At 49.1% G+C, this 57,671-nt stretch carries 56 protein-coding genes, 1 tRNA gene and 1 pseudogene (1 of these 58 only partly in view); 5 read left to right on the top strand and 53 right to left on the bottom strand.

The window, feature by feature from the left end; all coding sequences use genetic code 11:
* Window positions 1-7: 7 nt before the first annotated feature.
* The 6 genes from SCARR_RS01640 to SCARR_RS01615 all read right to left on the bottom strand — a co-directional run bounded on the left by SCARR_RS01640 (window position 8) and on the right by SCARR_RS01615 (window position 3,029).
* Complete coding sequence (locus SCARR_RS01640) at window positions 8-298, bottom strand: four helix bundle protein (RefSeq protein ID WP_246044426.1); 291 nt, start codon at window positions 296-298, stop codon at window positions 8-10.
* Window positions 232-477, bottom strand: coding sequence for a GIY-YIG nuclease family protein (locus SCARR_RS29455; protein WP_168432885.1), 246 nt, complete (start codon window positions 475-477; stop codon window positions 232-234). Before SCARR_RS29455 ends, SCARR_RS01640 begins: the two co-directional genes overlap by 67 nt.
* Window positions 455-706 carry a four helix bundle protein gene (locus tag SCARR_RS29220; protein WP_136059787.1) on the bottom strand — a complete coding sequence of 84 codons (252 nt, stop codon included), beginning with the start codon at window positions 704-706 and terminating at the stop codon, window positions 455-457. The genes SCARR_RS29455 and SCARR_RS29220 overlap by 23 nt, the downstream gene beginning before the upstream one ends.
* A 200-nt stretch (window positions 707-906) precedes the next feature.
* Entirely contained in the window at window positions 907-2,013 is a 1,107-nt protein-coding gene (locus SCARR_RS01625) for a DegT/DnrJ/EryC1/StrS family aminotransferase (RefSeq protein WP_136059786.1), read from the bottom strand.
* A 423-nt stretch (window positions 2,014-2,436) separates the two neighbouring features.
* Window positions 2,437-2,820, bottom strand: coding sequence for a type II toxin-antitoxin system VapC family toxin (locus tag SCARR_RS01620; protein ID WP_222846130.1), 384 nt, complete (start codon window positions 2,818-2,820; stop codon window positions 2,437-2,439).
* Complete coding sequence (locus tag SCARR_RS01615; protein ID WP_136059785.1) at window positions 2,808-3,029, bottom strand: type II toxin-antitoxin system Phd/YefM family antitoxin; 222 nt, start codon at window positions 3,027-3,029, stop codon at window positions 2,808-2,810. Before SCARR_RS01615 ends, SCARR_RS01620 begins: the two co-directional genes overlap by 13 nt.
* 211 nt (window positions 3,030-3,240) lie before the next feature.
* Between SCARR_RS01615 and SCARR_RS01610 the strand changes: the two genes are divergently transcribed.
* Entirely contained in the window at window positions 3,241-4,671 is a 1,431-nt protein-coding gene (locus SCARR_RS01610; protein WP_168432884.1) for a sugar transferase, read from the top strand.
* Window positions 4,672-4,774: 103 nt separating this feature from the next.
* On the opposite strand, the gene SCARR_RS01605 is transcribed toward SCARR_RS01610, so the two are convergent.
* The 4 genes from SCARR_RS01605 to SCARR_RS01590 form a co-directional block, all read right to left on the bottom strand.
* Window positions 4,775-5,290 carry an acyltransferase gene (locus SCARR_RS01605; protein WP_136059783.1) on the bottom strand — a complete coding sequence of 172 codons (516 nt, stop codon included), beginning with the start codon at window positions 5,288-5,290 and terminating at the stop codon, window positions 4,775-4,777.
* Window positions 5,291-5,337: 47 nt separating this feature from the next.
* Window positions 5,338-5,706 (bottom strand): GxxExxY protein, encoded by a 369-nt coding sequence (locus SCARR_RS01600; protein ID WP_136059782.1) that lies wholly within the window; start codon window positions 5,704-5,706, stop codon window positions 5,338-5,340.
* Between the two features lie 136 nt (window positions 5,707-5,842).
* The gene (locus tag SCARR_RS28535) at window positions 5,843-6,475 is read right to left on the bottom strand and encodes a sugar 3,4-ketoisomerase (protein WP_136059781.1); all 633 of its coding nucleotides are present in this window, start codon (window positions 6,473-6,475) and stop codon (window positions 5,843-5,845) included.
* Window positions 6,476-6,940: 465 nt separating this feature from the next.
* Window positions 6,941-7,873, bottom strand: coding sequence for a dTDP-glucose 4,6-dehydratase (locus SCARR_RS01590; protein WP_136059780.1), 933 nt, complete (start codon window positions 7,871-7,873; stop codon window positions 6,941-6,943).
* Window positions 7,874-8,446: 573 nt separating this feature from the next.
* Between SCARR_RS01590 and SCARR_RS01585 the strand changes: the two genes are divergently transcribed.
* Both SCARR_RS01585 and SCARR_RS01580 read left to right on the top strand, forming a co-directional pair.
* Window positions 8,447-8,734 carry a BrnT family toxin gene (locus tag SCARR_RS01585; RefSeq protein WP_136059779.1) on the top strand — a complete coding sequence of 96 codons (288 nt, stop codon included), beginning with the start codon at window positions 8,447-8,449 and terminating at the stop codon, window positions 8,732-8,734.
* Entirely contained in the window at window positions 8,718-8,999 is a 282-nt protein-coding gene (locus SCARR_RS01580; protein WP_136059778.1) for a hypothetical protein, read from the top strand. Before SCARR_RS01585 ends, SCARR_RS01580 begins: the two co-directional genes overlap by 17 nt.
* 153 nt (window positions 9,000-9,152) lie before the next feature.
* Here the strand turns inward: SCARR_RS01580 and SCARR_RS01575 are convergent, their stop codons facing one another.
* The 42 genes from SCARR_RS01575 to SCARR_RS01370 all read right to left on the bottom strand — a co-directional run bounded on the left by SCARR_RS01575 (window position 9,153) and on the right by SCARR_RS01370 (window position 56,593).
* Window positions 9,153-10,337: a glycosyltransferase gene (locus tag SCARR_RS01575; RefSeq protein WP_136059777.1), complete on the bottom strand. Its 1,185-nt coding sequence runs from the start codon at window positions 10,335-10,337 to the stop codon at window positions 9,153-9,155.
* 4 nt (window positions 10,338-10,341) lie between these two features.
* A complete protein-coding gene (locus SCARR_RS01570) occupies window positions 10,342-11,475 on the bottom strand; it encodes a glycosyltransferase (protein ID WP_136059776.1) in 1,134 nt (377 codons plus the stop codon).
* 12 nt (window positions 11,476-11,487) lie between these two features.
* The gene (locus tag SCARR_RS01565) at window positions 11,488-12,909 is read right to left on the bottom strand and encodes a glycosyltransferase family 39 protein (RefSeq protein WP_168432883.1); all 1,422 of its coding nucleotides are present in this window, start codon (window positions 12,907-12,909) and stop codon (window positions 11,488-11,490) included.
* Between the two features lie 181 nt (window positions 12,910-13,090).
* Complete coding sequence (locus tag SCARR_RS29450; RefSeq protein WP_407984800.1) at window positions 13,091-13,468, bottom strand: GtrA family protein; 378 nt, start codon at window positions 13,466-13,468, stop codon at window positions 13,091-13,093.
* A gap of 35 nt (window positions 13,469-13,503) precedes the next feature.
* Complete coding sequence (locus SCARR_RS01555; RefSeq protein WP_136059774.1) at window positions 13,504-14,463, bottom strand: glycosyltransferase family 2 protein; 960 nt, start codon at window positions 14,461-14,463, stop codon at window positions 13,504-13,506.
* The gene (locus tag SCARR_RS01550) at window positions 14,460-15,041 is read right to left on the bottom strand and encodes an acyltransferase (RefSeq protein WP_136059773.1); all 582 of its coding nucleotides are present in this window, start codon (window positions 15,039-15,041) and stop codon (window positions 14,460-14,462) included. The genes SCARR_RS01555 and SCARR_RS01550 overlap by 4 nt, the downstream gene beginning before the upstream one ends.
* Window positions 15,038-16,120: a DegT/DnrJ/EryC1/StrS family aminotransferase gene (locus SCARR_RS01545; protein ID WP_136059772.1), complete on the bottom strand. Its 1,083-nt coding sequence runs from the start codon at window positions 16,118-16,120 to the stop codon at window positions 15,038-15,040. The genes SCARR_RS01550 and SCARR_RS01545 overlap by 4 nt, the downstream gene beginning before the upstream one ends.
* 11 nt (window positions 16,121-16,131) lie before the next feature.
* Window positions 16,132-17,097 carry a Gfo/Idh/MocA family protein gene (locus SCARR_RS01540; RefSeq protein WP_136059771.1) on the bottom strand — a complete coding sequence of 322 codons (966 nt, stop codon included), beginning with the start codon at window positions 17,095-17,097 and terminating at the stop codon, window positions 16,132-16,134.
* A 9-nt stretch (window positions 17,098-17,106) separates the two neighbouring features.
* Window positions 17,107-18,501: an NDP-hexose 2,3-dehydratase family protein gene (locus SCARR_RS01535; RefSeq protein WP_136059770.1), complete on the bottom strand. Its 1,395-nt coding sequence runs from the start codon at window positions 18,499-18,501 to the stop codon at window positions 17,107-17,109.
* A gap of 11 nt (window positions 18,502-18,512) precedes the next feature.
* Window positions 18,513-18,602, bottom strand: coding sequence for a sugar phosphate nucleotidyltransferase (locus tag SCARR_RS29215; RefSeq protein WP_222846129.1), 90 nt, complete (start codon window positions 18,600-18,602; stop codon window positions 18,513-18,515).
* 97 nt (window positions 18,603-18,699) lie between these two features.
* Complete coding sequence (locus SCARR_RS01525) at window positions 18,700-19,743, bottom strand: glycosyltransferase (protein ID WP_168432881.1); 1,044 nt, start codon at window positions 19,741-19,743, stop codon at window positions 18,700-18,702.
* Between the two features lie 47 nt (window positions 19,744-19,790).
* Window positions 19,791-21,512, bottom strand: a complete 1,722-nt coding sequence (locus SCARR_RS01520) for an alginate lyase family protein (protein WP_168432880.1) — start codon at window positions 21,510-21,512, stop codon at window positions 19,791-19,793.
* Window positions 21,513-21,878: 366 nt separating this feature from the next.
* Window positions 21,879-24,041 carry a bi-domain-containing oxidoreductase gene (locus tag SCARR_RS01515; RefSeq protein ID WP_136059766.1) on the bottom strand — a complete coding sequence of 721 codons (2,163 nt, stop codon included), beginning with the start codon at window positions 24,039-24,041 and terminating at the stop codon, window positions 21,879-21,881.
* A 282-nt stretch (window positions 24,042-24,323) separates the two neighbouring features.
* Entirely contained in the window at window positions 24,324-25,493 is a 1,170-nt protein-coding gene (locus SCARR_RS01510; protein ID WP_136059765.1) for a glycosyltransferase family 4 protein, read from the bottom strand.
* A 51-nt stretch (window positions 25,494-25,544) separates the two neighbouring features.
* Window positions 25,545-26,984 (bottom strand): lipopolysaccharide biosynthesis protein, encoded by a 1,440-nt coding sequence (locus tag SCARR_RS01505; RefSeq protein ID WP_136059764.1) that lies wholly within the window; start codon window positions 26,982-26,984, stop codon window positions 25,545-25,547.
* A gap of 100 nt (window positions 26,985-27,084) precedes the next feature.
* Complete coding sequence (locus SCARR_RS01500; protein WP_168432879.1) at window positions 27,085-28,050, bottom strand: nitroreductase family protein; 966 nt, start codon at window positions 28,048-28,050, stop codon at window positions 27,085-27,087.
* An 83-nt stretch (window positions 28,051-28,133) separates the two neighbouring features.
* Window positions 28,134-29,249, bottom strand: a complete 1,116-nt coding sequence (locus SCARR_RS01495) for a polysaccharide pyruvyl transferase family protein (RefSeq protein WP_136059762.1) — start codon at window positions 29,247-29,249, stop codon at window positions 28,134-28,136.
* A gap of 42 nt (window positions 29,250-29,291) precedes the next feature.
* Window positions 29,292-30,833: a hypothetical protein gene (locus SCARR_RS01490; protein WP_136059761.1), complete on the bottom strand. Its 1,542-nt coding sequence runs from the start codon at window positions 30,831-30,833 to the stop codon at window positions 29,292-29,294.
* Window positions 30,834-30,873: 40 nt separating this feature from the next.
* Complete coding sequence (locus SCARR_RS01485) at window positions 30,874-31,902, bottom strand: glycosyltransferase family 2 protein (protein ID WP_136059760.1); 1,029 nt, start codon at window positions 31,900-31,902, stop codon at window positions 30,874-30,876.
* 3 nt (window positions 31,903-31,905) lie between these two features.
* Entirely contained in the window at window positions 31,906-32,550 is a 645-nt protein-coding gene (locus tag SCARR_RS01480; protein ID WP_136059759.1) for a class I SAM-dependent methyltransferase, read from the bottom strand.
* Between the two features lie 5 nt (window positions 32,551-32,555).
* Window positions 32,556-34,070 (bottom strand): lipopolysaccharide biosynthesis protein, encoded by a 1,515-nt coding sequence (locus SCARR_RS01475; protein ID WP_136059758.1) that lies wholly within the window; start codon window positions 34,068-34,070, stop codon window positions 32,556-32,558.
* Between the two features lie 82 nt (window positions 34,071-34,152).
* On the bottom strand, window positions 34,153-35,286 hold the full coding sequence (locus SCARR_RS01470) for a glycosyltransferase family 4 protein (RefSeq protein ID WP_168432878.1): 1,134 nt from the start codon (window positions 35,284-35,286) through the stop codon (window positions 34,153-34,155).
* Between the two features lie 168 nt (window positions 35,287-35,454).
* The gene (locus SCARR_RS01465) at window positions 35,455-35,781 is read right to left on the bottom strand and encodes a four helix bundle protein (protein WP_222846128.1); all 327 of its coding nucleotides are present in this window, start codon (window positions 35,779-35,781) and stop codon (window positions 35,455-35,457) included.
* A gap of 188 nt (window positions 35,782-35,969) precedes the next feature.
* Window positions 35,970-37,205 (bottom strand): glycosyltransferase family 4 protein, encoded by a 1,236-nt coding sequence (locus tag SCARR_RS01460; RefSeq protein WP_136059756.1) that lies wholly within the window; start codon window positions 37,203-37,205, stop codon window positions 35,970-35,972.
* Window positions 37,206-37,487: 282 nt separating this feature from the next.
* Complete coding sequence (gene wecB, locus SCARR_RS01455) at window positions 37,488-38,675, bottom strand: non-hydrolyzing UDP-N-acetylglucosamine 2-epimerase (RefSeq protein WP_222846127.1); 1,188 nt, start codon at window positions 38,673-38,675, stop codon at window positions 37,488-37,490.
* 45 nt (window positions 38,676-38,720) lie between these two features.
* Entirely contained in the window at window positions 38,721-40,142 is a 1,422-nt protein-coding gene (locus SCARR_RS01450) for a nucleotide sugar dehydrogenase (RefSeq protein WP_136059755.1), read from the bottom strand.
* Window positions 40,143-40,825: 683 nt separating this feature from the next.
* Entirely contained in the window at window positions 40,826-41,473 is a 648-nt protein-coding gene (locus tag SCARR_RS01445) for a hypothetical protein (protein WP_136059754.1), read from the bottom strand.
* 14 nt (window positions 41,474-41,487) lie between these two features.
* Window positions 41,488-42,240, bottom strand: a complete 753-nt coding sequence (locus SCARR_RS01440) for a hypothetical protein (protein WP_136059753.1) — start codon at window positions 42,238-42,240, stop codon at window positions 41,488-41,490.
* 205 nt (window positions 42,241-42,445) lie between these two features.
* Window positions 42,446-43,684 (bottom strand): GDP-L-fucose synthase family protein, encoded by a 1,239-nt coding sequence (locus SCARR_RS01435; RefSeq protein WP_136059752.1) that lies wholly within the window; start codon window positions 43,682-43,684, stop codon window positions 42,446-42,448.
* A gap of 6 nt (window positions 43,685-43,690) precedes the next feature.
* The gene (locus SCARR_RS01430; RefSeq protein WP_136059751.1) at window positions 43,691-44,035 is read right to left on the bottom strand and encodes a four helix bundle protein; all 345 of its coding nucleotides are present in this window, start codon (window positions 44,033-44,035) and stop codon (window positions 43,691-43,693) included.
* A gap of 30 nt (window positions 44,036-44,065) precedes the next feature.
* Window positions 44,066-45,118, bottom strand: a complete 1,053-nt coding sequence (gene gmd, locus SCARR_RS01425) for a GDP-mannose 4,6-dehydratase (protein ID WP_136059750.1) — start codon at window positions 45,116-45,118, stop codon at window positions 44,066-44,068.
* A gap of 20 nt (window positions 45,119-45,138) precedes the next feature.
* Window positions 45,139-45,681, bottom strand: a complete 543-nt coding sequence (gene rfbC, locus SCARR_RS01420; protein WP_136059749.1) for a dTDP-4-dehydrorhamnose 3,5-epimerase — start codon at window positions 45,679-45,681, stop codon at window positions 45,139-45,141.
* Window positions 45,681-46,553, bottom strand: coding sequence for a glucose-1-phosphate thymidylyltransferase RfbA (rfbA, locus tag SCARR_RS01415; RefSeq protein WP_136059748.1), 873 nt, complete (start codon window positions 46,551-46,553; stop codon window positions 45,681-45,683). Before rfbA ends, rfbC begins: the two co-directional genes overlap by 1 nt.
* Window positions 46,550-46,999, bottom strand: coding sequence for a nucleotidyltransferase (locus SCARR_RS01410; protein ID WP_222846126.1), 450 nt, complete (start codon window positions 46,997-46,999; stop codon window positions 46,550-46,552). Before SCARR_RS01410 ends, rfbA begins: the two co-directional genes overlap by 4 nt.
* A gap of 187 nt (window positions 47,000-47,186) precedes the next feature.
* Window positions 47,187-48,266 (bottom strand): dTDP-glucose 4,6-dehydratase, encoded by a 1,080-nt coding sequence (gene rfbB, locus SCARR_RS01405; RefSeq protein WP_136059746.1) that lies wholly within the window; start codon window positions 48,264-48,266, stop codon window positions 47,187-47,189.
* Window positions 48,267-48,739: 473 nt separating this feature from the next.
* Complete coding sequence (gene rfbD, locus SCARR_RS01400; protein WP_136059745.1) at window positions 48,740-49,615, bottom strand: dTDP-4-dehydrorhamnose reductase; 876 nt, start codon at window positions 49,613-49,615, stop codon at window positions 48,740-48,742.
* Window positions 49,616-49,658: 43 nt separating this feature from the next.
* A complete protein-coding gene (gene cysN, locus SCARR_RS01395) occupies window positions 49,659-51,698 on the bottom strand; it encodes a sulfate adenylyltransferase subunit CysN (protein ID WP_136059744.1) in 2,040 nt (679 codons plus the stop codon).
* Between the two features lies 1 nt (window position 51,699).
* Entirely contained in the window at window positions 51,700-52,602 is a 903-nt protein-coding gene (gene cysD, locus SCARR_RS01390; protein WP_136059743.1) for a sulfate adenylyltransferase subunit CysD, read from the bottom strand.
* An 86-nt stretch (window positions 52,603-52,688) separates the two neighbouring features.
* Complete coding sequence (gene cysQ / locus SCARR_RS01385; protein WP_136059742.1) at window positions 52,689-53,540, bottom strand: 3'(2'),5'-bisphosphate nucleotidase CysQ; 852 nt, start codon at window positions 53,538-53,540, stop codon at window positions 52,689-52,691.
* A gap of 5 nt (window positions 53,541-53,545) precedes the next feature.
* Complete coding sequence (gene glmS, locus SCARR_RS01380) at window positions 53,546-55,384, bottom strand: glutamine--fructose-6-phosphate transaminase (isomerizing) (RefSeq protein WP_136059741.1); 1,839 nt, start codon at window positions 55,382-55,384, stop codon at window positions 53,546-53,548.
* 157 nt (window positions 55,385-55,541) lie between these two features.
* Window positions 55,542-56,093 (bottom strand): transcription termination/antitermination protein NusG, encoded by a 552-nt coding sequence (gene nusG / locus SCARR_RS01375; protein ID WP_136059740.1) that lies wholly within the window; start codon window positions 56,091-56,093, stop codon window positions 55,542-55,544.
* 2 nt (window positions 56,094-56,095) lie between these two features.
* On the bottom strand, window positions 56,096-56,593 hold the full coding sequence (locus SCARR_RS01370) for a GbsR/MarR family transcriptional regulator (RefSeq protein WP_136059739.1): 498 nt from the start codon (window positions 56,591-56,593) through the stop codon (window positions 56,096-56,098).
* A gap of 114 nt (window positions 56,594-56,707) precedes the next feature.
* Here SCARR_RS01370 and SCARR_RS29210 point away from each other — a divergent pair, with 114 nt between their 5' ends.
* Together SCARR_RS29210 and SCARR_RS01360 are read left to right on the top strand one after the other, a co-directional pair.
* Window positions 56,708-57,139 (top strand): GIY-YIG nuclease family protein, encoded by a 432-nt coding sequence (locus SCARR_RS29210; protein ID WP_342803669.1) that lies wholly within the window; start codon window positions 56,708-56,710, stop codon window positions 57,137-57,139.
* Window positions 57,139-57,226 (top strand) — tRNA-Ser (locus tag SCARR_RS01360). The genes SCARR_RS29210 and SCARR_RS01360 overlap by 1 nt, the downstream gene beginning before the upstream one ends.
* 142 nt (window positions 57,227-57,368) lie before the next feature.
* Here the strand turns inward: SCARR_RS01360 and SCARR_RS29205 are convergent.
* A pseudogene (locus SCARR_RS29205) lies at window positions 57,369-57,671 on the bottom strand (tyrosine-type recombinase/integrase); its annotated part runs 85 nt beyond the window's last position; the annotation flags it as partial.

Genomic DNA, 57,671 nt, shown 5'->3' with positions numbered 1-57,671 from the left:
CCATCTCTCAACGACACCATTTGTCTGCTCCGTCAATCATCGTCACAAGCTGTGCGATAATTCGTTCGTATCGCTGATCAAAACCTTCATACACAATCTGCGTCATAAACTTGGCCTTTAATGAAAAGTCCAGCCAGCACTGCATCTCAGATGCTTCTGTTTCAGAATCACTCAATTTGGCAATAAACGCTGCTTTGTATCTACGTTTACGCTCTCCGAGTTGTACGCGAGTCATTGCTTGTGTTGCTCCAACCATTTCAACCGTCTTCCACGAGACTTCTTCAACAACTTTTCGCACCAACGAGCCTGATCTCGCGTCTCAAAGCATTCCATAGCGACAAGCATCCAAGGCCCGTCTTGCGAGGTCGATATAACATGCCCACTGTTATGAAGCTTCAATCGTTTATCAAAATCTTGAGACTGCCCCACATACACCCTCCCCGTTGTTCGACTCTCAATGGCATATACAACATACATAAACGTCTCTACCCTCCGGCCAGTAAGCCCAACGGGCTGGAAGCGGAGCAGGAAGCCACGCTTCGGAAATATTAGCTGGCACGGAGCGAGAAGCTCGTCGCATTTGATCAGCCAACACATACCTTTCTTCAGTGGGCAAGAATTTGGCAAACTCATGGATTTCCAAGGACAAGTTTAATGCGTCTTGATACACATCCAGATCTCGAAAACTATTAGCAAATTCACCCATGATTTTATCCCGTTTCCTTCAGTAACGGAGTAATGGTGTAAATAGGGTATCGGTGTAACGCCCTTACTCATCCCACTCCCTTACCCAAGGACTCCCAGACTCAACTACCCAGTAACGCCCCTGCACCTTTACTCCACAACTCCCTTACCCAATAACTCCCTTACGCCTCCACGCCCATACCCAGATACTCCCTTACGCATCTACTGCGTAAAAAACCCCCCGACTGCTTCGACTACATAATCAACCTGATCATCGGTCATGGTTGGAAAGATGGGCAGCGACAATATCTCGCCGGCCGCTTTTTCCGCTTCGGGAAAATCCCCTGCCTTCCACCCTTTAAAGGCATAGGCCTCCTGCAGATGGATCGGTATCGGATAGTGAATGTTGCAGCCAATATCCCTCTCCTGCAAAAGGGTCAACAGTTCATCGCGCTTTTCGGCACGGACGACGTAGAGATGATGCACATGTTCAGCATTGGCGTTTGTAACTGGCAGCCGTAGCCCCGCCACGCTCTCCAAACCTTCGGCATAGCGGGAGGCAATGCTGCGCCGTGCGACATTCCATTCGTCCAAACGCGGGAGTTTTATGGAAAGCACGGCCGCCTGTACAGTGTCGAGCCGGCTGTTTTCGCCCAGCAGTTCGTGGTGGTAGCGGCGCGGCGAGCCATAGTTGCGAAACGACATTATTTTTTCAGCTAACTCAGGATCATTGGTCGTTACAGCGCCGCCATCACCAAAAGCGCCTAGGTTTTTCCCGGGATAGAAACTAAAGGCAGCGGCATCGCCGAGCGTCCCGCACTTGTGGCCTTTGTAGAGTGCACCATGCGCCTGCGCGGCGTCTTCAATTACTTTCAGCCCATGCTTGCGAGCCAGTTCAACAATGGGATCCATGTCAGCGGCCTGACCATAGAGGTGGACAGGAATGATCGCTTTAGTATTGGGAGTGATGGCATTTTCTAAATCCTGGACATTAATAAGGAAATCCTTATCGGCCATATCGACCAAAACCGGATCGGCTCCAACCGACGTAATCGCCAGCGCAGTGGCAATGAACGAATTTGCCGCAGTTATCACCTCGTCGCCCGTCCCGATGTCCATTGCCCGGAGAATCAACTTTAAGGCATCCAGCCCAGAAGCCACGCCGATGGCATGCTTGCAATTGCAATAAGCCGCGAATTCCTCCTCGAATCGTGCAACCTCTCCACCAAGAACAAAATCAGATTGTTCAATAATGATTTTCCAGCGCTCAATAACATCGTCCGCCACTTCGGCCGACAAGGCCTGCAAATCTAAAAAAGGTACTTTCATATAATCCTCCGTACTCAGACAAGATGCAGGCAAATGCCTGCATCTTCAAGCCTTAGGTTTTAAGTGTTAAGAAATTTTCAGGTCTCTGGCTTCTGATATCCGACCTCGGCCCCTTCACCCATCACGTTCCATTTAACCTATAAAAGGCAGCAGAAATGAATGAACCATGGTTTTGACCAATGATAACAGCGTGATCGTTGAATTTGATCCATCACCCGGTGGGTGCGTTTTTGGTTCATTCATTTCTACCCTTCGGGCTGCCGATTTCGGGCCGTCTGCAGCGGTTTGAACCCCTCGAAGTAGGCGTCTACGCCTTCAGGCCTCAAATCTTACATCCAACCCAAACTAGGCAACTGCTTTTTTTAGGTTTAAAGCTATTTCCCGTCGCCAAAAGTAACCCGTCGGCAGCATCACACACGGCATTCACCAGCAGGCAGTGGAACAGTTGCGACGGATGATCCGGTCTTTGGTGAGCAGCGACGCATTTCGGATCGATGCCTGAGCGGCAATCAACCGGTCAAACGGGTCGCGGGTCCACGACTGGGACAATGCACCAACGACCACCTTGTAGAACTCCAGTTTGCACAACTGCAGGCCGATGGTTTCTTCCAACGTCTGGAACACCAGCATCGGGTCAGCTGTGATACGCTTGATTTCCTTGAGAAACTGCAGCTCCAGCAACACGGCTGGCGATATGAGCAGGTTGTTCTGTTCGATAAATTCAGACGCACTGGCGGGAAACCGGTCAAACTCTCCCGCATAGAGCCACACCACGACATGCGTATCCAGATATATCACGGCTTCCACTCTCCCGACCAATCAGAATGAACCAGTTCCTCTGGATCGCCTTGAATACACTCGCGCTTTCTCAGCCGCGACATTTTGGTCGATGGTTGTTCAGCCACAATTTTTACCGTTCCGGTCTTCCGCTGCACGGCTAACGGTTGCCCGGTTTCCAACACATGGTCGAGCAAATGATAGATGTCCTTCCTAAGCACGGATGCTGTGACTGTCATATTTCCACCTCAGATCCAAGCGTACATTAACGTACGTAGTTCATCAACCCATTAGTACGCTTTTGTCATCCGCTTTTGTCATCCATACTCCACCACGCCCTTACCCCTTACCCAGCCCCAAGCACCCAGCACCAAATTATATCCACACCCAATATTTACAATTAGCGTTTTATACTACATTGTACTCTGCTTCATTAAGGGGATGCAGCATATGAGGCGTAGCCGGACTTTTGTTTATCTGATGGCGACTGACTGGATGATTCTGGTCGGCACGTTTGCCGTTGCACTATACTTCCGACCGTATGATTCAAGCTTGGACATGATCTCCCGCTACCACATCATCCCCGAACTCGTGTTGCTGTTCGTGCTTGCAGCGATCTTTATTGGCATATTCAGCACCTTGGGGCTGTACAAACGTAAAATCCAGCTTGCCCCGTTGCCACACTTTATAGCGATCGTCAAAGCGTCTCTCATTGCTGTAGCCATCTACGTGCTGGCAAAAGGTTTTTCCAAATCCGATCTGTTCATTCCTTCTCGATGGGTACTCGTATATTGGGGTGTGCTGCTTCTGATCACCCTTTCCATCCATCGGTTGGTCATTGTACGGATTCTAGCATCGCTGCTTTCCAAAACCGACATGCGCAGGCGTGTCGTAGTGATTGGCGACACGGAATTGACCAATCAATTTATTGCGGAATGCAGAAAGCAACCGGATTGCGGCATGAGTGTGGTCGGAATCATGGAAGATGCCGATCAAGTGGCAACGGTAAATTCGGTTCCATTCCTTGGCATGCCCAGCACATTGCCCGACGTCATTGATCTGTATAACCTCGAAGGCGCCGTCATCTGCAACCCTGAGCTTTCGCACCAAAAACTAATGGATTTGATCGAAAGCTGCGTGCGTCTTTTTGGATGGGTCGATATTCACTCCAACAAATCCCTAGCGCTTCAACGCTCCGATTCCGCCGATGCCTATTTTGACATTCCCTTTATTCGCATGTACGGCATACCCAACAACATGCTGTTTAAATCATGGAAGCGGGGGTTCGATTTTTGTGCGTCGCTGCTGGGCGTGCTGGTGCTTTCCCCGATATTCATTGGAACCGCCCTGGCGGTCAAGCTGACGTCCCCCGGCCCGGTTTTCTACACCAAGGAACGGGTCGGCCGGAATGGAAAAACCTTTCCCTTCTACAAATTCCGCTCCATGGCCGTCGGAGCCGACCAAGACGAAACCCGCAACGATCAAATCAAAGATTTCATCCAGAACCAACAAGAAGGCGAAACTCTCTCCAAAGTGGTGAATACCGCCTACGTCACGCCGGTGGGAAAATTTATCCGCAAATGGGCCATCGATGAGCTTCCCCAACTGTTCAACGTACTCAAAGGCGACATGGCCCTGGTTGGCCCCCGCCCGGTCCCGCCCAGCGAATACGAGCTCGAAGACGAATGGCATAGGCTGCGCTTCCACATTAATCCCGGATGCACAGGCCTATGGAAGCTGTATGCCGCCAAGACCGGCGTCACCTTTAACGACACGGTTCTGTACGACATCTATTATTCGCGGAACATGAATCCGGCCATGGACCTAATGGTGCTCTTCGGCACTGTCTGGATCATTCTGAAAGGGAAGGCGGACGGATAAACTGCTCCGCACTTTATCCGATGTGTGGGAGTGAGGGGGTCAGAAGTTGTAAGGGTGTAAAAGCGTTTCAGATTACACAAATACACCCACACCCAATACACCCCTACTCGACCCTATCCCCCAGCTCATTCACCCGCCCGACTACCCGGGCCGGATTGCCGACCACTAATACAAAGGGCTCAACGTTCTTAGTGACTACGCTGCCGGCACCGACCATGCAATATTTCCCCAGCGTCACACCGGCCACAATGGTCGCATTGGCACCGACTGAAGCCCCTTCTTCCACCTGGGTCTCAGCCAGCCAATCGGCTTCCACTAATTCCTTTTCTTTCATTAACGGCATACGCGGACTGCGGGGGCGCAAGTCATTCGTAAAAACCACATTCGGGCCAATGAAAACATAATTGGAAAGATGCACGCCTTTCCAGATCAGCACATTGTTTTTGATGGTTACCCCATTGCCAATGCGCACACCGGACTCAATGAAGGCGTGGTCGCCGATATTGCACTCTTCTCCGATGGATACATCAGCCATTACATGGGCAAAGGCCCAGATGCGAGTGCCTGCACCAATATCATCGGTTTCGACCAGAGCCCACGAATGAATAAAATAGTCCATAATCGCCTTAATTTATCAGCCACGAGAAACACCAAAAGACACGAAACTCAGTCCATTACATACTTTTTGATATAGAGCCTTGGCGCACCAAAATTTATTAACAATCCATCATGGATTCGTGAAGATTTTAAATAACCTAATAATTGAGCAACATGTTCTTCTGCTGTATTCCTGCAAGCCTTGAGTTCAACAATCAAGCAATCCTCAACAAAAAGGTCAGCAAAATATTCTCCGATTACGGTTCCATCCTCATCATAAACGGTTAATGGAAACTGCTGTTCAACTTTCACCCCCAACTTCCGAAGGCGGTGAGCCAAGGCATTCTCATAGATTTTTTCCAAATGGCCATTGCGATGATACTTGTGTATCGCAAAACTTGTCTCTCGCACCACATCGCATAGCTCATTAACCGTCATTGGAACTCCCTTTCTGATTACAGATGCATAGCCATAAAAAAACACGAGGTTTCATGCAAAACACTCAGGAAGACCTTTTAATAATATCATCTCATCCCGAATATTTTTTTGTGATTTCTTGTGTTTTTCGTGGCTATCAAACAGCACTTCCGCCAAGTCCCGACCAGGTTTCAGCAATCCGCTCAAACTCTGCACGGTCTCGGATATAGTCCGCTTCGTCATAGGTAATATTCGCCACAACCAACAACACCGTTCCCGGCTCAAAATCGTAGAATGTGCGCCAGATGTGGGGATAGAGAAGGAGAGCGGGTTTGATGTCTGAAGTTTGAGGTTTGGAGTTTGGAGAATTACCTATATCCAGAGCTCCCGTTTCATCCTGAGAAGGGTAGAGGAAGTTTGACTCGGGTGAAGCAGAGATCGGAGGTCGGAGATCGGAGATCGGATTGCTGTTACCTGATCCGCCATCGCTGACCTCTGTCCTCTGCTCACTGACCTCTGAGGACGAAAGAGACACCGTCTCTTTTCGGCCACATCCGTCATCCAATTCAAACGTGCAGCCACCGCTCAGGGCCACGACAATCTCTTCCGTTTCATAGTGGGCGTGATTGCCGCGCACATCATCCGGATTCATATCGGACGAAACCAGCACCTTGCCAATGCTGAACGGCAAAGCGTTTTCCGGCTCAACGCCCTGCTGGAACTGCACCAGCGATCCGCCGCAGTTTCCGTGTTTTATGTTGAACGGTATAATTTTATAAATCGAATCCATATTCAAATCTCCAGATCTAACCACTGATAGACACCTGAAAGCAAAGTTGCAAATAATGTGCGGATGCACATAGTTTCTGCAAGGAACGCTTCAATAAACAGAACTATTTTTCACCACCCGCTCCCTCTAGGAGCTAGAGAGCACAGAGAGAGTCAGAGGAAAGATTAACAGAACTATTTTCACAACCATTCGTTGCACTCATTAGAGAATGGGAGGCGGACAGAGAGAGGGAATAAACGGCAATGTATTTGATGGAAGGAGCAGAAAAGCAAACGGGTTTGTTTTTTGATCCAGCCATCCAATACCAGCAGCTAACAGCTGGTTGCTGTCGACGACAGCGCCGTTTATTCCGGGCACAGCTAAAACCTCTCTACCCCTCAGCCCGCTGGCCGGGCCTCTCTAGCGCAGCGGGTGGTAAACTTTTTTCTTTGCGATTTCTTTGCGCCTTTTTGTGGCTAGCCCAAATCAAAGACCGAGTTTCTTTTTATATAATTCAATATAGGTCGGAATATATTCCTTCAGCGTGGTTTTCGGAGCCCAACCGAGGGCGCGGGCCTTGGAGCAGTCGACCGAATAGCGCAGATCCTGGCCAGGGCGGTTGGGGATGTGAACCAGGGCTTCTTCTTCCGTCATGCCCATCTCTGCCACAATCATTTTCACCGCATCGATCACCGAGTGCTCTTCGCCGGAAGAAACATTGTAGACCTGCCCCTCTTCGCCTTTCTCCAACACGGTCAGCAGACCTTCGCAATTATCTTCCGCATAGATCCATTCGCGCAGATAGGTGCCGTCGCCGTGCACCGTCATTTTCTTTCCGTTGAGCAAAAATTCAATCGTCTTAGCCAGCAGCTTTTCCGGATATTGACCAAAGCCATAGTTGTTGCAGCTGCGACAAATAATCGCCTTGATGCCATGGGTGTGGCGCCAGCCAAAAATAAGCTGCTCGGCAGCGGCCTTGGTGGCGGAATAAGGATTGGAAGGCAACAGCTTGTCCTCTTCTGTGAAAGACCCGGCATGCGCGGTGCCGTACACCTCGTCGGTGGAAATATGGAACAGGATCGGGCGGTCCGTTTCATCCTTTGCCCGGATCAGCTCAAGAATGTTGTAAACGCCTCCGATGTTACTGTTGTAAAAAGCTTCGTTCGCGTGGATGGAGTTATCCACGTGCGACTCCGCCGCAAAGTTGACGACATAATCCACCCCCGGCGGGATGTGTGACATCGTGGCAATATCTTCCTCGATAAATTCATAATTATCCCGTTCGTGGAAATCCACATCCGTCCGCGCCGCATAGGTCATCTTATCCACGTTGATCACGTAATACCCCCGCTTCAACGCCATATCCACAAAGTAGGATCCAATGAATCCCAATCCGCCTGTTACTAGTAATTTTTTCATATACGAATCCTTTTTGAATTAAAAAAACAACGGGGAGTTTAACCACCTATGAGCGAAGCGAGCGATAATTTTCGCAGAAAATAACGACTGAAAGGAGGGGTTCAAAAAACACGAAAAAACCGACAGAATTATTAGGGACAGAACAAAGCCAACCCCAGCGATGCTTTACCCTAAACAGGAAAATGGAGCCGCGGATGAACACAGATGGACACAGATGGACACTGATAGTCATGAGATATGTTGCCTGAGGCACTCACTTGATGGAGTAATTCAGCAGTGGACTAACTATTTCACCACCCGCTTTGCTAGGGACACAGAGTAAAAGACCTTTAAAAAACTCCGTGCCTCTGGTGGATTGGTCGTTATTCACTCCCTATATACCTCTGCATATTGAATCCCCAAGTTTCAATTTGCAGACACTACTCACACAATAAAAAGAGTCAAGCCGAAGGGGTACGATACGCGCACTTCACAGGATCTCTGCCCGTCCTGAGCAATCTCGAAGGATCATCTGCCAAATTGCTCCTGTTCCGAAATTGACACCGTACACACAAAGGATGTACAAAGATTCCTATGCGCTACGAATGGAATCCGGAAAAGAACGAGCAACTAAAACGGGAACGTGGCGTTTCTTTTGAACAAGTTCTTTTTCATCTGTCCGAGGGTGCTGTTTGGAAGGTGGCCGACCACCCCAACCAAAAGAAATACCCAGGGCAACGCATCTATTTTGTGAACATCGACGAATACATATATATTGTGCCGTATGTAATCGGAAAAGACTGCGTTTTTTTAAAAACCATTATACCCAGCAGAAAAGCAACGCGCGATTACAGGAGTGAACACGATGAAAACGCAGATTGATCAAGAAGAAAACGAGATCATTGAGGACTACGAACAGGGCTCCGTAAATCTACGCTCCCCGTCCCAAAAAGAAATCGATGAAATAAAGCTCATAGCGCGCAACACCTTGCGAAAAGACCGACGGGTAACCATTCGCCTCTACGACCACGATCTAAAAGGCATCCAAAAAAAGGCCTTGGAAAAAGGGCTCCCCTACCAAACCCTGATCTCCTCGATGATTCACCAGTATGTTGAAGGCGAACTCGTCGAGTCCAAAGCAAGCTGACATCCGTCCTCTGACCTCCGTTCTCTGCTATGGATCGCAGCTACACCCACACTCACTTACACTCTTACTCACCAGCGCCCCTGACCTACGAGCCGGTGGCCGACCTCTGTCTTCTGTCCTCACATGCCTTAACCGGTCAAAAGTTACGACAGGTTAAGTCCGCTGGTGTTGCACTGCATATTCATAGGCGCGTTCCAACTCATCGATTATTCCATCCCATGCGAGATCAGTCTCCGCAACCTTTCGAGCATTAGCACCCATCTCTTTAGCATGCGTGGGGGTTTCTAAAGCCTGAAGGATTCCACCTGCGAATGCATCAGGATTAAACTCGGTCAACACTCCCACGTCATGCCTCTCCATGATTTTCCGAACCTCACCAACGGGATTGGAAATGACAGGACGCCCAGCGGCTAAATAATCACCTATCTTACAGGGCCACCGACCCCGGTTGTAGACCTCGTCGGAAAAAGGTAGGAGAAAAACGTCGGCACAGGTCAGCGCCCTCACAAACTGTTCTTGAGGTAACCTTCCCAGATGCACGAAGAAGCCCCCTATACCCATCTTCGTGGCCCGCCTGGTTAATTGTTCTGCACCATTGCCAGTCATCACCAACTTAAAGTCGGGGCATTTGGCCTTGACCTTCTTTGCGGCACTAAAAACCAATTCGACATCCATGACAGCATCCATCGCGGAAAAAAGGGCAATTCGATCATTTTCTGAAAAACCGAACTCCGGCATGTTCGTCTGGACTGAAACAAAAGGAATGGCTTCCGTATCGGCACCGATCGGTACCTTAAAGATTGAGTCTGGATGAATCCCCAAACCCTCCGCCCTGTGCCCAAGTGCTGTACATATGACAGTCGTCGCATCAGCCAATGTACGGAAATGCTCTTCATAAAAGGTTTCAAACGCGCCAAACAGGATCTGATACCACCGTGGTCGGTTGGTCGTAATGATCCCACCTCGCCCCCACCAGTCAATCCAATCAATAACTAGTGGAAGCTTCTTCTTAAGCAACACCAGCTGTAGCGGATGGATTGTGGCCGGACGTGTTTCAAAAATATGGATTAGATCATAATTAAAGCTTTTCCGAAGCCATACCCAGCGATTCATCGCATTCCAAGGACACCAACCAGTCCTAAGCCTACCCGGCAACAGGTCCGGCATTTCAACGTAGCGAATTCCGTCAGCAACACTATCCTTGATGCCGATCCGAGCAACATCCGAAATGCAAAGCACAGTTATTGTATGGCCTCGGTTCGCAAGTCGTTGCGCCAGATTACCGATTCTTGAAAAAGATCTCGTCCGAGTGTGATGTGTAATGTAAAGGAGGTTCATGGGATCAGTTCTTCGCTAGCGTTCTTTGTGGAGTCGGCTCATCCGCCACCGACAGAAGATGCTGCTTCTCCAGCAATGACAGAAATTGCCGAATGCGCTTCTCCCAAGTATTATCCGCAGCATATTGCAAACGTGCCTGAGCATATTCAAGGCAGTCCTCATCATATGCTTTACGAATCATTCCTACGAATTCTTCTTCATCCGCCGCAATATATACGGTTCCAGGAGGGAATTTCCTGTTTTGTACATTTGGAATGTTGGATATAACAATCGGACAGGAACAAGCCAAATATTGAAATAGTTTATTCGGAGTTCCTCCTGCATTTATGCATTCTACTTCATAAGGTGCAATCGCAACGTCAAAGGTTGCCATTTCAGCATATAAGGCCTCTCCGATTAAAATACCCTTGGCTTCAAGGTTATCCTTCTTTTGGATGAGGGAAAGAAAATCAGATTCCATCCTACCGATAAACGTCAAATTGAAGTCATCTTCATCAAGCAACCTATTTATGACTTTTGGAGCCACGTAATCGGCCTTGATCGTTCCCATCAACCCGATCTTTATAAAAGCTTTTTTTCCAAAGTCCCGTGTTGCGTTTATTCTGTCTGGATCAGGACCACCCAGTGGAATCAGATGAACGGAGGGATTGAACTGTTGCAACTTTTCGACAAGATGATTGGAGGTCGCAACACATAACTTGGCTTGCTTGGCAACCCACCGCTCGACCATCCCATGGTACTGGTTAATCAGCCAAACAGGATATTTACTATTTCCAATATATTCGTCATTGCAATAGTACACCATGCTTTTGAAGTACCTCTCCAGCAGGTGAGCTGTGAAGTCAAAATTGAGCACAAGCTGATCCCCAAACCTTTTCCGCATCAAGCGAAACAACCATGTCTGGTAAAACTCATTGATGACCGGAATCCTGAATCTAAATCGATAATCCAGAGGGAAAAACGGTGATACCAAAGTCAGTCCTGGTTTTTCCTTCCTTGTCTCAATCCGCAGTCGACCCACGCGATTTTTTTCAACAAACACAACCTCGTGCCCAGCCTGGACCAAAGCTTCCGTTACCTGATGGCGAGCCCTGGGGATTTCGTCCCAAGACGTGAGCGATGTAATAATAAACTTCATGGGTCAAGGAAACTAAGGTTGCTGGGATGTATCTATACAAGCATTGATTTTCCAAATCTCTATCCGGTCATATCCCTTTGTCTCCACAACGGAAACAATGGAACCATTCTTTTTCGAAAAATCCCTGGTTTGTTCATAGAACGCCCTTAACTTACTGGCTGAAGATGTGAGTTCTTTCCGTCCAGACGTTCCGGTCTTTCCCTCAAGAAGGTATGGAGAAAGTATCACGTAATCTGGTTCACCACATAGAAGGAACGCATTCAAGCTTTCATACCCCTTTTGCGACCATCGGGTGGATTCGCTATAGAAATCCGTATCCATCAGTCCGAACCAAAAAGGCATCAGTGAAATCACCTTCGCCCCCGCAGGAATCTGTTGCTCAAGTTCTGCGGTGATTTTATAAAAAGAAGTATTACGGCAATCGCGAAATACCAAATACGCTGTTCCAGCCAAATTATTCAACCCATACAATGTCACCATCAGACAAACTCCTGCTAGAATCAACTTTGGTAAATCAACTTGTTGCAGAAGAAGGGATACTGTCAGCAAAACAAAAAAAAGCACTTCCCCAAAATGCCGGGTTGCGAAGGGCTGGAAGAACACAAGCGCTATCAGAAAAAAGAGTAACCCGTTCAAAGCAGTAAAAAACAACCGACGATCTCGCTTCCAGAAAGAAAGACCTGCCACCAGCACTCCAATTTCGAAAACAAAAATAAAGACCCGCTTCAGCCCCAGAGAATAGTTGAATGCGAATGTTTCAAACGCATGCCAGACTGCATTAAGCATAGAGTCTTCTCCTGCAATAGTTCTAGCGGAAGCTGTTCCTGTTAAAAAATCCATTAGATTGGATTTGCAAAGAATTGTATAATAGGCCAGCCACGCCAAACCGCACATCACACCGATTCCTGCATACCCTACAGCAAACCCCACCTTTTTATTCCGATACGAATACCCGAAAACAAACAATCCATAGAGAAGGGCATAAAGCACTCCATTCAGATGACACATCACTCCGAACGAAGTCAGCAAAGCCGAGAGCATAAAGTCGGTGCTACGATTTTTCTGTGCTCCTCTGGCAAGAAAGAAAAATCCCCAAATAGCAAAAGCCACGCACCATGCTTCAGGGCGGATCGTTCGAAAAACCACATAATAGACATTCGAAATAATGAACAGAATGCCCGTCACTAAAATGATAAGGGGCTTGATCTTCCATAGCCGCTGAATTTGAAAAAACCCGGCAAGAGCAATGCTACCGGCGAGTACCGAAACAAATCGGCCCATCCAAACCGTTGTCCCGAACACCTTAAAAAACAATCCCATAATAAACGGATAAAAAAAGGTCACCCACGGGGTGGAATCTTGGGCTACCGTATCAACAAGCCCGTTACCTTGCACAAAATTGTATGACACATTGGCATACCACGACTCGTCCATCCAAACCTTCGTAACTGACGTTAAAAAAAGCGCTTGGAACAAAAAATACGACGCTATTAGAATAAAAAAAACAAATCTATTCGTAAGTCTCATCTGAAAATCCTTTACCCCTGCAACACACTGCGCTGCTAGTGAAATAAAGAGAGCACTTCTTAACATCCTCAAGAAATGTAACTACTGCCTAAAGTTGCCTCTTCGGTGATGCAAATGAAATGTGTTTGTGGCCTAAATATGTTCCCGCTGTCGTTATCCCAACAATCAATCCTTGGGCGAGATAGGGCGACATCCCAGATTTCATCAAAAGTGGCAACGAGATATAGTTAATCACAATCTGAACCGAGTAGACGGCGTAAAACCTTAGATATTCCCTCAGGTAGTTCCCTTTTGTTCTGAAAACAAAAAATTTATGGCAGACATAAGCATTGGTAACACCGAGAACCGTGGAAACCGTCAGGATAACCATGTAATGCACCTTTTCCGAGAATGCAAAGTACAATCCAGAAAACAACGCATATGAAAAGATCGTATTCCACCCGCCCGTCAGTAAAAAGCGGAACACCTGTGTACGAATAAGTTTAAGAAGATGGCGCCGCACTATTCAGCCTGCAAAATGGCTTCAACAATATAAGGAGGCTCTGCCGTCACTTGCGCCTTCGTACGCCATAAATATTCGCCAATAATTCCAAGCATAACCATCTGTACACCGCCCATAACCAGAATCACGATCATCAAGGGCGCCCAGCCTTGCAGCGGATTTCCAAAAAATAAACGGTGAAACAATACCACCAAGGCATAAACAAAGCCTGCGAGCGCCATCAATATGCCGAGCAAGGCCATCATTCTCAAGGGGAGGAAGGAATAACCGATTATGCCGTCCAGCAAATACGTCACTTTCCGGGCAAAGGTCCAACGCGACCTGCCATGCTCCCGTGCACGTCGAGTGTACTGGATCATGAGAGGTTCAAAGCCCAGCCTAAGAATCTGCCCCTGCAAAAAACCATGACTCTGATAATTCCTAAGCAACGCTTCTCGCGATTTTGTTCCTAGTGAAAAAAAGTCGAATCCCCCAACGGGCATGTTCGAAAAACACAATTTTTGCATAAACCAATAGAAACAACTGGAGGTAAATTTACGCCAAGCTGATTCTTCACGCTCTTCCCGAGTGCAAATGACAACCTCTTTTCCCTCTCGCAGATTTTCTAATAACATTTTCCTCAGATATTCTGGAGGATCCTGCCCATCTGCCGAGATAACTGCAGTTGCTCTCCCGCGAGCGTGGGTCAACCCACACCAGATGGCATTGATCTGACCGAAGTTCCTAGACAACTTGATTGCACGAATGCGGTCTGGATGGTTGTTCTGTAGCGACTCCATCACGGCATAAGACTGGTCGCCCGAGCCGTCATCAATAAATATAATTTCGCCAGCAAACTCCGATAACGCCTGAAAGACTTCCCTGTCCAGTTCGTCATACAGAGCTTCCAGGCTCCCTTCATTAAAATAAACGGGGACTACAATTGAAAAATCCATCATCGGGGACTCATTCATCATCATTCTTCCGCCTTTAATTGGCTCCTAAAACCCCGTTCCAGTTCGATAAGTTTTCTACTCCGTTCCTTGATTCGCTTAGCTGGAATTCCAGCATAAATCCCCCATGGATCGCAGGCCTTGGTCACTAGAGAATGCGCACCAATGGCGACACCTTCTCCCAACTCAATACCTGGAAGTACTGCAGAACCAACACCAACCTGCACATATTTCCGCAATGTCACCTGGCCTTTAATATAGCCGGGCTTGAACTCCGCTGGGAAAAACGGGTGAATCATCGAATTTCCGCTAAAGTCATCTGACTCGGAAAAAATCGTGCAATGCGGAGAAAGACCGCTGTAATCCTCCAACACCACCCCCGAACTGCCATAGATAATCGAGAATGGGGAAATTTGGATGTAGCTACCAATAGTGATGCCCTTTCCCCCAGATAAAACGCAAAAGTCATCAACACGGACATGATTTCCTATAGAAATGGCTTCCGCATTGTAAATGGATACATTGCGACTGATACACACATTATCCCCGAAGGCTTTTAGCCCCAACCCGCGAAGTTCATTAGTGCTATAAAAAGACTTCTTCATCCATTCTCCAGCAGAACACTGCATATGGTCCTGATACTCGAATCAGACAATTTATTGTATAGCGGTAGACAGGCGATTCGCTTGGCCACCGCGTTCGCCACAGGAAGTTTTGGATGCGAAAATAATTCAATGTTATTCAAAGAAGGGTAGAAATAACGGCGCGGGTAGATTTTTGCATTTGCCAACTGTTCCAGCTTACATAACAACCGCTCTTCACTATCAAATAGAATGGGCATATAGCTGTAATTATATTCTTCCGGATCATATTTCTGAAAGCTGATGAAGCCGCAGGAGTCCAGCAAGGATCGGTAGAACTCGTATTTATCGCGACGCTTCTTCCGCACCTCATCAAGATACCGCAGATTAGCCAGTCCCAATCCAGCTGCGATCTCGGTCATCTTGGCGTTTATACCATCATCGACGATCTCTTTCATCTCATCAAAACCGAAAAAACGCATCTTGCGAATGCGGGAAGCCAATTCTTTATTTTCGGTGAAACAGGCCCCTCCCTCACACGTATTGAACAGTTTCGTAGCGTGGAAACTCGTGCAGGAGACATCGCCATACGACATAATTGATTTTCCGTTCAGCTTCACACACATGGCATGCGCCGCATCATAGATCACCTTCAAGCCGTGCTCACCAGCAATCTGCTGGATGCGGGCCACATCGCACGGGGCACTGAACACATGAACCGGCAGAACGGCGACGGTTTTATCACTAATTGCATCTTCAATTTTATCCGGGTCAATATTCCAAGTGTCCGGATCAATATCCACAAACACCGGTGTGCACCGCTCCCACGCAATGACGTTGGCCGTGGCAATGAACGTGAACGGGGTCGTGATAATTTCTCCTTCCAAATCCAGTGCACGAATGGCCAACTGCATCGCGCAGGTTCCATTCGCTAGGCAGATTGTATCCGGCACACCTTCATATTCAGAAACCTCTTTTTCGAGACGTTGCATGAGCGGTCCGTTATGGGTCATTATGCCTGACTCCCATATCTGCCGGAGATACTCATTAACCTCCTCCAGAGGAGCAAGGGAAGGTTGCGTTACATAGATTGGTTTGTTCATATTTGTCATCCTTAGAATCCAGACATCGTTCGTATCTCATTCAGTAGTCGCGCCTGATCCAACAGAATTTCCCAATGGGTGGAAAAATCACCTTTCGAAACCTCTTCCGCGAACCATTCCCACATTCTTACATAATTGTTGTCAGCTGAAAGTCTGATTTCTTCGACCCCGCCTTGCTTTTCAATCAATAGAGTAGGGTTGAATTCTGGAGGAGCAGTAAATACGCGGTTCGTTGAAAGCTTCCCTTTTGTTCCCAAAAGTTCGACGCGGCACTGATAGAAATAGTCGAATCCAAATGCGACCTGCGCAACCTGCCCTGCCACATTACGGAACGTCGCTTCACCATACATTTCCACGCCCGTCTCCGGATCCATCTGAAGCGACGCGCCGAGCACCTCTAGTCCGGTGCCCAAAAGCAACTGCGACGCTTTACACATATACGCGCCAGCATCGAGCAACGCCCCACCGCCCAGTGCTGCATTCCAGCGAAAATTATCTTTCGGCAAAGGAGGGAAGCCGAAGGTGCTGCGTATCAGGTGCACATCGCCCAGCTCGCCAGAAGTCATATGACTTTTAATCACCTGCCATTGACTGTGCGTCTGGAACTGGAAATTTTCGAAGATCAGACAGTTGTTCTTCTGCGCCAGCGCAAGCATCCGTTCAGCGGATGCATAATCCGCCGCGAAGGATTTTTCGATCAGCAGGTGCTTCCCGGCTTTCAGCCCCTTGGTGCACCATTCCTCATGAAGCCCGGTCGGCAACGGCATATAAACCGCATCAATATCATTACGTTCCAGCAATGCATCATAGCCAACAACAGCCTCACACCCGAACGTCTCTGCAAACTTCGTGGCCTTTTCTTCCGTGCGACTGGCAACACAAACAAGTTGCGTTGCTTCACATTCATGTAGCGCGGGAATCATTGCCCGTTGCGCAAAACTTGAACAACCCATCACTCCTACTTTTAAAATTGACATAACCTGCACCTAAATAAAACTCAAACTTGAAAGCAGGCAACGCGCCTGCACATTCACAAAATTATTGTACTTAATGAATTCCTTAAGCTGAGCAGCAGTCATCCAGATATAATTCTCTGGAACTTCCTCTGGAAAATCCTCTCCAGCTAATATGAAAAGATTCCGATTTTCTTCACGATAAAAACGGCCACCTTCTTCTGACTGCAATGTGTCAAAACAAACCTGTTCCAGCTTAGCGTTTAAAACATAATCAATAAACGGCGGTCGATCTTCCGGAGCGGCCTCCTCATAGCTTCCGGTCAGGCACTGCACTGTAGGAGCCATTTCCGCCACATCAAAGTTCCCCGGTTCAACTTTGGCCTGCACCAGAAAATGAAGAATCCCCTTAAATTCTTTCGCTACAAATGCAATCAGACCTTGTTGATGAGCTTTAACCAGTGGCTGCGTCCAGCTGGACACCTCTCTGTTATCCGCCTCAACCGCACATGCGATCACACTGAAAAATTTGCCGGACTCATGCCGCACACACATATCCGTCCGCTCCCATCCGTGAACGATTCTCAAAGGAATACGCTCTATTCCAAGATCATATTTAAATTTCTGTTCTGTAAACCAGCTGATGATCGCCTCGTTGCTATATTCCGACCTGTTCAGAGGATCTAATGAACGAAGGAGGCTTGCCCCGAGCCCACCCTGAGTCACCTGAATCCCGTCCGATCCACCATACGAAATACATGAGATGACGGTGCGCGCATCCATATTTACAATGTTGTCATGCCGCATGGTCTGGAGAACCTGTCCCAACGTCATCCAGCAGTAATCTTCGTAGACCGGAATATCGTGCTCTACCTCGATAATAATATTTCGGTTTCGTTTGCGCAAAAAACGAGCCCCCTGCTCGGATTGCAGGGAATCAAACAGCACCTTCGAGTTAGAGCGATCGATAAAATATTCAAGATACGGCGGGCTTTTACCCTGATGTACCCGGGTAAAATTGCTGCGGGTGGCCTGCAGTGTCGGAGCAAGTTGGATCATGTTAATATTGCCCGGTTCCATTTTGGCTTGCACCAGGAAATGCAACACTCCGTCAATTTTTTTGGTGATGAATCCAAGAAAGCCTATCTCTGGTTGATTTATAATCGGTTGGTCCCATTCTGGAACTGATCCCCAATTTGTTTTCACCCGTATCCCTTCGATGCTGAAAAACCGGCCGCTTTCATGGCAAAGATTCCCCGTATCGGCATCAAAGCCCCACTTTGAAAGTTCAGAAAAAGGTATCTTTTCCAGTCTAAACCGGTGAGCATCCTGCCGTGACCAAAACCATGGCATGACATTCGCAGAGGACATCACCGCCCCCTCCAACGTCAGCGCCGACCGCAAAAAAATCTGTTCTTTATTGTTCATAAATCGTTCCGCTATTTCAGCTGGTGGGTTGATCGTTGTTCATTTGTCAGCGGATAAACCTGCGTTCCACTTCCTCCAGCTAGAATTATTCCTTTTCTCATTTCGACCTCGGTTCTGTTGTTTGTGAATTGTGAAACATACATCTGAATTTCACAGAAGCATCCTCAAACACCAAGCTTTTCCTGCGTTACTCGCCATTTATTGAAACAACTCTAAATATCCTGCAACCTGCCCTTCCCAACTGTACCGGTTGCGTAGCTGATCGGTTATGCGACATCCAAAGTCTCCGCGAACCATGCCCGCAACCGCGTCCTTAATATCGGCTGCGCTCACTTCTTCAAGACATATTCCCGCTTCGTTCATCCTGACAATGTCGACCAACCCTGGGAAATCATTGGTCAGAACAGGCATGCCCATTTGGATATAGTCATACACTTTGTTGGGTGCGCAATAGTAATTGTTCAAGTTGGTATTCCTATAGAATGCGATTCCGGCATCATACCCCTCCAAAACCCCATAGATCTCATCATGCGCAACAGGGGGAAGCATTCTCACATTCTTGCGGGGGTTGGTCTTGCACAATTCATTTATTTTGTCTTCGTATTCCTTCCGCCCAAACCCAATCAAATCTAGAGACACACCCTCGATGTCCAGCGAGGAAAACGCATTGATCATTTCTTCGACATACCGCCCCGATGTGAGAATCCCAAGATACACGAATCGCATGCACTTGCGCCTTTTTTCCGGGATGGAATCCCTGTAATGGGGCAGGTTTTCCAGCAAGAACGACTGTGCTTTGTTCGGATAGGCTTTATTAAAATAATCCAGTCGGTTCTGTTCCGCATGCATTACCACATCGGCATAGCGCAGAACATAGTTCTGAATCTGTTGCCAGACGCTCCTCTTCAACAATGAAGGAGTGGACTCCAAAAAAAGCTCGTTACAGTCATAAATATAACGAATATCACGGCACTTTTTTTTGACCAAAGCTCCGCTCAAAGCCCCCCCGAGAGCCAAACCAACCACTGCATCGGGAATCATTGTACGAATTAAACGGGCAACTTTGGCGTTAAACCAAAGCTGTGAAACAATGGTCAGCAGTTTGTTTTTTTGCTCTATAACTCGCCACGATGTAACCGAAAAAGAATACTGTGAATAGTCTGGAATTTCCGTTTCTGTTCGCCCGTGAATCACAAAGCACTCATGCCCAGCGTCCTGTAGCGTTTTTATCTGCTTAAACATCCGCCCTCGGAATTTAATCGGACCCAGATATACGAAACATACTTTCATTAGCTCCCCCAACTGATCACAAACTGATACGCATGATTAGGCAACGCATCCCCGATCACATATTCCACCGTCAAGGTTTTTGCATCTTCCTGTACGCCATAGGAGGGACTATGCGGGAAACCCTGCACAACCACCTTTGCCCCCGGAAAAACATTCAGCAAACAGAGTGGCTTGTCATTATCCAAAATCTCCACCCGCTCTTCAATGCATCGAACCGTCAAACCAGGAGCCAAATGAAAGAACCAACACAGAACATCCCCTGGCTCCGCTGCGGCTACGGTCTCCGTAATGGTTAAACCATCTGCCCCCAAATCGAGCCGCCTCCGGTATTCCGCCCCAGTTCGCATTAACTCCCGGAACCCACCATGCTTGGCCTCTAGCGAAAACTCAGATTGTTCAATGACTTGCGCTTGTGTTTCGTCCTCCACACCAAACAATCTTGTTCCGAACCGATTTTGTTCTGCTCCATTGATCTGCATCACATTGTGCGCCACCGTTGAGCGGTATAGGTTGCGTGCATCCGGATCGGACGTATAGACAAACGATCCCCGATCCACAAAAACCTCCCGCCCGTCCATATTTAGCTCAAACGAAAGCTGGTCATTGTGCGCATGCCCCCCCGCGTGCGCCAGTCGCCCCGCACGTACAGCAACCTTTGCCCTGTTATTTTTCAGGAAATAGAATCCGCCGTCGGGATAAGCCGCGCTTTGTGTTGCAGAGGAACAGCCAACCGCTGCTGTTCCATCCAGTAAAAACCGTTCCAGAAAAAACGTACCATCCGAGATCTGCGACATTAGGTAGCGATGATCCCCTATGGCAAGCAGTCCAGAGCTTAAAAGCCGCCCATCATCGTTATCTCCGATCATCGGGGCATTCCCGGAAGGGTTCACGTAATCGGCGACAAACTGCTGCATTTTTTTTAATCGGCCATGGTAAGCGGCCGAAAACCGCTGACCTGTTTTCGTCGCGAGCGCCTCGCACCACATGAACATTTCCAGACAAAGCCGATGGTAGGAAAGAGAACATTCGTAATGCACCCCATCGGGAAACACTTGACGAACCATCTCTTCTTCAATTTGCTTATGGGCAAAACGATTCCAACACTTACCATTTACAGTATTGCAAAAAAACAATCCTAACGTATAAAGTCCGGTCAAGTCCGACAGAAAATGGTTCGCTCCCGCATCGTCCTTTGGTCCCAGCCACTCCAAATGGGTATGTATGAACCGCGCGTGCTTCCAAAGGCTCCCGGCAAGCTTTTTTCGAAAACCCTCAAAGGCACCCTTCATCAAGACATCATGGAACAAGGAAAAAGCGACCACCCAATTAACCGCACGAATCGCCACATCCATGGCACATGCCCAGTTTACTCCATAGCCGACAGGATTATTTGCAATCCAATCCTCGACCTGGGACACGAAGCTTTCGGCATATTTGCGATTCCCGGATAGCCGCCAAGCCAATCCCATGGAAACGGCATGGTTGAAGCGACTCAATTCCCAAGGGATCTTTATGTCTACTCCCTGTTGGGTTACTGAAGGCAACCGATGGGAAACCTGGTCTGAAGGCCAACGGAAACCACTCTTAAAATCCAGATGCCAATCCATCCTGTCTTTAAATTGATATGCTCCACTCCCCAACAAATCGAACTCTTGACAGCAAGCGGCGTCTGCCTTGGCAATCAAGCGGGTCTTTTCCGCCGGGGAAAGGCGTTCAACCAAATCCCCTGTCAAAGGAAATGGAACCATTGACGGTAGTCGCTCAAACAAGCGATCCGGGGAAGAGGGTCCCGATCCATATGCGAATAAAAGCTTAGGCCAAAGCCCTTCGGCTTTTCGGCGCAGCCGACGCTTTACTTTATGTACGAACGTAATCGGATGCATAAGAAACAGGCGCCAAGCCTGAGGTTTTAGGTGTTAGGGATTAGGTGAACGCCATTGGCGTTGTTTTAAGTGATAAGGTTTTATGTTTTTGGAGAACGCAGTGCTAGGGGAATGGCGGTATTAGGTGGAAATAAGTTTAGCCACGACTAAGCACGAAACTCATTTCATCTATTTAATTTTGAGAAGGATTTATGAAAGTCATCCTCAGGCGGTGAGTTGATCGGCAACCTGCCGGGAGATCAGCCAGGTTTCCACCATTTCCTCCAACGGAATAGGAAAACGGTTGCCTGCCATCACCTCTGCCGCAAAGAATTCCAATTCGACCAAATGCCCCTTGTCTGCAGGTTTGGCCTCCCAGTTGCAACTCGCTCCATAGCTGTCGAGTTTCATATAGTCATTGAGAACAAATAGCTGTTCGTCGCAAAAAACCTCCATTCGCTCCTTGGGAGCATCTTTGCTGCCCAAGGAAGAATAAAGAAGAGTGCAGATCGATCCGTCTGCATATTTTACCGTGGCGACCATGTTGTCGGAAGCTCGGATAGCACTCGTTTTAGGCTGAATGCCATCCACACTAACCGATATGGCCTTGGATCGGGTCAGGGAACGGAACAGATCAAAGATATGGCACCCCTCCCCGATGATGCGTCCACCGCCCTCATCGGCATGCACCCATGCATCATAGGGAACATATCCCGCATTCATGGTGTAATGTACCACCAAGGGATTGACGCGCTTATCGGTAATCTTGTGAATTTCTTGCACGGCAGGAGCAAAGCGGCGGTTGTATCCAACCATGAACGGCGCCTCTGTTGCCTCAATGACTTCACCTAACTTCTCAAACTCATCACGGGTAATGCACATCGGCTTCTCAACAAACACCGCTTTACCCGCCTTCAATGCTTTCATCGTCAATTCGGCATGGCTGTTATGTCGCGTTCCAATTAGCACCATGTCGATATCGGATTTTAAAAACTGATCATAATCGGTTTCGATCTGCACGTTCGCATCCGGCAGCTGACGAGCTGCCTGCCGCCCCGCCACACCAGTCAGATCGAAAACCGACCGAACGGCGTATTGCCCCCCCAATGCCTTGAGATTTGGGATATGCATTCCTTGGACGAATGCTCCGACACCAGCGAGGCCAACTTTTAGGATGCCATCCGATGGAGGAATCCATGAGGTTGCCGGTTGTTGGTTGTTGGTTGTTGTCTGATCTCTGGTCTCTGACCTCTGACCTCCAGCTGCTTGTTCTTCTGCCGGATAAGACAACAGCACCAAAAGCGGTTTCTCTTCCGATTTTAAGGCTTGGTACGCGTCCTCCGCCTGTGTAATGGGATAGGTGCTATGAACAATGCCGGAAAGCCTCACAGAACCGTCTGCAATCATCTGGAGATAGGCTTGCATGTTCCGTTGCTCCGTCCAGCGAACGTAGCCGTAAGGATAATCGATACCCTTTTGCTCATACTGTTCGTCATACCGACCGGGGCCATAGGATGTGGAAATAACAAAATCGAGTTCTTTCTTATACATCAGGCCACGTTCCAGCTCCATGCCGACCACGCCTACAAGAACAACCCGCCCCTTGCGCCTCGACATTTCGAAGGCCTGCCTGAGTGGCTGGGAAGATGAAGAGGCTACCGTCAGGATCACCCGGTCTGCGCCTTGCCCGTTCGTCACCTGCGTCACCTTCTGAACAACATTCTCCTGAGCCGGATTAAATACAAATTCTGCGCCCAGCTTTTTAGCCAACTCGAGTCGTTTGGCATCCAGATCAATCCCGATCACCCGGCAGCCAGCGGCCCGTAGCATCTGAACCGTCAGCAAACCAATCGCACCACATCCTATCACGACCACAAAATCACCAAGGGAGACATCGGCTCGCCGAATTCCTTGCAGGGCAATCCCTCCTATGGCACAGGTGCTTGCCTCCTCCAACGTGACATTCTCGGGAATCGACATCGCCAGATTAACCGGCACGGTGGCCACCTCCGCATGGTTGGCAAATCCCGCCCCGGCAATCGCCACACGCATACCCTTCGAATAACCGTTTGCTTCTGAGCCAACCTCAACAACAACACCTGCAGCAGAATAGCCGCAAGGCGTCTCACTCTCCTGGTTCGCTTGCGCTTGGTTCAAAACCGAAAGAACCCCCTCGGTTTTCATGCGTTCAAACGCCTTTCTTAGCTTGTCCGGATTTTCTTTCGCCTTTTGCCATAACGATTTCCCTGACCCAGCCAAACCGCTCATTTCCGTTCCCGGGCTGATACAACTGGCATGTGTGTCCACCAATATTTGCCGCGGTTGCAACTGTGGCGCAGGTACTTCCACACACAACACCTCTCCCGATTTGAAAACAATTTGCTTCATTATTGCCCCTTAGTGTTTCCTGATGACCAAATTAAATACTCATTTTATTCCGAAATTACCTGCGTGCTATAGGCCTAGGTCTAACCTTTGAATCTCTCCAGCTAGCCTTCTGCTGTACGCACGTGCTTCCGAACGTTCCAGATGACCCCCATCTAGAGAAAAATATTCCCCGGATAATTCAATGTGATCAACAAAAGCAACGCCTAGCCCTTCACTAGCCACTAATCTTAAAGAAACACTCCCATGGCTGAAACATGGGGGCATCCAACGCTGATTACATACTTATAATCCCAGAATATTTCGATAAAAATCCACGTGCAAATCCGCAATGCGATCCGGCTCATTCAGCCAGCGAACTTTTTCCCGACCGGTTTGCCCCATCTGCCGACAGAGATCTGGATTTCCGGAAAGATGATCCATTTTTCCCGCAGCGGAATGGAAATCATCCACATCGACCAAAAACCCATCTTTCCCGTCGTCAATCATATCTGGAATCCCGCCCGCCCGAGTGCCTATCACCGGCAAACCAGCAGCGTGCGCTTCGGTCAAAATATTTGGCGATGTGTCCATTCGCGATAGTATTGCCAACATCCGGGCTTTCGACATTCTCTCGATAATCTGATCCCGATTAAGATGTCCGCAAAACTTGACCCGTTCCGAAACGCCCAGCTCCTCCGCCAAGCCTTTCATCTCCCCTGCCAATGGGCCGGAACCTATAACTGAAAGCTTCAAACCTCTGTTTTTTGTTGCAGCAAGCGATCGAATTGCCATATCCACAGCTTTAGTTCTGTTAAGAGTACCAATACACAAGCACTCATCTACAGCGTATTGTGCGTTAACTTTAAAAAATTCTGGATTTACCGCATGGGGAATCACCGCAACCTGAACCTCAGGTCTCATCGATTGCGCCCAGTCTTCTGCAAACTTAGTTTCCGCAACGAGTCCTGAAGCACGATTAACGACCTTCCTCTCGAAATGCTGACGCAACCACTTCTGCGCAAATGAAAACTGATCATAGTAAGGAGCGAGTTTCGCCTGAATCCCTTGGATAAACACAATACTTGGCAACCCCTGTTCGGAGGCAATAAGCCCATAGGCCGATTCCGTACCGAAACCGTGAACCAAGTCCGGCGCAAAGGCCTTGATATGTTTCCTAAACTGGAGCCTAGCCGGCAAATGGAAATGATAATTCCCGATCCGAACGGGTTCATATTTTGGAATAAATGTATATTTCGCCCCATTTTCTTCACCATTCTGCACCGACGACATCGCTCTTGAATGAGAAAACACACGAAACTCAACATCATCCCGTTTAACGAGCGCAGAGGTTAATGATCGCACCCATGGTGCTGCATGCTCCGGTCGATTCCTGTATTTCGGCTTTAGCCTATCCGGCAACAAAACCAAGCTAGCCGGATAAGAGGCCACCAATGCAATTTTAATTCTTTTCATTTTTTCTCGTCCTGCACTCACCAGTACTAATCATAATTTCCGAAACAGAATTCACGCTATAATTTTCCGCACCTTTGAAATTACTATCTCAATTAAAGATTTAAATTCCCGATCTCGCAAAATCATGAGCATCGCAAAGTAAGCAAAAACTCCTGCCAAAACCTGCACTAAGAAACGCGAATAGATGTTGAGTGCCGGAATATCAACATAGAATACAACAAGAGCCATAACAACCGCTGATAAAATGCAAGGGGCGATCCATCTCAGCTGGACCCACAAACCAGCTCCAATTTGCTTATGCATGGCATGGATCACCACTGCGGTCGTTACAAACAAACAAATCAACTCGCCATAAAGCAATGCGCTGATTCCATAGCGAAACAACACAATAATCGAAAGAGTCAGGAGTGCCCGATTGAACAGCTCAAACTTTAGTATTTCCCCCGAATATCCACGTGCTTTAATGACGTCTAAATTAAGCATATAGATAACAAACAAGACGCCCGTAAAACACAATATGCGCAGATACGGAACGCTGGGCAGCCACTTTTCGCCAATCAAACAAATAATAAAATTGGGCGCAACAACCATCATGCCCATCAATAAGGGCATGGTAAACATGACTGAATATTTTAAGGACTGTGAAAAAACCTTTTTCATCTGCACAGGATCGTCCTGAATCTTACACATATAGGGGAAATGGACCTGTGTAATCATCGCGATCGGTGTGTAAGAGCAGAGCATCATAAAACGCTTTGCCCGTTGGAAAAACCCCAGGTCTGTGGCGGTATAAAGTTTCCCAATAATGAGTTGATATAGATTCTGATAGGTTGCATTCATCATACCAACACAAAGAAGTCGCGAGCCAAAACGAAACAGGCTTTTAAAAGAGGCGATACTAAATGCAAAAAGGGGGCGCCACGGGTGCAACACCCAAACCACAAGCACCATAGTGCCATGCATGACTAATCCCTGAACAACCAAAGCCCACACACCAAATCCAGCAAAAGCCATCCAGGCACTGACGATCCCGGAAACGACCACGCTGATGATGGTGGCCACCGTTCGAATTTTAAATAAAAACTCCCGCCGCAGCAACGCCAGTTGAACCACAGCAAAACCAATAATAAGAAGATTAAAAGCACTCCACCGCGTAATGCCCACAAGCCGTGGCTGATCATAAAACCTGGCAATGGCCGGAGCAGCCAACCAAAGAACAGCAACCATCAAGATGCTGATCATGAGATTAAACCAAAAAACAGTACTCTCATCGAGGTGGGTCGTATCCTTTTTTTGAATTAATGCGGATGCAAATCCCCCATTAATCAACGCGGTTGAAAAAGCGGTGAATATCGAGATCATGGCCACAAGCCCAAACTCCGAAGGTTCCAGCAAGCGAGCCAGAACAATGGATACAAAGAACTGAATACCTTGTTGGCCAAATCGCTCAACACCGACCCAAAAACCCCCACGCACTGCCTGCTTATTCATCGACAAGGCACATCCTCATTACCAAATTACTGATCGCTGCTTCATCTTCGAAGAACACCTTGTATAAGCCCGCAAGATCCGCGACTCTCTGAACAGGTAATTATCTAACAACCAGAGTCTCTCTAACTGTTTTTCTAACTGATTTCGCTGCACGAACTTCATCGGGAAGTGAACCAACCGCAATCACTACAATGATATTTTCGTTTTGTGGAATATCTAATTCCGTTTTCAGACATTTGTCAGTTTTGGCACGCACACACCAATTTAAAGTGCAGGCACCCAGACCAACATAATGGAGACTATAGAGAATACTCATGGTATATAAGCCACCGTCTATAAACGATTGATTGCGTTCTAAGTCACTATAAAATGTACAAAGATCCGTGGTCACAATGATGAAGCTGTCCACCTGGTAACCAAATCCTCGGTGTCCGTTTTGTAAGTTAAGCAACCGCTTTTTTGCATCCTCCGACTGGATCCAGTATGCCTTCCAGCTTTGACGATTGCAAACAGAAGGTGTCTTCCGTGCAATTTCAAGCGCTTCTTTAATTTTTTCTTTGGGAACCGGATCGGATCCGTATGCCCGCACTGAGTATCGCGACATCGCACAGGACTTAAAATCTCCCTTTGCTGACGCCATCCAGTCAGACAAGGCGATTTTTTCATAACCTGCGGCCGTTTCCTTTCCGCAGACTAACTCGTATATTTTTCCCCCAACGTCCCCTAGATCATGATTTTTTTCTCGGTGGAAATCTGCATATGCTTTTAAAATATCCAATGCGTTTGTATAGGCTAGCGCCTTCAAATCAAATCCACTTGAAACATAATTCTGAACAAGTTTTATTAGCTGTTCAATTTTTTCTTTACCATAACCCAGTCTAGGTTCAGGCAAAGACAACCCCCTCTCAATAATATGCGATGAAGCAAGGATCTCTGCACCTAATAAGCTTTCTCCGCCCCCGCTCGTTGTTTGAGAATAATGCCAAAACCGCTTAAAATCTGACTGATAGTCTTTCCAGCATCTAAATTTATCGCGCATCTTTGCCAATGCTAAGTAAATTTTCACTGGTAGAATCTTCCTTACAACTGCACCCAAAAACATAAAACTCCTCCATCAAAAATCTAATAAACTGTTCTACTTTGACGGCACTAACCCGCAACGTTCGTTTTTCCCAACTGAGCGACCCTAGCCGGCAAAGCATCATAATACTTTTCTTTAAAAAAAGGCTGAAGAACAGGGTAGTCATAACTTGCCAGTATCTTTTGGGCCAACTCGTAAGCATGATCCAACGACTCGGCAACCATGACAGAGTCATCATAGACCCCTTTAAACCAGTCCGCCCCCGTCGTCACCTTGTGATCTTTTGTTTTAATAACAATGACGGGAGTATTCGCAGCCAGAGAAAAAATCGTTCCATGATAACGATCTGTTATCGTCAATTTATATTTAGAAAATAGCTCAATCTGATTCGACACGAATTGTCCGAGATTTTCCCTGATTTTCAGATAATGAGTAGAAATCGTCGTATCGCCCATATCCACTGTATCCAAATCACTTAATTTTGATGCGAACTCATCCATCTCATCAGCTGAATAGAATTTCTCATAATCATTTCGACAGCACATAAAGATTCCGTGCCGCTGATGCTGAAAATTATATTTCCCGATCAAAGAGGTTACGATGTCCGGGTACAGCACATTTTGTACATCCGGAAACATCTTTAGGGCCTGTTCGTAGCTGACTTTATCCCTCGACAGGAAAAGCATATTCCGTGCTTGATTATACGACTTGGAGGTGCGTAAACGGTTCTCTTCCGAATGGAAAAAAATAGTCTGGGGCATCATCAAGATTCTGGCCGTAGGAAACCGGTCTATCACCACGCGGTGCATCAACTCATGACACCCTCCCCGATCCGCCGTTGTGAATCCGCTTTGGAAAAAAATCAGGTCGTTTGGCTTTATAACGCGCGCCAGCTTTCCCAGAAAACCGAACCGGGTATCCACAATGGTCGTGGCTTCGAACTCGTAGACGGGGAGAGATGGATAGTTACGGCCAATCCACTCCCGAATGCAAAAATACTGAGCCAAATCTCCCATATTTGAATGCTCTGTAATGCCAAAATAAAACACATTGGGAGCACTCTCTGCAGATATTCTCAACAACCTAGATGTTTCTTTATAAACATGAATAGATTGTCGAGCCCATTTTAAAGCTCTATACGGAGGCCTCAATATTGCTTTTATTATTTCATTTTTACATTTCATTTCACTCACCTGTTAAATCGTCAATGCGAAATTATCGACAACTTATTTTATGACTTGTGACAATTCGACCTCGGATTCCCCATTACCGGGAATGCTGATCTCTGAATCGCCCGGTTCCACCGAACTCTCCAGAAAATTTTTCTTCAAAATCCGCATCTGTGCCGCAATCAAAAGAAACTCCAGTATTTGCGAGTCCACATCTCCAAAAATCAGATAAAAGGAAAGCAAGTTGTACGTCATAAGTATCGTGAGAAAGACATAGTAGCGTGCAGCCAAGTTGTCCTGATTCATTGCATACCGCCGAACCGTTTGCCATCCGTCACGCACCACAAGCACAAAAAACAGGCTGAAAGAAATGGTACCGAGCAAACCATAATCAAGCAACAGGCTGAACGGTCCGCTATGATAGCGTCCCATGAAGTAATAGAATTCGCCCGTTCCATACCAGCTTTCATCCAACCAGGCAAATCCGGCTATGTCATGCGCAAAGCCACGACCAACCAGTAAATATTTTGGCACATTGGGAATGCAATAGTCCCTCCACATATCAAACCGCCAAGTACTTGTTCCTGTAGCCTTCAATGCAATATCTGCATCCACCGGCAGAAACGGAATAAAGGAAATCGACCGTTGAATCGAAGCTGGCAAAAGCGGTGCCGTCACCATTAAAACCGCCAATCCCGCAAATCCGATCATTCCCCACATCACGAACGTTTTCATACGGCTTTTTGAATAGTACATACTGGTAAAAAACACCAGTACGCCGATCCGCAGGATACGGCTGCGGAATCCAGTCAGCCCGACCAGCACAATGGCCAGCAGAATCAGAACGGTGCGCGTTTTTTGTTTTCTACAGAAAACATAGGCAAACGGTATCAGCGCATAGGCCAGCTTCGAAAATGAACCCCACCGTTCGATGCCCCCTTTAATAAATTTTTGCCCCAACGAATAGTTGGCTCCAACATGTATGAATCGGGTGATCCACCAAGATTGTGCCGGCCGAAAATAAACAAAAACCTCTGCGACCATTGGAATTATTGAAGCAAAGAGCATTGCAAACAGAAGCATTTTTACATGTTTATCCGTCAAGCGGATACGCACGACGGCAAAATAAAACAGAATGGCGGCAATAAATCCGATATAGGCCCCCCCTCCATAAGTTGATCCACCCATCATGCGGAACCCAACCCCGCGCACCATCATGATCAAGAAAATATTCAGAAGGAAAACCCACATCCAAATATCCATATCGCGTTGATATGAAAAAATACTTTTCTGCTGACGAATTGCCACATCCAATGCCGACCAGCCAATCATCATGAACAAGAGCAGCCGAGCAAGCGAAAGTGCCCCCGGCAAACCGGGCACAAGAAACCCGCCAATTTGGATGAACATAAGCAAGATCAACAAATGCGCAGGGTGGCTCAACAGTACGCTGACGATGCCGATCAAGGGAATCAGCAAACCGATGGCCGGCATGTTTTTCGAAAGCCCAAACCCAAAAAGATAGACCGTTAACGCGATTAAAAGAGCGGTCAGCATCCCCTGCTTAATTTTTACTGAATCTGTCAACTGGCTGTGCATGTCTTTAAATCCTTTTTCATCGTAATACGCTGCGGGCAGATCACTTTGCCGGGAACAGGCAAGAATAGCCCCGGATTGCCAAAGCACCGGCACTTTTGGGTAAATACGTCATCGCCCGCCAAAAATGACGCTTAATATTTTCAATCCGGCTACAGCGAAGAGGTGCGCTCCAATGCAACACGTCCGCAGCCAGCGGCCTGTCCCCCAGAAAAATGGCGTTTTTGCAGATGTGAAGGTATCGCCCACTCATTTCCTTTTCGCATGCTGGGCAGAACCTACCCGCTTCCTTCAACATCGTTTCCACATTCCTGGTTACTTCAAACATATTCCTCAAAATCGCCACATCCTTGTATTGGTCGGAGATGCGGCCATCACCATGCAACCGAACAAGAGATAAAACCTGATCCACATACGTTACACCGGGATCCGCCAACAGCACACGCATATTGTATTCCCAATCTTGGCATCGCAAGACCTCTTGATTCCAACCGCCTACCTTTGCGCAAAGCCGACGCCGATATACGGCAGATCCATTAAGCCAAAGCGGTTGCCCGGAAAACGCAGCAATCCGTTCTCCGTCGGCACAGGGTCTTCCGCTCAAAACCGACGGGGAACTCCAATCCGGCACGGTTTCGAACTTTCCGGACTTTGCGTATGCCAAGTCGTTTACAGGCGATGACTGGATCGATGATACCAGCGCTTCCAGATTTTCGGGATGCAGCAGATCGTCCGAGTCAAGAAACTCGATAAACTCGCCGCATGACTTCAGCAATCCAAGATTGCGGGCAGCGCATGCCCCTCGGTTTTCCTGCAATAGATACCTAAAGCGGAAGGATTCATCCTCAGGAATCCCCTGCCCCCATTTAGCAACGGCTTTGCCTGTATCATCATTTGACCCATCGTCCACCACAATGAGTTCAATGGGTCTATAGGTCTGCTCAAATACCGATTGCAGGGTTTCGAGCAATAGAACTTCCCGGTTGTAGGTTGGTACAATGACCGATACCAACTCCGGTTCAAAACTCGGTTCTATCCATGTTTTCCCGGCTGCATCATGTGTTGTATTCATGATTTAATCATCATCGCATTTATTCTTTGGCTTAAGACGGAAAAAATGATGTGCCATATATTCGGGAACCCTGTAGGAATCCTGAACAGCCAGCCCAACCCCCTTAAACACCGCCTTCAGATCCTCTACGCTAACGCCCCTCCCAATCTCCCAATAATGCTCGCCATCAAACTCCATCATGTCTCCACGCCTCTGCCGCTCGACCGCCCAACTCCTTTGCTTTAATTTAGGAAACTTGTAATTCAAGTAGTAGTATTGCGTAGCATTAGGAAGGCTAATAATGACCTGTTCCTTAGCAATAGAGGCCAGCCCCTTCATGGCATCCGGGAACATATCCCATGGCAAATGCTCCAAAACCTGGCAACAGACAACCGCATCATACGAGTTTTGGGCAAAGGGCAAATCAACAACGGATGCGACGAAATCAGGATTCAATGCGGGATCATGATCAACTGTATCTACTCGAATTCCGGCCTGCCGCAACACATAGGTTGCCACACCATTCCCGGGGCCGATTTCCAAGACCGTCTTTGCTCCCGAGTCCAATACCTCTTTGATTTGGTACGTATATGCGGCAAATCTTCCCGGCAGACAATATCCGGAAGTAAAATATAGGCTACGATCCACTTGTATATCCGCCACGGCCATCCCTCTTAGACCCTTCCAAGGTTTCTCGCCAAATTGATTCTTGCGCCCACGGCCATCAAATCTCTTAGTGGCTGGAATCCCTTAAACATCAAAAACAGAAAAACCATATAACTGAACACATACCCAATGGATTTCCCTACGAATAATCCAATGGGTTCCTTCCATGGAATATGACGAAACAGCAAAGCCACTGTTGCTACAGCTAATAGGCATGAAAGAAGCGGACGGAAAACTGCTCCCACAATCCTTATAAACGACAATTCAGCGCTGCGCCCCGCATAGGCCAACGAACCAACCGTATTGATAATGATTGCAAGGGAATAACAAAACGCCACCCCGTTAATCCCCCATTTGATGCCAATTATGAAAGAAGCAATGATTATCGGGGAACCGACCAACCCCCAGCGGAACACCCGATCGGAACGACCAACAGCCAAATGCAACCAAGCCTGGGTATTGTAAAGAGGTTGCAATAGACCGCCAATAGCCAAATATCCAAACACATCACTCACAAGAAGCCAGTTCGGCCCAAGTAAAAACACAACCAACTCCCGGCTCATTAGGTATGCTGCTCCAGCAATCGGACTCGCAACCAAACTAAGCATATAGAGAATATGTAAATAGTATTTATGGAGACGATCCCTATCTTCATTTAGCCGGCATAATGCAGGCAGGGCAACATGACTGAGAGGCCCAGATATCATCGAAATGGGCAGCATGAGAAGTTGATAGGCGCGCGAATAGATGCCCAATGCATCAGAACTGATGAATTTACCAATGATCACATTGTCCGCATTCCTCGAAAAATAGTTAAGAAAGTTGAATCCAGTCAAGTGCCCGCCAAATAACAGCATGCTTCGGGCGTTCGTTCCCCTTCTCATTCGTCCAGGAACCCAACGACAGAAAAAGAGGGTGAAACATAGATCTGTGAATGCGAGAACCAACGATCCCCCGACCAGCGCCCAGTACCTCCATCCGCAAACAGCCAAGGCAATTGTAGCCATAATGCTGATCACCTGACTGACGACTTGAATACGGGCTAATGTTCCAAACTGCATATGGCGCCGAAGAAGCGCTTTATGCTGAATCACCAAACCACTCACCATAAAAGAACATGCCAGCACGGCCGTCACGGCCGTCAACTCTGGTTTGCCGTAAAACTGGGCAATCAATGGTGCTCCAGCCAAAATACAAAGCCCCAAAACAACACTGACCCATACATTGACCCAAAACAGAGTACTGATTTGCTCATGTGTAATGTGGTCCTTTTGAACCGTCGCCATTGATAGCCCGGCGTCCGTGAACATTTGTGCGAAAGTGATAATGACTGTCACCATTCCAATCAACCCATAATCTGCCGGGGTCAACAAACGGGCAAGCACCGCCATGCTTCCTATTCTCAGGAAAAACTGTACCCCATGGGCACTCAACGTGGCTACACCACCACGCACAGACTTCCCGACCATATCCTGATCGAGAGCGTGCCCTTGAAATAAGGTTTCTTTATTGATTATCCTCATTTTTTCTAAAAGCAGTTGGTTATCAGAGACGGGTTTCTATTGGAAACCACTCCCAATTACGCGTGGCCAAAAATGGCTGTTGTTAGGTATTTTTACCACCTATGAGGCATGTGAAAAACAGCAGGTATTCCTGTGCCATGCGTTCCACCCGAAATCGTTCTCCAAAAAGGTTCCGGGCGTTCCTTCCCATTCTTTCCCGCCTCCCGCAATCGAACAGGGCATTGAGCTTTTCCAACCCCACATCGGTCTCATCCAGATCAAAAATACTTCCACTAACTTCTTCCTCTACTATTTCCGAAGCACCACCCTGAGAGGAAGCCACACATGGAATGCCCGCCCGCGCTGCCTCGATCAGAACAGTTGGAAGCGGATCAAACAAAGTGCTGGCGTGCATTAAGACATCGATTTCCTTGAATATGGCCGTTCGATCCTGAAAACCACGGTATTCAATTGAATACTGCTTCTTTAGTTTTTCGATGCGTCTGACCGTACTTTTCGATGCGCCTCCATAGAGCTTCCACACAACATCACCCGTTAATCGGGAAATCCATTGTTCAACAACCGAAAACCCTTTCCGATGCGGATGCTCCATTCCTAAGAAGCCGATGCGCAATTTCCCATCTTGAATCCCATCTCCTACAGGAATATCCACCAGACCGTTTCTGATGACGGTCATCGGACACCTGTATCCGTTTCGAATGCATTCCTGACGAACGGCTTCACTGACACAGACCAATTTTGAAAAACGATTTGCAACCCTATGCGCCCATTGCCAACGCCACCACGTCCGCAAAACATATTCCTGACTATGCCAGAGCATTTCTTTCCAGGAACAAAGACGTTTAAAATCCATTCCCCGCGGATTCCATAGAACCGGGCCATGCATTTTCCGGGGAAAAGGATTGTCGTGCAATACGCCGGCACATGGAACCGTCCATTGCCTGCCCAACCATTCCGATGCTGGGAAGGTACGGATGGTCCAAGACAACACCACATCGCACTTCGGTATGGATTCACATGCGGCTTTTACAGCCCGCAAGTTATCCAGCATGTGCAAACCGTTTTTCTTAATCGAAAGGTCGTGCCACTCAATGTCTGACTCTTTTGCCGCGTCATGAGGGCGGCTTCCTTCGGGAGCCAACAACACGAGTTGCAGATCCTCAGGCGTCCAGGCCTTCAATAATTCTTCCAGAACGATTTCTGCACCGCTGCCCACTCCAGAACATGGCGATATGATTAGGATGCGGTTCACAAGAGAGTTTTAAGTGTTAGGTTTTAAGGATTAGGAGAGAGCCCGTTGGCGAAGGTTTAAGTGATTAGGCATTAAGTTTTAGGAACTAATTGGCAGGAATTAGGATTCCGCTTAACACATAAAACATAACACTTAACTCCGGCCCCCGAGGGACTTAATTAAACCATGGAGCATGCGGGAGATGCTTTCGGCAACATTTAGCAACTCATCCACAACTTGCTTTTCTATGTATCCAATTTTAGAAGCAATATGCAATTGGGTTCGAACTTCTGCACAGGATCCTTTTGCAATATGCAGAAAGTGAATCGTTTCTTTCTTGGAATCACGTTCCATGCCTTCGGCAATGTTAGATGGAATGCTCACTGAAGCACGACAGATCTGATCTTTGAAGCCATAATCCCGGCATTTCTTCAATTCGGCATAAACCCCGTAACACTTAACTCCAACGAAGCTTTCCACACCTCCAAGTTTTCAAATGATTGGTACATAGTCGCCCTCGGCTCCTGATTTAAGAATTAAGTGTTTAGGTTTTAGGAAGAAATCTGTTTTAGGTTTTAAGCATTAGGTTATAGGCAGGGCGGTCTTAATTCCTAATACATAACCACCTAAAACAATCTTCTTCTTAACCCCCACTTAACGCCTAAACCCTAATTTCCTAAAACCCGCTGAAATCCTTTCAGCAAAATATCGACATGCTTACCCCATGAAAAACGTTCCGCATTACTGAATCCCTTTTCCTGAAGCTCACCTCGCAGGCGCCTATCTTTATAAACACGCTCTAGTTGATCGGCCAGCGCATCCGCATCCGCTGGGTCGTGATACAGAGCCCCATCCCCTCCGACTTCCGGCAATGAGGACGCATTCGATACTACGCAAGGCAGTCCGCACAGCTGCGCCTCAACAACCGGCATGCCAAAACCTTCATAGAACGAAGGAAAAGCCAGGACGTCGCATAGGTTGTAGAGCGTATTTAACTCGGTCTGAGAAACGAACCCGAGGTTAATAATCTCCACTCCATGTAACACCGTCTTCAGCCCACGCCTCTCTGTCCTCTGTCCTCCGTCATCTCTCCGAGCCGTAGCGCTCTCCGAGCCGGAAGCTGACTTCTGCCCTATCGGCTCCCCCGCCTTCACAAGCGTCACCGGCACTCCCCTACGCCCTAACTCCTCTACGGCCTTGAAAAGCGTTGGAAGGTTTTTCCGGTAAATGTTACTGCCGGCAGCCAGAACCAAGAACCGAGTTTCTAGCGCCCCATTCACCAGTTCTTTCGCCCTAGTGCCTACTACCTTATGCCTGGTGCCAAGCGGGTTTCGTGACAAATTTAAAATCTCTGATTCATCAAGAACTCTAAACCCGCAGTCAATTCCATTGGGATTGACGATGATCTTTTCTGCCGAAACGTCAGTTTTCTTAATTAGCTCTTGCCTCGTAAAATCCGACACGGTGAAAACAAGTTCTGCATTCTTTAGTTGTTCAATTCGTGTTTCCCATCGCCTTAGCTGTGCAGAGGTATACCCCTCCGGGTAGTCAAATTCTGCAACATCGTGAACCGTGATCGTCGTAGGGATGCTGGATTTAGGTATTAGGTTAGCGTAGCACTGGGAACTGATATGTAAAAGTGATGAGTAATGTGTATTGCGTAATGCGTAATCATCTATCCTGTTTAGAACACACGACTTCGTTGCTTTTGCAACAAGAGCGGGATAAAGCACCTTCCGGTTAATCTTTCTGAAAACTTTCCCGGGCGGAAGTTCTTTATGCAGCTCCCTCACCTTTACTCCCCAACTCCCCAACTCCGACACAATCGTTCTGTCACATTGCTTCAGACAAAAATACGGATCAGCATCCAAACACCCTGCAAAAAATATTTTTGGATCATTCATTAAATGAGATCGAACGCTTAATCCTGAGAACGGAAATGAACCGCAAAAGAACGACCAGACGGGAGTTGTTGCCACCGATAAACTCGGATAACAGAAATAGATAGGTAAATGTCTGAATTACTCCGTCAAGTGAGTGCCTTAGGCAACATATCTCATTGGCAATCAGTGTCCATCTGAGTTCATCCGTGGTTCCATTTCCCTGTTTAGGTTAATGGGCTGATTGGATTACTGCATAAGCCCCATCAATCTATGAAGGGCGAAGGTGTTGAGAGCTCGCAACGGTCAGCAACCTGCATCGCGGAGCGCATTTACAATTCGCTTGGCCGTCCCTCCATCCCACAAACGCGGGAAGTGCCCTCGACGATCAAAATTTAAAAACTGCTTAAAGGCAACGAGGATTCCCTCGGGGTCGGACCCCGTCAACTCAGAAACGCCTCCATGCTCGACCAACGTGACAGGCCGTTCAGTACTTTCACGCATGGTGATGCATGGCGTACCCAACACGCAGCTTTCCTCCTGCAGGCCACCGCTATCCGTCAGCATGATTTTTGCGCTCATATTAAGTTTGAGCATTTCATGATAGCCGACGGGATTGATCAGGATAATATTCGCACACTGCATGACCTCATCCCATAAACCAAACCGCTGAAGGTTTTTCTTGGTGCGTGGATGCACACTCCAAACCAACGGCATCTCAATGGAAACTTTATCGATCAACAGTCGGACCAGCGACTCAAGGGTTTCTTTGCTATCGACATTTGAAGGTCGGTGCATGGTGAGAACAGTGAAACTATTTTCACAGAGGTCGGAGACTGGAGATCGAAAATCAGTACTGACTTCTGACGCCTGACCGCTGACATCTGGAGGAATCAAGTTGCGCTGGATAATTTCATTTAAATCGAGCTCAGCCGCTTGATTCCGATTCGCCTCCAAAGTGTCGATCATGATATTACCGACAAATTTTATTTGCGACTCGGCATGCCCTTCACGGCGTAAATTTTCGTTGGCAAACTCGTCCGGCGTGAGGAGCAGGTCGCAAATGCTGTCGGTGACCATCCGGTTAATCTCTTCGGGCATGTGCAAATCAAAAGACCGGAGCCCCGCTTCGATGTGAGCAACTTTAATGTGATGCTTTTTAGCCGTAATGGAGCATGCGCAGGTTGCGTTGACATCCCCAACCACAACCACCCAGTCAGGTTTTTGCTCCAACAGAACCTTTTCGAACTCAATCATGGTGCGCCCGACCTGTTCAGCATGGCTGCCGGATCCAATGCCCAGATCAACGTCCGGATGCGGGATGTTGAGCGACTCGAAAAAAGAATGGGACATAGCCTTGTCGTAATGCTGTCCCGTATGCACAAGAAAGTGCTCAAATTGATCAGGGTGCTTTACCAATTCATGAGCAAATGGCGCAATTTTCATAAAATTCGGGCGCGCCCCGACAACCGACATTATTTTCATTTTCTTCATAGCAACACCATTTTAAACCATTAATTATTTTCGAAAGAATCTGTTCTAAAGACGCGCATCCACTAGTTCTCGGGGCAGCACATTTTTTATATCGTAGATCACGTTTTGTTCTGCACAAAGTGCTTTGAAATCCGTTGCGCTCATTGCCGCAAATTCATCATGCGCAACCGCCAGCACTACACAGTCGAACTTCTGTCCGCTGATCTCTGTCTTCTGTCCTCTAATCGTAAGTCCATACTCACGGTTAACTTCTTCGGGAGAAGCCCAGGGATCGTAGATGGTGACGTCCGAACCGTATCCCTCGAATGCATGGACAATGTCGACGACGCGGGTGTTGCGGACATCGGGGCAGTTTTCCTTAAAGGTTATACCCAGCACCAAAACCTTGGCGCCATTGACGGTAATTTTCTTTTTGAGCATCAGCTTAACGGTTTCATCCACCACAAACTGCCCCATGTGGTCGTTGATCCGGCGCTGGGCTGAGATCAGCTCGGGATAGTAGCCCGCTTGCTGCGCCTTAAAGCTGAGATAGTATGGATCGACCCCGATGCAGTGGCCCCCAACCAACCCTGGACGGAACGGCAGGAAGTTCCACTTAGATCCGGCTGCTTCCAGTACATCGAGTGTGTCGATGCCAATGCGGTTAAAGATCATGGCGAGTTCGTTGACCAGAGCAATATTAACGTCGCGCTGCGTGTTTTCGATCACCTTCGCCGCTTCCGCTACCTTGATGCTCGGCGCCTTGTGCGTTTCGACCGTAAGGATGCTGCGATAGAGTGCATCCACATAGTCAGCCGTTTCAGGCGTGGAGCCAGATGTGATTTTTACAATATTGGTCAAGCGACGAACCTTATCGCCGGGGTTGATGCGTTCGGGGCTGTAGCCGGCGTAGAAACCCGCGCCTTCAGGCGCGCAGAGGTCAGCTTCCGGCTCGGAGAGCGTTACGGCTCGGAGAGATGACGGAGGACAGAGATCAGAAGGCGAAGGGCTGGGATCAGAGGAGATATATTTTAGACCGGAAACCTTTTCCACAACGGGAATGCAGTCTTCCTCGGTTGCGCCGGGATAGACGGTCGATTCATAGATAACCACATCGCCTTTCGAGATGACCTTGCCAACGGTCTCGCTGGCTTTAATGAGCGGAGTCAGATCGGGACGGTTGGAGTTGTCGACGGGAGTCGGAACAGTGACGATGTAGCAGTTTGCGGTTTGAAGTTTGGAGATGTCGGTTGTGAAGGCCAGATGCTTCGCGGATGCGAGCTCTTCGGTGGAACATTCGAGGGTGGAGTCGGTTCCGCCCTTTAGTTCATCCACACGCGCTTCGTTAATGTCGAATCCGATGGTCGGGAACTTTTTTCCAAACTCGACGGCAAGTGGCAGGCCGACATAGCCGAGGCCAATGATACCGATCTGAACGTTGCCCAAATCAAAGTTGACGGTTGTTTGCTGGGGGTTGTTTGTTTTCATAGGTTTCTCCGGGTACGTTGCAAGGCAACGAGGGCTTAAGGTTTAGGTTTTAAGAGACAAAAAGGGCGCAATGGTTCGATCCTATAAAATGATGTTTTGGATTTGAGAGTCCGTACCAAAGGTGCAGAGTTAAGTTTCCCTCCTACATCTTAGGCTACGGCGGACAAATAGGTGTTAAGATTTAGGAACGGAACGTAGATAACAGCCAGCTGCCTATTACAACCGCGCATCTACAAGTTGACGAAGCAGGATGTTTTTAATGTCGAAGGGTTAGTACTTAGTTCCTGGTCCTTTGGGCTAAGTTTGCCGGAGTTGTTGATCGTTAGCCGAAAAGTTCCAGACGAGTGATGGCCGAGTAGCCAACCCACTCTGAAGCAACAGCCTTCTCAAGCGCCGCAACCGCCGGGGAAGAATTCCCAACGGCCTCTATGAGGATGTTGGTATCGAGCAGGCAACGCATTAATTCAGTTCCACTCCGACCGGATTCCTTGCTGCCAGTTCACGGAATCGCACCGGAGACTCAACTTTCCCAGCAAGGGCTTAATAACCGCCCAGTCCGGTTTTTTCGAGACAGGAGGCTTCAGCAGTGTGATTAGGACATGCGCATGGCTAGGCGAAAGGGTCAGAACGCTTTTATCATCATTTGTGCAAAAATCCGGGGTCGTCGCCCCGGTCTACATCATCTAAACCCCAACCAAACGCCTACCGACCAAAAGCCCAAAGCCGGTCAACCCAATAAAGCTCATTACGGCCGGTTCGGGGATCATTTCAACATTCATGCTATCTATGCCAATCGATCCTGAAGATGCGTAAAATTCGATTTTCACATTGGCGGCAACTTCCAGGCCTTCAGCAAAATCAATATAATCCTGATTTTGCTGAGAAAGGTCATCCCACCTGATCGCCACAGCATCCATCCCTGAAATCTTAACCGTAAATGTTTCTCCGCTGTCGAAAAGATTGAAATCAATCCGATCAATGCGCACGCTTTGGTCGAAGGAAAGAAACATAGTCTCGCCGACATCGAAAGCTCTTGAATCTTCTCCTGCAATATCAGAGTTGATACCAAAGTAATCGTTATTGGCATTGAGCGATTGAGTTCCGCTTCCCGATCGCGCACGCATTTCTAGGCCAGAGAATTCCTGAACCGTGTTGGTAATCCAAACATTGGACACGCCCTCCAACAAATCACCTGTGGTTACGGTCGAGGCATCCACGCCTTCGAAAACAATCATCTCTCCGTAGATTGATCCAACCGTCGAAAAAAGGGCTATTGAAATGGCTAGCCGCCCAACAATGCGGTACCGGCCCTTGCTTTTTGAGTTGTCCATGACGCGCCCCCTGCCTAATCAACGACAGCACGGTAAAAACCGCTATTGTTGGTTGCTTCAACCACCCAGTTGGTATCGGTCCAGAACGTGGACACCCTCTTCCAATCATTGGAAGCCAGATCGTCGCAGCGTTGCAGCACATAGTTGGTCGCGGCCGCTCCATTTAAATCTACAGCGATTTGGGAAACCCCATTGGAACTGCCGAATGACAGAATCAGCTCGTCTGTTCCTTCGGCGACCGTGAGATCCATGGAGTCCAAACCGATTTCGCCATCTTCTGTTGTATAGAATTCAATATCCGTATGCGCACCTACCGAAATATTGGTCCATATATAGTCTTGAGATAAGTTGTCCAGGCTGCTCCCGAGAATGACAACCGCAGCTTTTCCCTGAACAGAAAGCGTGAAGGTTTCATCCAACTCAAAATTCCTGAAGTCCAGCTTGGAAATTTCGACATCCTTGCTGAAGGAAAGAAAAAGCGACTCGCCCGCCTCAAAGCGTTCCTCCGCATCAACCGGGGTAAGCTTGTTGTTAATCCCCAAACTGTATCCATTCGCGTTAATCTGATGGTTTGTGCTTCCCGTTCGCGCCGACACCAGAAGCCCGGCGATTTCCGCAACGTTGGTTGTTATAGCCTCATCAAATGCGCCTTCTATGAACTCCCCAGTCGTAGGAAACTCGCTGTTCGTCTGAAAAACAACGGTTTCAGCTCCAACGCCGCCTGCCAGCCAGATTGCCGCCAACGAAACAATACACACCTTCTTCATCTTTACCTCCCTTGATGCCTTTGCGATTTAGAAAGGCAGACTAACAACAGAGGATTGTGCCAACAAAGAAAAATGAATCTTATTTTTAGTAAATTTTGCTAGAAAGTAAAACTTGCTTAGCGTCACGACACAAGTTTAGGAGGTATTAAAGCCTCACAGGCGCGGGCAATGCCGGTTCAGTTGATGAGCTATAAATAACCGTTTTTTAAGCATATCGGGAGAGAAAATCCTTATAAGCGAGTGCGATGCCTTCGCGCATGTCGATCTGCGGGCTCCAACCCTTCGATATTAAACGCGAGGAGTCCATCAGTTTGCGCGGCGTGCCGTCAGGCTTGGCGGCATCCCACTCAATCTCGCCCTCATAGCCAACGACTTCCTTCACGGTTTCAGCGAGCTCCTTAATGGTGACCTCCGCACCGGACCCCACATTGACATGCGACTGCACGGTGCCGGAGTCATCCTCGAAGGCCAAATCGGCATAGCTGATGTTTTCCAGCAGGAAAACACAGGCCTCGGCCAGATCGTCGCTGTAGAGGAATTCCCGCAAAGGCGATCCACTTCCCCAGCATTTGAGGGCAGTTTGAAGTTTTGAGTCTGGAGTTGAACCAAGACCATTGGTCTTTATGTGCTCATGCACATTATCGGTCGCTTCGCTCGCGGGGAGTTGTTGAATACCGGATTTCCCTAGCCAATCCAAAAGCTCGGTCTGGTTTGGAGTTTGGGGTTTGGTGTCTGAAGATTGAAGAACCAAATCTTTTTTTTGTGCCTTTTCGCGACTATAAACCTTTTTAAGACCAACCCAGTCCTCGTCCATGAGCGCCTTCGCCAAATGCATGCGGCGGATAAAGGCCGGCAAAACATGCGAATTTTCGGGGTGGTAGTTGTCGCCCGGCCCATACATGTTGGTGGGCATAGCTGAAATAAAGTTGGTTCCATACTGACGGTTATACGCATCGCACAGGCGGATGCCGGCAATCTTGGCTATGGCGTACGGCTCGTTGGTCGGCTCCAACGGTCCAGTGAGCAAATGCTCTTCCTTCATGGGCTGAGGCGCCAGCTTAGGATAGATGCAGCTCGATCCGAGGAACAGCAGCTTCTTCACCCCATGCACTTTAGCCGCATGGATCACATTCATTTCGATCATCAGGTTTTCGTAGATAAACTGACCGCGGTAGGTGCTGTTGGCCACGATGCCCCCCACCTTAGCGGCAACGAGCACCACATAGTCCGGCTTTTCGGCCGCGAAGAAATCTTCGACCGACTGCTGGTTGATCAGATCGACTTCGTCAATCGACTTGCCGATCAAGTTGGTGTAGCCGTGCCGTTCCAACGCACGCCAGATGCCGCTTCCCACCAGACCGCGGTGGCCGGCCACATAGATCCGCGCATCGCGCGGGATGGGGTTTAAAGTTGAGAGTTTGGAGTTTGGAGTAGTGCAACGCATGATGTTTTACCTCGAAGATTTAATCAATCCAGCTAACATTTTTCGAATAACAACCAGTTTCTCATCCATGTTTTCTTCCGAATCCTCATATCCCAGTTTATTAGCTATAATTAGTTGTGTTTCAACTTCCGCAGCCGAACCATCCGCAATCCGAAGAAAGTGAATGAAGTCCTTTGAGTGATGACGAGCACTGCCCTCTGCAATATTCGACGGGATGCTGACCGCCGCCCGTCTTATCTGGTTAGTAAGCCCGAACTTCTCCGAATCAGGAAAACCTGAAGAAATACGATAGATTTCAGCAACGACCTCTATGGATTTTTGCCAGACCTCTAGATCTTTGAAATCACTCACACCAAACTCCTAACACCAAACAGGAATCGATTAGAATCCAACTTCATAATTGGGGTCATCCAACAACCTCAGGTCGCCGTCGGTCATGATTTGAACGAGTTCCTCGAACTTAACCGTGGGTTCCCAGCCGAGCTGACGCTTGGCTTTGGACGGATCGCCGAGCAACTGTTCAACTTCACAGGGGCGATAATAGCGCTCGTCCATCCGAACAACAATGTCGCCGGTCGCTTTGTTTTTGCCGACTTCATTCACCTCTTCGCCTTCCCACACGATTTCGATGTCTACACGCGCAAATGATTTTTCGATGAACTCGCGAACGGTGTGCATTTCGTTTGTAGCCACCACATAGTCGTCGGGCGTTTCCTGCTGAAGCATCATCCACATCATTTCAACATAGTCGGGCGCATAGCCCCAATCGCGCCGGGCATTGATGTTGCCCATGTAGAGGCACTTTTGCTGACCGCGCGAAATGCGGGCAACGGCCATGGTGATCTTGCGGGTAACAAAGGTTTCACCGCGTCGCGGTGACTCGTGGTTGAACAGGATGCCGTTGCTGGCGTGCAATCCGTAGGATTCGCGATAGTTCTTCACGATCCAAAAGCCATACAGCTTGGCCACGGCATAGGGAGAGCGCGGATAGAACGGCGTGGTTTCGGTTTGTGGCACTTCCATCACCTGTCCGTAGAGCTCAGAAGTGGAGGCTTGGTAGAATCGAGCATCAATACCGGTCTCCTTGATGGCGTCGAGAATGCGCAACACTCCGATGGCATCTGCTTCGGCGGTGTATTCCGGCACCTCGAACGAAACCTGAACGTGCGACTGCGCGGCGAGATTGTAGATTTCCGACGGTTGAATCTTTTCGATCAACCGGTTTAAGTTGCTCGAGTCGGTCATGTCGCCGTAATGGAGGATCATCTGCGAATGCCCTTCCAGTTGATCCTGATAGAGGTGGTCGATGCGATGCGTATTGAAGGTGCTCGCCCGGCGGATGATGCCATGCACTTCATAGCCCTTAGCCAGCAGCAACTCAGTCAAATAAGACCCGTCCTGCCCCGTAATTCCTGTAATCAATGCCTTTTTCATTATCCTACTCCTATTTCTTATCAGTCAAAATACTTTGCAACCGCAAACGTCGGCAACACCTCGTCCTTTTCGGAAACCAATGGGATGCCGGCATCCGGCCACTCAATTCCAACCTCTGGATCATTCCAAATAACGCCGTACTCATCGCCCGGGGTGTAATAGTCGTCGCACTTGTAGATAAAATCAACCACATCGCTCAACACCAAAAAAGCATGCGCAAAGCCCTTGGGCACAAATAACTGATGCCCGTTTTCCGCCGAAAGGATTTCACCCACCCACTTGCCAAAGGTTGGAGAGCTGCGCCGCATGTCCACGACCACATCGAACACCTCGCCGCGCATCACGCTGACCAGCTTGGCCTGAGAATGCTCGTGCTGGTAGTGCAGGCCCCTCAGAACCCCCTTCGACGAACGCGACCAGTTGTCCTGAACAAACTGCACATTAATTCCTGCTTCGGCATACTGGAGCTGCTGGAAAGTTTGCTGAAAAAAGCCACGGCCGTCATTGAACCTGCGGGGCTTCAACAACTTCACGTCAGGAATTGCCAGATCAACCATTTCCATTAGATCAATCCTTCCGCCAAACGAAGCAAATATTGCCCATAGTTGTTCTTTTCCATGACCTTGCCCAAAACAACTAGCTGCTCCTTATCAATATAGCCCAGCCGATAAGCAATCTCTTCGATGCAGGAAATCTTAAGCCCCTGCCGCTTCTCGATGGTTTCAACATAGTTGGATGCTTCATGCATCGCGTCGTGCGTGCCGGTATCGAGCCAGGCGAATCCACGGCCTAGGTTTTGGACGTTCAGCTCACCCCATTCGAGATACTGCTTGTTCACATCGGTAATTTCCAGCTCGCCACGTGCAGAAGGTTTCATGTTTTCAGCAACTTCAACCACGCGGTTGTCGTAGAAATAGAGTCCGGGAATGGCAAAATTGGACTTAGGCTTTTCGGGTTTTTCCTCAAGCGACAGCGCCTTGCCGTTTTCATCAAACTCAACAATGCCGTAGCGCTCCGGATCAACCACCTGATAAGCAAAAATCGTTGCTCCGGCATCGCTGGCCGAAGCGTTCCCAAGCATATTCTGAAAACCATGCCCATAGAAGATATTATCGCCCAGCACCAGCGCAACGGAATCGTCGCCAATGAATTCCTTGCCAATGATGAACGCCTGCGCGAGACCGTCCGGGCTCGGTTGTTCGGCATAGCTGAAGTTCATACCAATTTTTGATCCATCGCCTAACAGCGTTTTAAACATGGGAAGATCGTGGGGCGTGCTGATGATCAGCACATCGCGAATGCCGGCAAGCATCAACGTCGAGAGCGGATAATAGATCATCGGCTTGTCGTACACCGGCAGCATCTGCTTGCTCACGACCTGCGTCAGCGGATACAACCGCGTTCCTGAACCACCTGCTAAAATAATGCCTTTCATAGTTCGCCCCCTTGCCCCTTTATTTTTTTGAGCTCTTCCACATCAAGCTTGTCTTTTACTCGACCTGCCTCTTGCTTAGCCGCGAGCAAATCCTTATAGCCCACTACTTTCATATTCATGCCTTCCATTTGAACAGATGCTGCTTGGTCTAAAATATCGGCCGTAGATTGCGAACTCATGGAAGTCAGCAAATCGATTTGGTTTGGTTGCTCACCCAGCGTGACCGCTGTGCCTTGGGACTGAAAATCCTTTTCAGAGAAGCCAGCATTCCCAAATCCAAATTCGGTTAGCGCCATCATGATCCTTGCTGCATTTGCTGCAGTGGGTAAAACCAGCAAATCAAAATCCATGGTCATTCGAACGAATCCATAATGAGCCACCGCGAATCCACCACAAACGGCAAAGTCCACGCCATGTTTGTTGAACAGCTCAACAAGCTCCTTCATGTCCTCCGAAAAATACATCAGCCCAGTTTTCGAATACAGGCGACCCTTTTAAGCGGCTTATAGTCAAACGCCATATCTCGAGCTACGATCAATGCCTTAATCCGCTCCGCGGGACTCATGCACAACATGTCTTTCCTACGAAAGTCATCCTGTTGAAGTACCTGCCCAACCCTAGCGGTTTTCTTGATCATTTAGTCCCTAAACGCTCACCGGAATAGCGGTCTTCGCGGATCGGGCGCCACCACCAATCGTTGTCGAGGTACCACTGAATCGTCCGGCGGATGCCGGTATCAAAATTTTCCAGCGCCTTCCAACCGAGTTCGGTTTCAAGCTTCGTGGCATCGATGGCATAGCGCATATCGTGCCCGGGACGGTCCGCTACATAAGTGATGAGATCCTTGTAGGATCCTTCGCCACGCGGACGGAGCTCGTCGAGAATGACGCAAATCGTTTCCACCACTTCTAGGTTGGTGCGCTCATTGCGACCGCCCACATTGTAGGTCTCGCCGAGCTTGCCGCTCTCCACCACGGTCACTAAAGCGCGCGCATGATCTTCCACATACAGCCAGTCGCGGATCTGATCGCCTTTCCCATAAATGGGTAGCGGCTTTTCATCAAGCGCATTCAGGATCACCAGAGGGATCAGCTTTTCCGGAAAATGATAAGGCCCATAGTTGTTCGAGCAGTTGGTGATCACGACCGGCAGGCCGTAGGTGTGGAACCAAGCCTTCACCAAGTGGTCGCTCGAAGCCTTGCTGGCCGAATACGGCGAGCGCGGATCGTAGGATGTGGTTTCTTCGAACAACCCCTCGGCGCCCAGCGAGCCGTAGACTTCATCGGTGGAAATATGATGGAAGCGGAATTCTGAGCGGTTTGGGGTTTGGAGTTTGGAGTTTGATGTTTTTTCAGGCAACGATTGCCAATATTCGCGGGCGCACTCCAGCATGTTGTAGGTGCCGACAATATTGGTTTCAATAAACGCGGACGGGCCGTCGATCGAACGGTCCACGTGCGACTCCGCGGCAAGGTGCATCACGGCATCCGGCTGATAGTCTGCAAATATCGAGGCCACCGCGGCTTTGTCGCAAACATCGGCCTTTTCAAAACGGTACAGCGGACTGTCTTCGATCTCTTTCAGCGACTCCGGGACGCCGGCATAGGTCAGCTTGTCGAGATTCAGTACAGAACATTCTTTATCCTTCACCAAATGCCGGCAAACCGCTGATCCAATGAATCCTGCACCGCCTGTAACGATCACTTTTTTCATAATAACTAGTCCTTAGAGCCACTTGCAAAACCTCCCGGTTTTGAGCGGCAGTTATCAGTTAATTGTTATTAGTTATCGGTGTTACACACTGCAGACGAATGGGTTTTGCCTGATAGCGAATAACTGACAACCAGTAACCGGAACAGCAAAGCCAGAGGTTTTGCAAGCTCCTCCTTAGTCTCTTGTTCTTAGTCTCTAGTAACATAGTCACGAATTAAGTGACTGGTATTTCACCACCCGCTTCGCTAGAGGCATGGAGGCTCGGAGAAAAAGAACCTTAACAAACTCAGTGCCTCTGGTGAATGGGTCGTTATTCACTCCCTATTCATGTGGTAAAAAATCCGGCCGGCGCGAGAATCCGTATACAACCGATGCAAGCTCCCTCCCTTTTTTCCAGCCTTCGATATCTTCAAACTTTTCAATCTTCATCTTTTCACCGTGGAATTGAAAAACAAGGCACTAAGGACAAAGCACTAGGAATACTCTTTTAAGATCGCACCTGCATTCTGCTGAACAAATAATTTAAGTTCGTCTTTCCAATCCCTGAATACATTCATGTCCAGTTCCTTGGCGTGCGCGTTTTCAAGAATCGAGTTAGCCGGGCGTTTGGTTGGAGTTGAAAACTCATCACTCGTGCAAGACACAAAGTTATGCTCAACCGCCAGCTCATCCAAGAAGGCGCACGCCAAATCAAACCAAGAGCAATGCCCCTCTGAAGAAGCGTGGAAAATTCCAGTCGCCTGCTTTTCTGCCACCGCTTGAATCTGCTGCGCCAAGGTATACGACCACGTGGGCGAGCCGTATTGATCGGCCACCACCTTGAATTGCTTGCCCGGATTTTGGAGCGTGAGGCGCAGCATCGTCTTCAGGAAATTATTCCCGTGGGCGCCATAGAGCCAGGCCGTGCGCAGGATGGCAAACCGCTTGGTGCGTTGCGCAATCGCCCGCTCGCCGGCCAGCTTCGATTTTCCATATTCAGAAATCGGGTTCGGCTCGTCTGTTTCAACCGTGCCGTCGAACAGCGGCTTGTCTCCGGGAAAAACATAGTCGGTGGAGACATGAACCAAAAAAGCGTTGTTCGCCTCTGTCCATTCAGCCAAGTGCCCGGGCAGATCCGCATTTGCCTTCCAGCAGTTTGCATCTGTTTCGCAGGCATCCACCGCCGTGTAGGCGGCGCAATTAACAATGAGCTCCGGCTGAAGCCGGTCCAGCGTTTCCAAACACGGGAAGCGGTCGGACAGATCCACCTCCGGCAGATCAACCCCCAATAAAACGGGAGCATCTTTGAAAACATCGAGGCAGTCGGTTCCGAGCTGCCCCTTCGATCCTGTGATAAGTATCTTTTGCATCGTTCGATGCTACAGAAGGGGGTAATCCAAAAAAGCCTTTTTCCTAACCGATGAAGCCCCGACCCTTCAGGTCGCCGATAATCATTTTGGATGCCGCCTCGGGCGAAAGGTCTTCGGTTGAAACCGTAATCTCGGCGTCTTGCGGCGCTTCATACGGATCGCTGATGCCGGTAAACTGCTGGATTTCGCCAGCACGCGCCTTTTTGTACAGCCCCTTCGGATCGCGCTGTTCGCACACTTCAAGCGGCGTATCGACAAATACTTCAATGAACGATTCATCGCCGATCACCTCTCGGGCCGAAGCACGGTCGGAAATATAGGGCGATATGAATGAAGTGATCACAATCACGCCTGCCTCATTCATCAGCGCCGCAACTTCGGCGATGCGGCGAATGTTTTCCTTGCGATCTTCCATCGAGAATCCAAGGTCGCGGTTCAGGCCGTGGCGCACATTGTCGCCATCGAGGATATAGCAAAGCTGCCCTTGGTCCGTGAGTTCCTTTTCCAGCTGCTGTGCAACCGTTGATTTCCCCGACCCGCTCAGTCCGGTCAGCCAAATGGTGGCCCCCGTTTGACCGAGCAGTTTCTGGCGGTCTTCGACACTGACCAAACTATCGCTTTTGACAATATTCTGGCTCACCGGCGATTTCTTATGCCCGGACTTGGAAACGATGCGATCGACAATCATACCCGCGCCCAGCGTTGCGTTGGACACACGGTCAACAATGATGAATGCGCCGGTCAACCGGTTGCGTTCATACGAATCGAATGCAATAGGCCGGTGCAGCGTAATGTGGCAGCGTCCGATCTCATTCAGGCAAAGCTCTGCTTTGCCTGAATGTGTGTCGCCTTCGCCTTTGTGTGAGGTAGGATGTAGACTGTCTTGTTCTACTTCCAACCTTCCACTTTCCACACCACCACAACCCTTCTCGCGCTTCATGGTGTTTACGTCCACCTTGTAGCGGATATCAGTAAGCACGCCAGGGATCATGCTGGAAGTGTGCTTGATCAAATAGCTCTTGCCCGGATTCGCCGCACCTTCGTGCATCCAAACCACCATGGCTTCAAATTCATTTCCAATGTGCGGAATGTTATTCACGGGAACAAGCATGTTGCCGCGCGATACGTCGATTTCATCCTCGAGCGTCACGGTGATCGCCTGCGTTGCGATGGCTTCATCAATTGCACCATCCGGACCGTAGATCGCCTTGATCTTCGACTGCTGGCGCGAAGGCAGGCTGGCCACCTCGTCGCCCACCCGTAAAACACCCGAGGCCATCGTTCCGCTGAACCCGCGGAAGTCCAAGTTCGGGCGCAGCACATACTGCACCGGCAGGCGCATATCAATCAGGTTCCGGTCGGATGAAATATTCACGCCCTCAAGATGGTGAAGGAAAGTCGGACCGTCATACCAATCGAGGTTTTTGCTTTGCGCCACCACGTTGTCGCCCTTGAGCGCAGATATCGGAATAAAGTGAATATCGGAAAAGTTGAGTCGGGCAACGAAATCGTTGTAGTCGTCGCGGATCTGCTCGTACTTTTCTTCTGACCAATCCACCAAGTCCATCTTGTTGACGGCCACGATGACGTGCTTGATGCCCAGCAACGAGCAGATGAAACTGTGTCGCTTGGTTTGGGTAATCACGCCGTAGCGCGCGTCGATCAGAATCACGGCCAGGTTGCAGTTGGAGGCGCCGGTGGCCATGTTCCGCGTGTATTGTTCATGGCCAGGGCAGTCAGCAATAATGAACTTGCGCTTGTCGGTCGAGAAGTAGCGGTAGGCCACGTCAATCGTAATCCCCTGCTCGCGTTCGGCCTTCAGGCCGTCGGTCAGCAGCGCCGGATCAAAATCCTCGTCAGTCGTACCGTAGACCTTCGAATCCTTCGTAATCTTTTCGAGCTGGTCCTCGTAGATCATGTGGCTGTCATACAACAGCCGGCCGATCAGCGTCGACTTGCCGTCATCCACCGAGCCGCAGGTCAGAAAGCGCAGGAGGTCCTTGTGCTCGTGCCGGCTGAGATATTCCGTAATATCCGACCGGATCAGGCCTTCTTCTTGAATTTTATAAGTAGAGTCGCTCATTTTAGAAATACCCGTCTTTTTTCTTGTCTTCCATCGAGGAATTGTCGCCGTCGATCACGCGGCCCTGACGTTCGGAAGTGGTCGTGAGCAGCATTTCCTGCACGATTTCCTCCACCGTCTCAGCCTCGGATTCCACTGCACCCGTCAGCGGGTAGCAGCCGAGCGTGCGGAAACGCACTTTTTTCAGCATCGGCGTTTCGCCATTCTTCAGCGGCATGCGGTCATCGTCGATCATGATCAGCGTTCCGTCGCGTTCAACCACGGGGCGTTCGGCCGCATAATACAGCGGTACAATCGGAATGTCTTCGCGCAGCAGGTAGAGCCAAATATCCAGCTCCGTCCAGTTCGAGAGCGGGAAGACCCGGATCGACTCGCCTTTATTGATCTTCGCGTTATAGAGGTTCCAAAGTTCAGGCCGCTGGTTTTTTGGATCCCACTGGTGGAATTCGTTGCGAAAGCTGTAGACGCGCTCTTTGGCGCGGCTCTTTTCCTCGTCGCGACGCGCGCCACCAAAAGCCGCGTCAAACTTATAGTGCTCAAGCGCCTGCTTGAGGCCATCGGTTTTCATGATCTGCGTATGCTTTTCTGACCCGTGCAGAAACGGGTTCGACTTGTCTTTCCCCTCCGGATTGATCCAGACCTTCAAATCGACCTGATACTTTTCAGCCATCAACGTGCGGAATTTGTACATTTCCTTAAACTTCCACTGCGTATCGATGTGCATCAGCGGAAAAGGAATCTTGCCCGGAGCAAACGCTTTATGCGCCAGGTGCAACATCACCCCTGAATCTTTGCCGATCGAATAGAGCATCACGGGATTGTCGAACTCCGCCGCCACTTCCCGGATGATGTGGATGCTTTCCGCTTCCAGCTGCTTCAAATGCGATAAGTTGTAACCGCTCATACTTTCTCTCCCAACTGCATCTTCGTTTCCTAAAGGCGAGTATTCCTATAACCTCTTTAGATATTTGTCTATGATTATTACACCATTTATTCATGCAATCCGCTTACCACAAAATAGGTGTTTAGCAGATTTTCCTTGTTGTAAGGCAAGTCCTTTAAATCAGAATTAACTGCTGTGTAGCTGGATGCAGCCACATCGCTGGCATATGAAAACACCCGGCCTCCCGCCGCGGTCACCACCGCATGGGCGGCTGCGGTGTCCCATTCCATGGTTGGAGCAATGCGCGGATAGATGTCCGCACTGCCCTCGGCCACCATGCAAAGCTTCAGCGAACTTCCGCGAGAAACCAGCTCCGCCGAACCAAATTTTTCTTCCAGCTCAGCGATAAACTGACGGGTCTCATCGTTGCAGTGCGATTTGGAGGCTACAACGCGCAAAGTGCGCTGCTTTGTAGAAAGTGAATAGTTGGAAGTGGAAAGTGCAACCGCTGACTTCAAAAGCTCATTATAGGTCTTTCCAACACACTCCATCGATTTCCATGCCGACATCCCACATTCCACATCCGACTGCCCGCAATAAATGGTTTCCTCGACAGGAACGTAAACAACCCCCATCAATGGAACACCGTCTTTAATCAGCGCAATGTTCACCGTAAATTCGCCGTTCTTTTTAATGAATTCCTTGGTGCCGTCGAGCGGATCGACCAGCCAGTAGGTTGTCCACCCCTTGCGCTCGCTATAGCCGATTTCCGCACTCTCCTCCGAGAGAACCGGGTACGGCGTGGTTTCCAGCGCTTTTACGATAATATTGTGCGCGGCCTTGTCGGCCGAAGTCAGCGGCGACTCATCGGCCTTGTACTCCACTTCAAAATCCTGGGCATAAATTTCCAGAATCGCTTCGCCCGCCTCGATGGCGGCTTTAACTGCAATTTCAATCATATTCATTACTCCACGGTTACAGATTTTGCGAGATTACGCGGCTGATCGATTTCGCATCCGCGCGCCGCGGCAATGTGGTACGACAGCAGCTGCAACGCCACGACGGTCGGAATTGGCGTGATGCTCGGCGGGCAGTTTGGAATCACAATCACATCATTAAATTCATCAGCAATTTCTTCATCGCCCTCGCTGACCACGGCAATCACCGGCGCGTTGCGAGCCTTGCATTCCTCGGCGTTGCCCAGCGTCTTGTCCTTGCCGGGAATGTCGTTCAACAGCGCCACGACCGGCGTGTTCTCCTGCAGGAGCGCAATCGGCCCGTGCTTGAGTTCGGCGGCGTGGTAGCCTTCGGCATGCACATAGCTGATTTCCTTCAGTTTGAGCGCGCCCTCGAGCGCAACGGGGAAGAGGTAGCCGCGCCCGATGAAAAAGGCGTTTTCACACTTAGCATATTTCTCCGCCACAGCCTTGATGGCATCGTTCTGCTCCAGCACCTTTTCAACCAGCTCCGGCAGGCGCTCGATCCAGCGGCACATCTCTTCGCCTTCGTGCCGCGGCATGCGGCGGGTGCGCGCAATCTTCAGCGCCATCATCAACATAACCGACACCTGGCAGGTGAACGCCTTGGTCGAGGCCACGCCGATTTCCGGGCCGGCGTGCAAATAAACGCCGCGCCCGGTTTCGCGGGCAATCGTCGAGCCTACCACGTTGCAGATGCCGGCCACCGTCGCGCCCTTGTGCTTCGCTTCGCGCACAGCCGCCAACGTGTCGGCCGTTTCGCCCGACTGGCTGATTGCCACAACTAGGTCGTGCGGCGTGATGATGGGGTTGCGGTAGCGGAACTCGGCCGCCTGCTCCACTTCGGCAGGAATGCCTGCCATTTCTTCAAAGGCATATTCTCCCACCATGCCGGCGTGCATCGACGTGCCGCAGCCGACCACCAAAACGCGGCTGATCAGGGCCGAATCGCGCGGCGAAAACTCAAGGCCGGATAACACGGCGGTGCCCATATCAAAGTCGAGGCGTCCGCGGATGGCGTTTCGGATGGCGTCGGGCTGCTCGAACATTTCCTTCAACATGAAATGTTTGTAGTCGCCCTTTTCGGCAGCGCCCTCGTCCCAGTCCATCGTGGTTGTTTCGCGGTTAACCGGAGCGTGCTGCAGGTCAAACATGGTTACGCCGTCGGCGGTGATCACCGCCATATCGAAGTCTTCCAAATAGACCGCATCGCGGGTGTGCGGAATAATCGCGGCGGCATCGCTGGCCACCAGGGTTTCATCCTTGCCCAGCCCCAGCACAATCGGACTGCCGCAGCGCGCGGTCACCAGCTTGTCCGGCTCGTGGTCGGTCAGCACCACAATGCCGTAGGTGCCCTTCACCTTTTTAAGCGCCTCGCTAACGGCCTTTTCCAGATTGTCCTTGTAGCAGTAGGCGATCAGCTGGATGAGCGCTTCGGAATCGGTGTCGGATATGCACTCGATGCCTTGTTGCGAAAGTCCCTTGCGGATTTCCTTGTAGTTTTCGATGATCCCGTTGTGCACCATCACAAAATGCCCGGACGCATCCATATGCGGGTGCGCGTTGATCTCATTGGGCGGGCCGTGCGTCGCCCAGCGCGTGTGGCCGATCCCCAGCGTCGACGCCGCTAAAACACCCAAGCCGGATGCATCTACCTTTTCGCGCAGCCCCTTGATTTTTCCGGGACACTTGACTACGCCGATTTCGCCGTCATACAGGCAGGCAATCCCCGCCGAGTCATAGCCCCGGTATTCCATCCGGCGCAAACCATCCACCAAAATTTCTGATGCATTGCGTTTCCCAAAATAACCTACGATTCCACACATAATGAGAATTCCTAATTTCCAATTTAGATAGTCCGGATGGAATGCAATCCCATCCGGTACGCTGCCGCCCTCGGTCGTTCAGCCCCTAAGGCTGAAACCTTCCCTGCATCCTCAAATTGTACAAAATATCCAAGCATTGGATATTCGGCGTGCGGAACTATTCTTCCGACGCCAACCGGTGTTTGATCCGATGCTCCAGCGCATCGGTCGGGAACTCCGCTTCCACCAGCGTTCCCAGCATTTCCAGCAAAACACTAACGCGGTCCTCGGCCGGCATCACCTTGACGACTTTCACCGTCAAACCGCGCATCGAACCTTCTAAAATTGTAGTTTCCTCGCCCACTTCCAGCGGAACGCCCGCATCCACCACGCTCTCTTCGTTGAGATCCTTTTGGAGCGACTCAACAACGGAGTCCGGAATCGGCACTATCCGGCCGTTGAAAACCGGAATATTCATCACCCCCGGCGCATAGGAAACCGCACGCTTCATCTCGTACAGATCGAACCGCACAAATATATAGCCCGGAAACATCGCCTCTTGGAACCAAACCGGCCCACGGGCGGTCTTGCGCCGGAAACGGATTTGCGGACAAAAAACATCCAGCCCGAACTGCGATGCCAAATTGGATGCGGCCATCCGCTCTTTCTTGGGCTTCGTGCGCACGCAATACCACTGCTCGCCTCTTGGAAATTGTTCCGTTGCGATCATTGCTAGCTGCCAATCAACTTAAGAACCAAGGGAAGCGTTTTTCCCGCCTTCTTCTGCCAATTCCCTAAAAGTTCAATTTTTTCATCCAACAGCTCCCGGTCATCACCGGTTTCTTCAGCCAGCAGCTCCCGTATCCGCTCAATCCGATCCTCTGCGCTGGCGACATGCGGTTGAATCTGCTCGCTCGCAAACCCGGAAGCAATTTTCCGCAGCGAAGTTTCCGCCGTATAATAATCCTTGCGGTCTCCCTGAATGTAAACCGTCCGGATTGCTCCAAAAGTTCGTAAAATCTTCAATCCCTGGCTGGTCGACCCCTTGCTGATATTTAAACGGATGCGACAGTCGTCGAGACAAAGCGGCTCCTTCGAAATAAAGAGAATGCCATAGATTTCGCCCACCGAACGGGGCAAATTAAGCACATCCGCCATTCGAACGAAAAGCGCGACAACCTCGCGCTCTAACTCACTCAAAACTGGGCCGTTTTCCATCCCTTGATTCATGATGTTCAACTTATACTGAACAAACCAACCGGCCACAACTTAATTATGGTCTAAATCAGAAAGCGGTTTATTCAGCTTCCAACATGAAACTGGCTCCCTTCACCTTCCGTCTTTATGCGCTTTGAATGTTTTCAACAGAATGAACTTGCAGAAAAGCCGTTCGAATTTATACATTCCGCCCCTTCCACACACGGAGAGATGTCTGAGTGGTTTAAGGTACCGGTCTTGCCACGTGATTCCGCAAAGCGGAAAACGTGGTCGCGTTCCAGCCCTAAGGCTGGTCACGCGAAAAACCGGAACACTGATGAAATGTATTATGTATACGTACTTCATAGCACTGAACACGACCGCCTTTATGTGGGTAGCAGCGCTGAACCTGATGAGCGATTAAAGTCGCACAATGCAGGCCGGGTGAGGTCTACTAAGGCTTATCGGCCATGGAAAAGGGTTTTTCTGGAGGAGCATTCCGATAGGAACACCGCAGAAAAGAAAGAGCGGCATCTCAAGTCAGGCTGGGGACGCCGTTGGCTCAAAGAGCAAATTTAGGAGAGATGTCTGAGTGGTTTAAGGTACCGGTCTTGAAAACCGGAGAGGCGCAAGCTTCCGGGGGTTCGAATCCCTCTCTCTCCGCCATTTTTACAAGTAGTTTGTGGGGCGCTAATTGAAAATATTAGCGCCCTCTTTTTTTGCCCTTCTTACAATGAGGCTTACAATAAGTCCGACCGTGTCGGGCATGTTTTTGGGTGTCGTGGAGTGTAGTTTGAAGTGCTGTTACTTACCCATCCAGAGGACTCTTCACTCCAAGTTTGTTTTTATTCGCTACATGCGTGTAGATCATGGTGGTTTTGATGTCGGAGTGGCCTAGTAGTTCCTGAATTGTTCTGAGGTCGGTTCCTGATTCCAATAGGTGCGTTGCAAAGGAATGCCTCAATGTGTGGGAAGTAACCCGCTTTGTGATGCTTGCTAACAATGAAGCCTGTTTTAATCGAGCGCTGGTAACTTCTGGGGTATTTATGGTGTCTGCGAACTATGCCGGAGCGAGGATCTCTGGAGAGATGATCATCAGGGAAGACCCAGA

This window comes from Pontiella sulfatireligans, from assembly GCF_900890705.1.
GTDB classification, from domain to species: Bacteria; Verrucomicrobiota; Kiritimatiellia; order Kiritimatiellales; family Pontiellaceae; genus Pontiella; species Pontiella sulfatireligans.
The sequence above is the reverse complement of the archived record's forward strand: the minus strand, read 5'-3'. Positions and strand labels throughout refer to the sequence as shown.

What these genes read in the sequence shown, in the direction of transcription:
- SCARR_RS01625 (WP_136059786.1), bottom strand. Translation starts at nt 2,013, where the DNA reads ATGAAAGTACCTTTTTTAGATTTGCAGGCCTTGTCGGCCGAAGTGGCG.
- SCARR_RS01570 (WP_136059776.1), bottom strand. Translation starts at nt 11,475, where the DNA reads ATGAAGTTTATTATTACATCGCTCACGTCTTGGGACGAAATCCCCAGG.
- rfbA (WP_136059748.1), bottom strand. Translation starts at nt 46,553, where the DNA reads ATGAAAGGCATTATTTTAGCAGGTGGTTCAGGAACGCGGTTGTATCCG.
- cysD (WP_136059743.1), bottom strand. Translation starts at nt 52,602, where the DNA reads ATGAGCGGTTACAACTTATCGCATTTGAAGCAGCTGGAAGCGGAAAGC.
- SCARR_RS01445 (WP_136059754.1), bottom strand. Translation starts at nt 41,473, where the DNA reads ATGGACAACTCAAAAAGCAAGGGCCGGTACCGCATTGTTGGGCGGCTA.
- rfbB (WP_136059746.1), bottom strand. Translation starts at nt 48,266, where the DNA reads ATGAAAAAAGTGATCGTTACAGGCGGTGCAGGATTCATTGGATCAGCG.
- SCARR_RS01575 (WP_136059777.1), bottom strand. Translation starts at nt 10,337, where the DNA reads ATGAACCTCCTTTACATTACACATCACACTCGGACGAGATCTTTTTCA.
- SCARR_RS01545 (WP_136059772.1), bottom strand. Translation starts at nt 16,120, where the DNA reads ATGAACAAACCAATCTATGTAACGCAACCTTCCCTTGCTCCTCTGGAG.
- SCARR_RS01510 (WP_136059765.1), bottom strand. Translation starts at nt 25,493, where the DNA reads ATGAAAAGAATTAAAATTGCATTGGTGGCCTCTTATCCGGCTAGCTTG.
- SCARR_RS29215 (WP_222846129.1), bottom strand. Translation starts at nt 18,602, where the DNA reads ATGAGAAAAGGAATAATTCTAGCTGGAGGAAGTGGAACGCAGGTTTAT.
- SCARR_RS01475 (WP_136059758.1), bottom strand. Translation starts at nt 34,070, where the DNA reads ATGAGGATAATCAATAAAGAAACCTTATTTCAAGGGCACGCTCTCGAT.
- SCARR_RS01535 (WP_136059770.1), bottom strand. Translation starts at nt 18,501, where the DNA reads ATGAACAATAAAGAACAGATTTTTTTGCGGTCGGCGCTGACGTTGGAG.
- SCARR_RS01440 (WP_136059753.1), bottom strand. Translation starts at nt 42,240, where the DNA reads ATGAAGAAGGTGTGTATTGTTTCGTTGGCGGCAATCTGGCTGGCAGGC.
- SCARR_RS01600 (WP_136059782.1), bottom strand. Translation starts at nt 5,706, where the DNA reads ATGACGGTTAATGAGCTATGCGATGTGGTGCGAGAGACAAGTTTTGCG.
- SCARR_RS01460 (WP_136059756.1), bottom strand. Translation starts at nt 37,205, where the DNA reads ATGAATGATCCAAAAATATTTTTTGCAGGGTGTTTGGATGCTGATCCG.
- cysQ (WP_136059742.1), bottom strand. Translation starts at nt 53,540, where the DNA reads ATGATTGAAATTGCAGTTAAAGCCGCCATCGAGGCGGGCGAAGCGATT.
- SCARR_RS01450 (WP_136059755.1), bottom strand. Translation starts at nt 40,142, where the DNA reads ATGAAAACAAACAACCCCCAGCAAACAACCGTCAACTTTGATTTGGGC.
- SCARR_RS01610 (WP_168432884.1), top strand. Translation starts at nt 3,241, where the DNA reads ATGAGGCGTAGCCGGACTTTTGTTTATCTGATGGCGACTGACTGGATG.
- SCARR_RS01540 (WP_136059771.1), bottom strand. Translation starts at nt 17,097, where the DNA reads ATGTCAATTTTAAAAGTAGGAGTGATGGGTTGTTCAAGTTTTGCGCAA.
- SCARR_RS01615 (WP_136059785.1), bottom strand. Translation starts at nt 3,029, where the DNA reads ATGACAGTCACAGCATCCGTGCTTAGGAAGGACATCTATCATTTGCTC.
- rfbD (WP_136059745.1), bottom strand. Translation starts at nt 49,615, where the DNA reads ATGCAAAAGATACTTATCACAGGATCGAAGGGGCAGCTCGGAACCGAC.
- SCARR_RS01550 (WP_136059773.1), bottom strand. Translation starts at nt 15,041, where the DNA reads ATGAAGAAGTCTTTTTATAGCACTAATGAACTTCGCGGGTTGGGGCTA.
- SCARR_RS01505 (WP_136059764.1), bottom strand. Translation starts at nt 26,984, where the DNA reads ATGAATAAGCAGGCAGTGCGTGGGGGTTTTTGGGTCGGTGTTGAGCGA.
- SCARR_RS01585 (WP_136059779.1), top strand. Translation starts at nt 8,447, where the DNA reads ATGCGCTACGAATGGAATCCGGAAAAGAACGAGCAACTAAAACGGGAA.
- SCARR_RS29220 (WP_136059787.1), bottom strand. Translation starts at nt 706, where the DNA reads ATGGGTGAATTTGCTAATAGTTTTCGAGATCTGGATGTGTATCAAGAC.
- SCARR_RS01485 (WP_136059760.1), bottom strand. Translation starts at nt 31,902, where the DNA reads ATGAATACAACACATGATGCAGCCGGGAAAACATGGATAGAACCGAGT.
- SCARR_RS01605 (WP_136059783.1), bottom strand. Translation starts at nt 5,290, where the DNA reads ATGGACTATTTTATTCATTCGTGGGCTCTGGTCGAAACCGATGATATT.
- SCARR_RS28535 (WP_136059781.1), bottom strand. Translation starts at nt 6,475, where the DNA reads ATGGATTCGATTTATAAAATTATACCGTTCAACATAAAACACGGAAAC.
- rfbC (WP_136059749.1), bottom strand. Translation starts at nt 45,681, where the DNA reads ATGGAAATGGTTGATCTGGCAATTCCTGACGTGAAGTTGTTGAAGCCC.
- SCARR_RS01525 (WP_168432881.1), bottom strand. Translation starts at nt 19,743, where the DNA reads ATGTTTAAGCAGATAAAAACGCTACAGGACGCTGGGCATGAGTGCTTT.
- SCARR_RS29455 (WP_168432885.1), bottom strand. Translation starts at nt 477, where the DNA reads ATGTATGTTGTATATGCCATTGAGAGTCGAACAACGGGGAGGGTGTAT.
- SCARR_RS01435 (WP_136059752.1), bottom strand. Translation starts at nt 43,684, where the DNA reads ATGCGTTGCACTACTCCAAACTCCAAACTCTCAACTTTAAACCCCATC.
- SCARR_RS01565 (WP_168432883.1), bottom strand. Translation starts at nt 12,909, where the DNA reads ATGGACGAGTCGTGGTATGCCAATGTGTCATACAATTTTGTGCAAGGT.
- SCARR_RS01370 (WP_136059739.1), bottom strand. Translation starts at nt 56,593, where the DNA reads ATGAATCAAGGGATGGAAAACGGCCCAGTTTTGAGTGAGTTAGAGCGC.
- cysN (WP_136059744.1), bottom strand. Translation starts at nt 51,698, where the DNA reads ATGAGCGACTCTACTTATAAAATTCAAGAAGAAGGCCTGATCCGGTCG.
- gmd (WP_136059750.1), bottom strand. Translation starts at nt 45,118, where the DNA reads ATGAAAAAGGCATTGATTACAGGAATTACGGGGCAGGACGGGTCTTAT.
- SCARR_RS01580 (WP_136059778.1), top strand. Translation starts at nt 8,718, where the DNA reads ATGAAAACGCAGATTGATCAAGAAGAAAACGAGATCATTGAGGACTAC.
- SCARR_RS01515 (WP_136059766.1), bottom strand. Translation starts at nt 24,041, where the DNA reads ATGAAGCAAATTGTTTTCAAATCGGGAGAGGTGTTGTGTGTGGAAGTA.
- wecB (WP_222846127.1), bottom strand. Translation starts at nt 38,675, where the DNA reads ATGAAGAAAATGAAAATAATGTCGGTTGTCGGGGCGCGCCCGAATTTT.
- SCARR_RS29210 (WP_342803669.1), top strand. Translation starts at nt 56,708, where the DNA reads ATGCGCTTTGAATGTTTTCAACAGAATGAACTTGCAGAAAAGCCGTTC.
- SCARR_RS01590 (WP_136059780.1), bottom strand. Translation starts at nt 7,873, where the DNA reads ATGAAAAAATTACTAGTAACAGGCGGATTGGGATTCATTGGATCCTAC.
- SCARR_RS01555 (WP_136059774.1), bottom strand. Translation starts at nt 14,463, where the DNA reads ATGATGATGAATGAGTCCCCGATGATGGATTTTTCAATTGTAGTCCCC.
- glmS (WP_136059741.1), bottom strand. Translation starts at nt 55,384, where the DNA reads ATGTGTGGAATCGTAGGTTATTTTGGGAAACGCAATGCATCAGAAATT.
- SCARR_RS01490 (WP_136059761.1), bottom strand. Translation starts at nt 30,833, where the DNA reads ATGCACAGCCAGTTGACAGATTCAGTAAAAATTAAGCAGGGGATGCTG.
- nusG (WP_136059740.1), bottom strand. Translation starts at nt 56,093, where the DNA reads ATGATCGCAACGGAACAATTTCCAAGAGGCGAGCAGTGGTATTGCGTG.
- SCARR_RS01495 (WP_136059762.1), bottom strand. Translation starts at nt 29,249, where the DNA reads ATGAAATGTAAAAATGAAATAATAAAAGCAATATTGAGGCCTCCGTAT.
- SCARR_RS01410 (WP_222846126.1), bottom strand. Translation starts at nt 46,999, where the DNA reads ATGAAGGAGCTTGTTGAGCTGTTCAACAAACATGGCGTGGACTTTGCC.
- SCARR_RS01480 (WP_136059759.1), bottom strand. Translation starts at nt 32,550, where the DNA reads ATGGCCGTGGCGGATATACAAGTGGATCGTAGCCTATATTTTACTTCC.